This is a genomic window from Mangrovivirga halotolerans, assembly GCF_026241165.1.
GTDB lineage: Bacteria > Bacteroidota > Bacteroidia > Cytophagales > Cyclobacteriaceae > Mangrovivirga > Mangrovivirga halotolerans.
Genome location: NZ_JAPFQN010000006.1, coordinates 576,714 through 634,384 on the forward strand (window position 1 = coordinate 576,714; position 57,671 = coordinate 634,384).

The window sequence follows — 57,671 nt, forward strand, 5'->3', positions numbered from 1 at the left end:
CGGCCCGGACTATAGCTTTATCACCGATCACAATCGGCTGATAGCTTTTTTCCCATTCTTCATTCCAATTCTTTTTTGGAATATTCAGAATTTTGTATTTCAGAGGCTCAATATTACCATACCTGCTGATCTGTACGTCTAGTTTATCTTTATCATATAGATCCGATTGTATATAACATAATAGTCCGTTTTCTGAATCTACAAATGACTCAAAGCCGATTTCTGACAGCTCTGCCATCAGAATTTCGGCCATTTCCTCACTACATGTGAAGCTTATCTCTACATAATCCATTTAATAAGATTTAGCAATATCTACGAAGTCACGAGATTTTAACGAAGCTCCTCCGATCAATCCCCCGTCTACATCCTCACAGGCAAAAAGTTCTTTTGCATTACCAGGTTTGCAACTTCCTCCGTATAATATTGAAATGCTATTTGCTATTTCTTGATTATATTTTTCAGCCAGATGCTTTCTGATAGCTTCGTGCATTTCCTGTGCTTGCTCTGGAGAAGCAGTTAGTCCTGTACCAATAGCCCATATTGGCTCATATGCGATCACAACTTTTTTAATTTCATCAGCAGAAAGGTGAAAAAGGCTATTTGAAATTTGATCGGTTACAAATGATACATAGTTTCCTCCTTCTCTTTGCTCAAGACTCTCCCCACAACAAAATATTGGGGTCATTCCAGCAGAAAGTATTTTGTCAGTCTTTTTTGCCAGAAATTCATCAGTTTCTCCGAAGTATTCTCTTCTTTCGCTATGGCCAATTATTACATAACTTGCACCAACGGCTTTTAGCATTGGAACTGAAATTTCGCCTGTATATGCTCCACTGTCTTCTGTATGGCAGTTTTGAGCTCCAAGAAAAACTTTTTCCTGATCTCCTGTTAGTTTATTAACACTTTCAAGGTGAATAAATGGAGGGCAGATAACCAGAGTAACATCGTTAGGCACTTCATCTCCTGCCATATTTACTATTTCAGAAGTAAGTTTTTTACCTTCCTCAGGTAATAAGTTCATTTTCCAGTTTCCTGCTACAATTTTTTTTCTCATGATCGTGTGTTTTGACGTAGTGTAATGATGTAAATATACTTTTTTTATGTGGTAGTTAAATTAGCTGAACTTCTCTTTTAAATACCTTGCTGTGTGAGATTCTTTTACTGTGATTAGGTCTTCTGGTTTTCCTGCAAAAACTAGATCTCCACCCCTTTCTCCTCCCTCCGGGCCAAGGTCGATTACCCAGTCAGCACTTTTGATTATTTCAACATTGTGTTCGATGATAACCACGCTATTACCTTGCTCAATTAGTGCATTAATTGCTGAAAGAAGTTTCTTTATATCGTGAAAGTGAAGTCCGGTAGTTGGTTCATCAAATACAAAAAGTAATTTTTCACTTCCGGAACCTCCTTTTGATAAAAAGGAAGCAAGTTTTACTCGTTGTGCTTCTCCTCCACTTAAAGAGTTTGATGATTGGCCAAGTTTGATATAACCCAAACCAACTTCATTTAATGGTTCCAGCTTATTAAGAATTGACCGCTGTCCCTCAAAAAATTCCAGGCTTTCTTCTACAGTAAGATCCAGAACATCCGCTATTGATTTATCATTAAACTTGACTTCCAGTACCTCGTCCTTAAATCTTCTTCCTTTACAGCTTTCGCAGGTTAAATGAATGTCTGCCATAAACTGCATTTCAATTTTTACCTCTCCTTCACCCTGGCATGTTTCACATCTTCCACCTTCAACATTAAATGAAAAGTGAGCAGGTTTAAACCCGCGTTGTTTCGATAATTGTTGATCAGCAAAAAGTTGCCTAATAGCATCGTATGCTTTCACATAAGTAACAGGGTTTGAACGGCTTGATTTTCCTATTGGATTCTGATCGACAAATTCAATCTGTTTGACCTGAGAAAGATCTCCTTCAAGTCTGTCGAATTTTCCGGTTGACTCTGAAATATGCTGCTCAAGATGTTTGCTTAAGGCAGGATAAAGGATCTTTTTAACCAGGGTAGATTTCCCTGAACCACTGACACCTGTTATTACAGTGAGGATTCCCAAAGGAATTTCGACATCTATATTTTTAAGATTATTTTCTCGGGCTCCAATTATAGAAAGTTTATTTCGCCATTTTCTTTTAACTCGGGGTATGGCAATTTCCTCTTTACCTAATAAATATTGAGCAGTGTAAGATTCACTACCTTCAAGATCATCAGCGGTACCCTGGAAAACCAGGTTGCCACCATGAACACCAGCGTCCGGACCAATATCAATTATTTGATCCGCTGCTTTTATGACTTCTTCTTCGTGTTCTACTACAATAACGGTATTTCCCAGATCTCTTAATGTTTTCAAAACACCAACCAGCCTTTCAGTATCCCTCGGATGTAGTCCAATACTCGGTTCGTCCAGAATATACATTGATCCTACAAGGGCACTTCCCAGGGAAGTAGCTAATTTGATCCGTTGGTATTCTCCACCGGATAACGTAGCAGTAAGTCTGTTAAGGGTCAAGTATCCCAGGCCTACCTCATTAAGATACAGAAGCCTGTTTGTTACTTCTTTAAGAAGCCTGTTTGCTATTTGCTGATCGTGATCATTGAGCTCCAGGTTATTAAAGAATTCATATGAAGTTTCCACTGGCATAAGGACAACATCTGTAATCGAAGTATCATTTATTTTTACATATGATGCATCCTTTCTAAGTCTGGTACCACGGCAATCCGGGCATACAGTTCTTCCCCGGTACCTTGATAACATTACGCGATACTGTATTTTGTGAGATTTGCTTTCCAGAAACTTAAAAAAAGCATTAAGCCCGTCAAAATACTTATTACCTTCCCAGAGTAGTTGATATTCATTATTGGTGAGATCTTTTATAGACCGGTGAACAGGAAAGTCGAATTTATCGGCATTTTCAATTAATGGTTTTAACCATTTTTTCATGGTTTCCGAACGCCAGGGAACAATGGCACCTTCAAAGACCGACATATTTTTATTTGGAATGACCAGATCAGGATCAATGCCAAGAATTTTACCGAACCCTTCACATGTTTTGCAAGCTCCATAGGGGTTATTAAAGCTGAAAAGGTTAACAGAAGGCTCTTCAAATTCAATTCCATCAGCTTCAAATCTGTCACTGAACGATTTCCTTCCTTCTCCTGGAAAATCAATTATACAATCACCGTGTCCTTCGAAGAAGGCTGTTTCTATAGAATCGGCCAGTCTGAAACGGTTATCTTCATCTCTTCCATCAGATGCTTCCGGGTCTTTTTCAATTGTTGCCCTGTCTATAAGAATAAAGACTTCGCTATCTGGATCAAGATTATCTGCCTCATCTACAATATCTTCGATCATTTTAGTGTTATTATTTAAAATAACACGGTTATATCCCTTTTGAAGGAGGATCTCGAACTCTTGTTTTAAAGTTCTGTCCTGGTGTGGGATCAATGGACATAAGATCATTAGTCGGGTTCCGTCTTCATGATCATAGAGGAAGTCCAGCACATCCTCAACTGTGGACTTTTGTACAATTTTTCCGCTAACTGGGGAATAAGTCTTCCCTATCCTCGCAAATAACAGTTTCAGGTAATCATAAATTTCTGTAGTAGTCCCGACCGTTGATCTGGGGTTTCTTGTATTAACTTTTTGTTCTATTGCAATAGCAGGAGAAACCCCTCTGATATAATCGACTTCAGGTTTTTCCATCCGCCCCAGAAATTGTCTGGCATAAGAACTAAGGCTTTCAACATACATGCGTTGACCTTCAGCAAATAAAGTGTCAAATGCCAGGGATGATTTTCCAGAACCTGATAACCCGGTGATGACCACTAGTTTATTCCTTGGGATAGCCACACTCAGATTATGGAGATTATTGACTTTGGCGTTTTTTATAACAATAAACCGTTTAGGGTCTATCGAATCTATATTTTTTATGTCTGTCGCTATTGTCTTACTCATATATGCAAAGATAAGCAGATGTTATTGATCAGAACTTGTTAATCGGCTACAAGTTTAATTTTATGGCAATATTTTAAGAAACTGGTGTAATTTTTTAACAAATGTTTTTATTCGTTAATCTTGGCAAACTATTTGTGTTTTGTTATATTAACGATTGCATTCGAGTTAAAATTTTTTGTTCAACCCTAAACGACACAATATGATATAGATCTCTACGTTAACAAAAACAGAGACAACCGAATGAACAAAATTAAATTAGACGACAGCCAGCTAGTGTCGCAGTACATCAAAGGAAGTGAACTTGCGTTTGAAAAGTTAGTTAACCGACACAAGAATAAGATTTTTACAAAAATATACCTGATAGTTAAAGACAGGTATGTGGCTGAAGATTTGTTGCAGGAAACCTTTATTAAGGCGGTCAACACAATTAAGGCGGGAAAGTATAACGAAGAAGGGAAATTTCTTCCCTGGATTATGAGAATAGCAAATAATATGGCTATTGATCATTTCAGAAAAGAAAAACGATATCCTACCATTGTTATGGAGGATGGAAGCCCTCTTTTAAATAATATAAAGTTTGCTGAAGAGCCTTTTGAAACAGACCAGGAAAGGAAAGAAACTCATAAGCTGATCAGAAAGCTAGTCAAAGAATTACCAGAGTCTCAGAAACAGGTTTTGATCATGAGGCACTACATGAAGATGAGCTTTCAGGAAATCGCAGATGCGACTGGTGTAAGTATTAACACGGCGCTTGGAAGAATGCGATATGCTTTGATTAATATGAAAAAGAAAATGGACAAACTAAATGTAGCCTATGATAAAAACCTTTACCCCGGATGACGTAATTAAATACGTTTATAAAGAATGTGATCAAGAGGAGCAACGTGAAATTGAAGAAGCCTTGCTCTGCGACGAAAAGTTAAAAGAAACTTATCAGTACGTAGTAAACATGAAGGATGATCTCGACAAAATAGATGTTCAGCCTTCGAACAAAGCAATCACCAATATTTTAAATTATTCAAAAAATTATAATTTAAAAAAAGGATCCTGAAAAGGGTCCTTTTTTTATTTCAAGACTTCCCTCTCCTCAAGTTTATGGCCTATATTGCTATTCTATGTGTGGCATAAATTTGATAATCGATAAAAAAGAGTTGTTAACTGACTTGAGTGCTATTAAGACCATGGTGTCAGGAAATGCACACAGGGGCCCAGATCATAGATCTTCTCTCAGGATTAGAAATCTTGAGACACAATATTTTTTTGGCGCTAACCGATTAAAGATCAGAGACAAATCCGAAAAATCCAATCAACCATTTGTAGATCAGGAAGAGCAAAACGTACTATTATTTAATGGTGAGATTTATAATTATGCCGAGTTAAAAAATGAGTTGATTTCCAAAGGATATACATTCATTACTTCTTCTGATACTGAAGTGATATTCTATTTGTTAAAAGAAGAAGGAGAGTTGGGTTTAGGTCGACTTAAAGGAATGTATAGTATAGTTTTTTTCGACAGGAGAAATGATACGATATTATTAGCAAGAGATAAGCACGGCATTAAACCATTATTTTATTCAGTTGACAATAACTTTATTGTTGCATCATCTGAAACCAAGCCGATATTTTCCAGTGGGCTGATAAAAAAGGAACTGGATGTCCAACAAATAGATATATTGTTGAGATATAAACATACGTTTTTTAATGATACAATATATAAAAATGTCTTTTCGGTTTCACCGGGTAAATATTTAAAAATAGAGAATGGATCAATTTCTAAAGAAGAATTTATAATAGAGAGGGCTGAAAAAAATAACTTCGAATTAAGTTCTAATGGAATTGAGCAATTATTAGTCGATAGTCTTTACAGGCAACTAAGCGATAGTGTGCCATATGGACTATTTCTTAGTGGAGGTCTCGATTCTTCATTGTTATTGGCACTCAATAAAAAACATGAAATTAATTATATCCAGACCTTTAGTCTAATCGATAAAAATCTGGCAGGTAAAGGATTAAATGATAGTCGATTATCACGTCTTGCAGCAAAACTTTACGGGTATGAACACCACGAAATCGGGTTTGATTCAGAACCTGATGAAAAGGATATTTATAAATTTACTGGCGACCTGGACCTCCCGGTTCTCGATAGTGGAGCTTACATGAATTATGTGCTATCCAGGGAAGCATCGAAAAGAGTAAAAGTTGTGTTAAGTGGTGCCGGGGCTGATGAGTTCTGGTTTGGTTATCCAAGATACCAGGTATACAGGCAACAGTTAAAAAATCCTTTATCGGTTAAAGCGCTTAAAATTGTTTTGAAGATGGCAAGGGCAACAGGATTTTCCAGAGTAGATGCTGTAACTGACCGGCGCTTTAAAAGGTATGTTGATTCTGTGGATAATACAAGCGAAAAATCCTGGAATAATTTGTTACAGGTTCCTTTATTAAATCAAGCGGACTTTCCTGAAGAGATTATTGATTTTATTGAAAAAAACGAAAGAAGTTTAACGCCTCAGTTATGGGATCAGCAGAATTACCTGGTTAATGATGTACTGTTACAAAGTGACCTGATGACTATGGCCCATGGATTAGAAATGAGGGTTCCTTATCTTGATGATGAGCTTGTTTTAGCTGCTGGAGAATTGCAGAAGTCATTATTTGAAGGAGGGAAGTCAAAATCTGTTCTGAAAGATATATTTTCAAAAATTGATGGGTCCGGTCCTTTTATAAAAAGATCAAAAGAGGGGATGGGCTTACCATTTTACTCATGGATTGATTCAGCTTTTTTCAGCGATAGAATTGAAAAAATATTTAATAACAAGAACAACTCCATTATTTCAGAAACGGACTCTTATAAATTTATTAAAAACCGTAAAGGTTATCGAAAGCAACTGGCAGACCAGGCTAATGCAGCTGCCACCTGGAATTTTGTAGCCCTGGATTTATGGCTGGAGCAAAACGGATTTGAATGAAGGTTTTATATATACATCAATATTATCGAACTCCGGAGGAGGGAGGAGCAACAAGATCATACTATTTATCAAAGGCTATGATAAAATCTGGTCATGATGTGACGTTGATAACCTCTCATAATAAAAGCCATAAAGCAGAAAGGAATATTGATGGTGTAAAAGTGATTTACCTACCAGTAAAGTATAACAATTCTTTTGGGTTTTATCGGAGAATTACTTCCTTTTTGCTTTTTGCCAGATTAGTTGTCAAGGAGATTAGAAATCAAGATCCTGAAACTTTCGATCTTTGCTACGCAACATCTACTCCTCTTACAGTGGGCTGGGCAGCGATACAGATAAAAGACAAATATCAAGTACCATTCATTTTTGAGGTGAGAGATCTATGGCCTGAAGCACCGATTCAGTTAGGCATTATAAGAAATCCTTTTTTAAAGATTGCCTTAAGAACTTTTGAGAAATATATTTATGAGCAGTCTATTCAGATAATTGCTCTTTCTCCTAATATGGTAGAGGAGATCAAAAAGATCGTTCCATGGAAAGATGTAAAAATGATCCCTAATTTTAGCGACCCCGACTTATTCAGGGGAAAGAGAAGATCATTGTTCAATAAAGAAAAAATAGTTATATCTTATTTTGGTGCGGCGGGATACGTTAATGGATTGCAAACTATTCTTAATTGTGCCGTAAAGGTTAAATCTGATAAAAGAATAATTTTTAAGATCATGGTCCGTGGGGCTGTTCTGAATTCATTAAAGAAGAGGGCTCAAAGAGATAAGCTTAACAACATTGAGTTTTTAGAATATGGAGGAAAGGAAAATGTAGTTTCTCTACTGGAAGAAACATCATTTTCTTTTATATCTTTTTTACCTAAAAAGGTTTTGGGTTCTAATAGTCCAAATAAGTTTTTTGATTCTCTAGCTGCCGGGGTACCGGTGATAGTAAACACCAAAGGGTGGACTTCAGAATTGGTCGAAGAATATCGTTGTGGATTCTACCATAAATTTGATGATACAGAAGAATTTCAAAAACAGCTGGATAGATTTTTAAATGACCCGTCACTTTATGCCTATGCTTCTGAAAATGCTTTATTCCTGGCTAATAATTACTTCAAACGGGAAAAGGTAATCAGGAAACTTCTGATCGATCTCGAGCAATTTAAAGAGGCAAAACCTGAGTTAAAGCTTATTCGAAACAGGGCATGATCAAGGTTTGTATGAAGCTTTTTGGAAGATAAGTTCAGCTTCCCTTGTATTCATTAATTCCTGCAGGGGTTTATCCGTTTTATCCTGGTATCGCTGTACGATTTGCCACCCCAGCCATGTTCCTATCCTACCGGGGCATTGGTCTCCTATTTCAGGAGTTTTTGGCCTTTCCTGCACGTACTTCCTTTTTGACATTGGGCTGGTTTCGTAGAAGAGCTCATTACTTATAAAGTAAGAATAAATTACACTTGCATTATTATATGCAGCTTCCATTTCATCCTCACTATACCAAATGATTTTTCTATCCTCAAGGCAAGGCATTACAGCATTTACAAAAGCGTAAGATTTGCCATAATAGATCATATCAGCAAGTAATGTCTTATCGTTGAGGTCGACTTTATTATATTTATTAGAGATCAGAAGAGCAATTTTTGGAACAATATACTCAGGTGTATAATGATCAAGGATGTATTGAGGCTGTTGAGGTCTGTACTTTCCTTTTTCACCAAGGAAATAGTCAAGTCCAATCACTATTACACTATCAGTAACATAAAGATCTCTTATTATACCAGTAGTAACAGTTTGAACTTTAGGGACAGTGTAATCCGGATAATAGTGTTTTATATGCTTGAAAAGTAGTTCGAGCTCATTTTCAAGTTCTTCTATTTTATTATCATCAAAAACTTTGCGCGTTTCGGCTTGCAGTGAATCAAACCCAGGATTAGTGACCAGGTTATGAAATCTTCCCACAACAGTATTTGGGTTTTGATATTGCTGAGGTTCAAGAAAGCCGGCAAGAAAGCCCTGGTTTTTATTTAGAAAATTAGCCGTTTCCCTGAGTGAGTTTAGAGAATCTAGTTTAAGATCCAGCCTTTCTATATCAACAGTTACATTGATATCCGAAATCTCGGAAGGAATGTTACAATTTTCTTTGCCTCCACAGGAAGAAAGCAAAAGAGATGTTACTAAAGTCAGAACAACTAAAAATTTACTGTGTGCCATATCACAAAAATAAAAAACCCCCTTAAAAGAGGGGGCTTTTTAACCTATTAATTCTATTTCTTCACCGGCTTTATTATGAAAACCGAAGTCTGTTATTGCCTTTGATGAGTCTAATTCTATGTTGACCCATTTGTTGTATTTGAAAAACCATTTAACACGTTTGGAAATGATACCTTTAGTAAAGTATGCGTGTAAGAATGGATGTAAACTGATTTTCACACCATTCTGGTTTTGATTTTTCATTACGTGGTCAAGATTTCGTTCAATCTTGTCTGCTATCAGAATGGTTGATTCAACCTTACCGGTGCCACCACAAGACGGGCAAACTTCTTTGGTGACAATATTAAGCTCAGGTCTTACTCTTTGACGGGTAATTTCCATTAACCCGAATTTGCTCAACGGAAGAACAGTGTTTTTGGCTCTGTCTCCCTTCATTTCTTCTTTCATTGCCTTGAAAAGCTTGCGCTTATTGTCGGGGTTCCGCATATCGATAAAATCGATTACAATAATTCCTCCCATATCACGCAGCCTGAGCTGTCTGGCAATTTCTTTAGCGGCCATCAGGTTTACATTTAAAGCTGTAGTTTCCTGATCAGATTCCGCATTTGATTTATTACCACTATTCACATCGATCACATGGAGAGCTTCCGTGTGTTCAATGATCAGATATCCTCCTCCTTTTAAACTAACTGACTGTCCAAATAAGGACTTCAGTTGTTTTTCAATTCCATACTGTTCAAAGATCTTCTTCTTTTCAGAGACTTTTTTAACGATCTTTTCCTTATCAGGAGCGATCGTTTTTATATAGTTTTTAATTTCGCTGTGTATTTCTGGATCATCGACGGTAATAGAGTCGAATGATTCATTCAGCATGTCTCTTAGTATTGAGGAGGCTCGTCCCATTTCGCCGATAACCTTATCTCTGGGTTTGGCTTTCTTGAGATTTCGCACACCATCCTCCCATTTATTCAGGAGGTTTCTAAGGTCATTATCTAATTCTGCTACATCTTTTCCTTCGGCAACAGTCCTTATTATAACGCCAAAATTATCTGGCTTAATAGAATTGATCAAACGAAGAAGCCTTTTGCGCTCATCGCTTTTTACAATTTTTTTGGAAATATTTACCGTATTAGAAAATGGCACCAATACGAGATAACGACCAGCAATTGATAACTCACAGGATAGTCGTGGCCCTTTAGTGGAGATCGGTTCTTTAACTACCTGAACCAGAATTTGCTGGTTTTTGGAGAGAACTTCATTGATCTTGCCAAACTTATTGATCTCAGGTTCCATTTTGAACCCGGTCAGCTTTGCAGAAGTATTCTTTCTGCTTTGGGCCTGTTTTGTAAATTTATTTAAACTGGTTACTCTCGGACCAAGATCCAAGTAGTGTAAAAACGCATCTTTTTCGTATCCAATATCGATAAAAGCTGCATTTAAACCCTGAACCACCTTTTTTACTGAGCCCAGATATATATCACCAACAGTAAATTTATTACCGTCCTCTTCGTGATGGAATTCAACTAATTCCTTGTCCTTTAAAAGGGCTATACGACATCCATTTTGAGTACCATTAATTAATAGTTCGTTACTCAAAATAAACTTGTTTTAGGTAAAACGAATTGTTTTATCGTCCGGCCTAAATAAAAATAGAAGAAGTAATCGGGAAATTACTTCTTCTTATGTCTGTTCTTTCTTAGTCTTTTTTTACGCTTATGAGTAGCGATCTTATGTCTTTTTCTTTTTTTACCGCAAGGCATAATTTTAATTTTTTGTCCCGAAAAAACGGGGGTTAAACATTAATTTTATTGAATTTCTTTGAGATATCCGTTAACTGCGCTAACAACTTCCGGGTTATCTTCAAGTGTTAATACTTTTTCGAAATATTTTTTCGCTTCCTGCCTGTGTCCATCTTCAAATAAACTTACACCAAGGTAAAAATTATACTCGGTGTTTTCAGGCTCAATGTTAACAAGAGTTCTGAATCTTTCCTCTGCTTTATGCCACTGCTGTGTTTGCATTGACATTAATCCTAACTGATAATTTACAGTTTCGTTATCCGGATCTTTCTCAAGCAATTCCCGCAAAGCCAGTATACCCTGCATTGGATTCGAACCGTTAATTGCTATTAATGCATTATTTATTTCTGCATCAATATAATCAGGATCTTCTTCAAGAACTTTGTCATAATAGCTTTTGGCCGTTTGCCCAAGCTGTTGTTGTTTGTCAGGTTCCATTGCAAACGAAAATGCTTTATAATAAGCATCAGCTGCAGCAACATTTGATTCAAAAGTGTTTAATTCTTTAGCAATCAATCCTTTGTAATAAGCTGCGCTGTCGTACGCTTGTACGCTGAAATATATCTCATACAAAGAGTCCGCAAAGTTAATACTTTTTTCTCTATTTTCATCTATCTCAAGCTGTTCTTTGAAATATGCTAGCTTGAGTGTTAATGAATCATTGAGTTTTGTAGCATTATGAGCTGCGATATCTTCAGATACTTCTCCAGCAGGATTTTCTGACATTGAAGCGCTAACATTTTGATTTTCGTCATTTTCAACCACTTCCCTGGGCAAAAAAAACAAAGCAACTACTGCTGCTATGATCAAGATCCCTGAGATAATAATTTGTTTTTTCATAAAAATTACTGACGATGTTTATTAACGCTTGTACGGCCAATAAAAGTAAAAGTTATCGGGAGGGATCCCTCCCGATGATTTTTAGTCATTTAAAGCTTTTACCTTATCGCTGGTTTTAACCTTCTCAACAAATGTTTTTGATGGCTTGAAAGCCGGCACAAAGTGCTCGTCAATTACAATTGCTGTGTTCTTTGAGATGTTTCGGGCAATTTTCTTTGCTCTTTTCTTATTTACGAAACTTCCGAACCCACGAACATAGATGTTTTCTCCTTCTGCCATAGAGTCTTTTACCACACTGAAAAGGGCCTCTACAGTAGTTGTTACATCTTCTTTCGAAATTCCTGTCTTCTCTGCTATTTGAGCAATTACCTCTGCTTTTGTCACTGTTAAACTAATTTGGTTTGAACATTAATTACAAAATGAACAGTATCTGCTAATTTTGGGGATGCAAAGTTAATTGGTCGCGGATTAATTAAAAAGCTTTGTAAACAAAAAGGCATAAAAATTTATTTATAAGTCATTAAAAAAGAATAGGTTGACAAGTAAAGATTTTACAGATAAGCTAATAGGCTGGTATAAACTCAATTCCAGAGATCTTCCCTGGAGAAATACACGCGATCCCTATCCCGTCTGGTTATCAGAGGTTATTCTTCAACAAACACGCGTTGAGCAGGGAATGCCGTATTTTTATAAATTCATAGATGCCTATCCGACAATTAAGGATCTTGCTAATTCTACAGAAGAGGAAGTGCTGCGGTTGTGGCAGGGCCTTGGTTATTATTCAAGAGGAAGAAACCTATTGAAAGGGGCTAAGCAAATTGTTTTTGAAAGAAATGGAGTCTGGCCAGACAATTATAAAGAATTGCAGGAGATCAAAGGGGTGGGGAAATATATCGCTGCTGCGATAGCGTCTTTTTGCTTCAATGAATATGTTCCGGTCATTGATGGAAATGTTTACCGGTTTATGTCCAGATATCTTGGAATTCATGAGCCTATAAATACCTCAAAGTCCTTTAGAATATTTTTTGATCTTACTAAAGAGTTTCAAAAACATGCAAATGATCCAGCGGCTTTTAATCAGGCTGTAATGGAATTTGGATCACTTCATTGTAAGCCAAAAAACCCATTATGTGAATCGTGTCCGTTTGAAAGTGCGTGTTATGCGAGGCTGAACAACATGCAGCATAGTTTCCCCGTTAAGAATAAGAAGAAAAAATCTGTTGTCAGAAATTTTCACTATTTTGTAATTGCCGAAGACAACAAATATTTATTTACCAAACGGGGCAAAAATGATATATGGGAGGGCCTTTTTGAATTTCCTCTTGTTGAATCTGATGAGCTTACAAGTAAGGAATTGGCTGAATCTCCATTTTTATCTGAGGGGCAAAAGGTAAAAAAAATGTTTAATGTGAAACATATTCTATCTCATCAGACTATTTTTGCAACCTTTTACGAAGTTATCGACGTAAGTAACAGCTTGAAGGAAGCAATTTCAATGGATAAGGGAGAATGGCTATCTCCAGAAGAAATTGAAAAAAAACCCAAGCCTATTTTGATAGATAAATTTTTGAACGAATATTTATAAGTAGTATCTTTAAAAATAAACAGTATAGAAAAGTATTATGTCAGGAGTAAATAAAGTAATTCTTGTAGGAAACCTTGGGAAAGACCCGGAAGTAAGACATTTAGATAATGGCCGTGCAGTGGCAAACTTCCCATTGGCAACCTCGGAGGTATATAAAAACCGCCAGACAAATGAGCGGGTTACAAATACTGAGTGGCATAATGTTGTTCTCTGGTCACCTCTTGCTGAAGTTGCGGAAAGGTTTCTGAAAAAGGGAAGCCAGGTTTATATTGAAGGAAAAATTACCACAAGGTCATACGATGATAAAGAAGGTAATAAAAGATATATTACTGAAATAGTCGGTAGAGAAATGACTTTACTTGGAAGCCGTGATGATTCAGGAAATTCAGGCATGAATCAAAATCAGGGAAGCACGTCACAATCATCTTCACAAAACAGTTCATCTTCAGGGTATAGTAGTGATGCAGTAAGCATTGACGACGACTCTAATGATGAAATGGATGATCTGCCTTTTTAATTGTTTAATTAAAAATTACATAGTTGGAACCATCCACAGAAGACCCACTACCTAGTTTAATTCTTTTTATAAGCACAGATGCCTCAGGAGTATTGTTTTATTCAATCAATGCTCTGGTAATCATTCTATTGATTATTTTATCCGGTTTGATATCCGGTTCTGAGGTGGCATATTTTTCACTAAACAGGGAGGAAATAGAAAAATGCCTGACCAGCCCTCATAAGGCTGAGCAGATCATGGGTAAATTGTTAAGCAATCCAAAAAGGTTGCTTGCAACTATTCTTATAACTAACAACCTTGTTAATGTAGGAATAGTTACCGTATCTACTTACCTGACCTGGCAGATCATAGGATCTACTTCCACAGAAGGTATAGTTGTTACCATTCTGACCTTTGTATCTACCTTTATTATCGTATTTTTTGGTGAGGTAATCCCTAAAATCTACGCCAATCAAAAAGGGTATTTATTTGCTAAAAGGACTGCCCGTATGCTTTCTGTTTTTGAAACAATTTTCCTGCCTTTGTCCTGGTTTCTGACATCTGTAGACCTTTTTCTGGATAAGCGTATCAAGCGAAAAGGGTATGATATCTCGGTCGAGAATATTCAAAGGGCTATTGATCTTACAACAGAAATGGAAGGTACAGAAGAAGAAAAAGATCTTCTCAAAGGCATAGCGAAATTTGGTACGTTGACAGTTAAGCAGGTTATGAAGTCCAGGATGGATATTACTGCTTTTGATGTGGAAGATGATTTCCATGAACTTCTGGACAGGATAAATAAAAGTGGTTATTCAAGAGTTCCGGTATACAAGGATACCATTGATAAGATCGAAGGAATATTATACGTTAAAGACCTTATACCATTTATTGATGAGAATGAAGATTTTCTTTGGCAAAACCTTCTCAGACAAGGCTTTTTTATTCCTGAGAATAAAAAGGTTGAAAGTCTTTTAAGAGATTTTCAGGAGAAAAAAGTTCATATGGCTATTGTTGTTGATGAATATGGAGGAACTTCAGGATTGATCACATTAGAGGATGTTATCGAAGAAATCGTGGGTGAAATAAACGACGAATTTGACCTTGAGGATGACGAAATTCCCTATAATAAACTCGATCAAAATACTTTCGTTTTTGAAGGTAAAACATCATTAAATGATTTTTGCAAAATAATTGGCGAAGATAACGGTCGGTTTGACGAAGTAAAAGGAGAAAGCGAATCTCTCGGAGGGCTGATATTAGAGTTATCTTCAAAGCTGCCCCGGGTAGGTGAGAAAATCAAGTTTGAAAACTTTCTCTTTACAGTAGTTGCTGTTGATGCCAGAAGGATCAAGAGGGTTCGGGTTTTCAGAGCGGCCGGCTCCAATAAATTAACGAAGACATAATGAAAATAAATTATACACCGTTCGTATTACTTATCTTATTTGTAGCTTCATGCGGTAATAATTATGTGCCTAAACCTAAAGGCTATAACTATATTGTCCTGCCAGATCACGAATATGAACAAATGCCTGCAGGATATCCTTACGATTTTAAAAAAAATACTGCGGCCGTTATTAAAAAAGATTCATCTGGAATCGCAGAGCCATATTGGATTCATTTATACTACCCAGATCTAAATGCTGATATTCAACTTACATATAAGCAGATCAATAATGATACGACACTATTAAGAGAGTACATTGGTGATGCTTTCAAACTGACTTCCAAGCACCAGATCAAGGCTACAGGTATCAGTGAGGTGATCGATACATTAGAGACAGGCAAAGTGGCTGTATATGCCTTAATTCAGGGCGAGGTGCCGAGCCAGATACAATTCTTCGTTACCGATAGTACTGAAAACTTTTTCAGAGGTGCGCTTTATTTCCCGGTAGCTACAAAAAATGATTCTCTCAGACCTTCTGTTGACTATCTCAAAGAAGATATTGATGTAATGCTAAACTCACTTGAGTGGAGAGATGTTGAATAAGATCAAATAGAATCTTTATACGCTTTTTCCCCGGCTTTTATCTCAATGTCTAGATAGCTTTCCTTACCAGGAATCGGGCACGCATAGCCATTAGAGTAAGCACAATATGGATTGTAAGAGAGATTAAAATCAACAATTACATTTTCAAAATCCTCCGGGATTGATAGGTCCAGATAACGACCTGCAGCATAACTTTCAACGCCGGTTGTTTGATCTATAAACGGAACAAATAAATGATCTTCATATCCTTTTATGGGAACCATCGACTGGTACACAGGCAATGAAAACGCTTTGCCTTCTAACTTGAAAGTCAGGTTACCGTATAATTTGTAGGTTTTTTGAATCCCTGCTGAAGTTTCAAATGTCTTCATTTTTAGCCCGGGAAACCTCTCTAGTTTACCAATGACCTTAAATGATGGATTTACTGAATAATAATTTAATCCTTTAAAGGAATCCCGCTCACTAACAGGGGAATCTTCTTCAGTGATAAATGATGAATCTTTCGAGATCCTATGTTGCATTATTTCCTGTTCATAACCTTGAGCATAGGATTTGTTGAGGCAAAAACAGAAAAGTATAAGATAAAAAAGCGGGTATTTCATTTATTAATTTTCAAGTTCTTTGATGGCAAGCCAAGCCATTAAACCCGGGCCTATTTTAAGGGCATTTTCGTCGATATCAAATTTTGGAGTATGGACACTATTAGTAATTCCCTTTTCTTCATTTCTTGTTCCAAGCCTGTAAAAACAAGCAGGGACCTCATGAGAATAATATGAAAAATCTTCTCCGGCCAACCATAGATCGAGATCTACTACATTTTCTTCTCCCAGAAACTCTTTTGCCCATGATTTTGTCCTGTCAGCCAATTCAGGATTGTTTTTCAAATGCGGATATCCGACTTTGATATTGAATTCACAAGAGCCCCCCATACTATCTGCAATACCTTCAGCCATCTTTTTCATTTTTTTGTGAGCTTCCTTTCTCCACTCTTCATCAAAAGTTCTGAAAGTACCTTCTATTTTCACCTCATCAGGGATCACATTTGTAGCCCCATCGGCAATAACTTTTCCAAAGGAGAGTACGGATGGTATCTTCGGACTTGCAACTCGGCTTACAATTTGCTGAAGAGCAACGATAATATGAGAAGTAATCACAACCGGATCAATATTCATTTCCGGCATAGCTCCATGGCCACCTTTCCCTTTAACTGTTACATAGATTTCATCTGCGGAAGCCATATACATACCAGATCTGAAACCTACTTTGCCAGCATCGATCAATGGCATTACATGTTGACCAATAATTGATTTTGGATTTGGGTTTTGTAAAACACCTTCTTTTATCATTATTGAAGCTCCCCCGGGGAATTTTTCTTCACCAGGTTGAAAGATCAATTTGACTGTTCCATTAAAATCAGACTTGACCTCATTTAAAATTTTTGCCGTTCCCAGCAATGAGGAGGTGTGTACATCGTGACCACATGCATGCATTACGCCGTCTTTGACTGATTTATACTCTACATCATTGGCCTCTTTGATAGGAAGAGCATCCATGTCTGCTCTTAAAGCAACAATTGATGAGTCAGGGTTATTTCCCTTAATCAGTGCAACTAAGCCAGTGTCAGCCATCTCTTTTATTTCATCGACGCCAATTTTCTCGAGTTGTTCTTTAACATAAGCACATGTGTTGTGCTCCTGAAAAGAAAGTTCCGGATTTTTATGTATATGACGCCGATTCGCTAAAACCTCTGAAAAAATTTCCTGATTACTCTTTTTTATTTTGTCTGCGAGATGGCTGCTTGACATATTTATTTAAGTTTTATTCTTGTAGGAACAATAATAGCCGTTGGAATAGTCTCTTTTAACTTACTTTCCAGCTCATGGGCTTCAATTTTATCATAGAACTGCCCTACGAATACTTTAAAATTGGGTTCGTCAAAAGTTATTTTAGGGGTGTAATTGCTTACAGCTTTATAAACCTCGTTTTTTAACTCATTCGCTTTTTCCCTGCTTCTCCCACTATAAACCTGGATGGTAAACCCATTAATGTAATTGGCATCTTTAGATTCCCTGTTTATAGATTCGATAGTGTTGTCAACTTCCGATGTGACATCGTTTTCGACAGTCTTGTCCTCTTGCTCCTGGACAACTTGCTGGGTTTTCATTGTGTCCGTAGGCATCGTCACCTCATAACTTGGTCGAGTTTGACTCAAGTCATCTGAAGCTTTTACGCCAGCAGAAGATCCCGAAGAAGCTTTGCTTGCTCCGGCACATTGAAAAAATAGTATTAAACTAAATAGGGCTGTTATTCTCAAAATCTTTTCCATAATGTTAACGATCGGTCAATTATCAACTTTCGATAATGACACATTTATTATTATTGACGTCTTCTTCAACTGTTTTGAACTTAACGTCTTTTTTAACAGTTCCGTCTGTATACTGTACAGTTACTTTATCATTTCTCCCTGCAATCTTTTCAGATTTCATTGGCTGAACTTTTTGAGCCGGAGGTCTGTTACCTTGTGGAGGTGCGCCCTGGCCTTGCCTGTTTAACAATGAACTGCTGTCTTCTTTAGACTCTTTAAGGTTCTGTCTTTTTGCCCGGTGAGCAGCTTTTACATCATCGGCTTCCTGTACTGGTAAGTTAGCTTTCAGTAAGAATGAGATCGTTTCTTCATTGAGTCTGGCAACGAACTTTTTGAATAACTCAAAGCCTTCGAATTTATAAATCAACAAAGGATCTTTTTGTTCGTAAACAGCATTTTGAACAGATTGCTTTAGATCATCCATGTCACGAAGGTGCTCCTTCCAGTTTTGATCGATTAAAGCAAGAGTGATCATTTTTTCCATTGAATTGATCAGCTCATCGCATTCTGTTTCTACATTTCTCTTTAGACTAGTAGATATACCGATTTGTTTTTTACCGTCTGTGAAAGGAACTAAAATATCCTCTACTGTGGCACCTCTTTCTTCAAAAACTTTTTGAATGATCGGATATGCTTTTTCTCTAATTAACTGATTTTTACGATCGTATTCTTTCAGAGAAATTTCATATAATTCTTCTGTCAGCTTATCTGCAGAGGTACTCTTTAATTTATCTTCATCAAAAGGAGGTTCGATCCCCAAAGTACTCAGGCAGGCAAAATTGAAAGACTCAATATCTTCGATACCCTTATACATATTTATAATATCTTCGGAAGTATCATAAAGCATATTCAAAATATCGACTTTAAGTCGCTCTCCGAACAGCGCATTTTTACGACGCTTGTAGATCACTTCTCTTTGAGAGTTCATTACATCATCATACTCAAGAAGTCTCTTTCTGATTCCGAAGTTATTTTCCTCAACTTTCTTTTGGGCTCTCTCAATGGATTTAGAGATCATGCTGTGCTGAATAACCTCACCTTCCTTAAGTCCCATACGGTCCATCCATTTAGAAACTCTGTCAGAACCGAATAAACGCATCAGGTTATCTTCCAAAGAAACATAAAATTGTGATGATCCCGGGTCTCCTTGACGACCTGCACGACCTCTTAGCTGTCTGTCCACTCGTCGAGACTCATGTCTTTCTGTACCGATAATTGCTAAACCTCCAGCTTCTTTTGATTCCGGAGTAAGCTTGATATCTGTACCCCGACCAGCCATGTTAGTTGCGATTGTTACAGTTCCGCTTTTACCAGCTTCAGCAACAACATCTGCTTCTTTAGCGTGTTGCTTAGCATTTAGAACCTGGTGCTTAATGTTTCTTAATTTAAGCATTCGGCTAAGAATTTCACTGATCTCTACAGAAGTTGTACCGACAAGAACCGGTCTTCCTGCGTCAGTCAATCGAACGATCTCCTCAACTACAGCATTAAATTTTTCCCTTACTGTTTTGTAAACCAGGTCTTCGCGGTCATCACGAACAATTGGCTTATTAGTAGGGATAACTACAACATCAAGTTTATAAATTTCCCAGAACTCTCCGGCTTCTGTTTCCGCTGTACCCGTCATACCGGCCAGCTTGTGATACATCCTGAAATAGTTCTGAAGGGTAATGGTAGCGTATGTTTGAGTAGCGTCCTCAACCTTTACATTTTCTTTCGCTTCAATCGCCTGGTGCAACCCGTCTGAATATCGACGGCCTTCCATTACACGACCTGTCTGCTCATCTACGATTTTAACTTTATCGTCAACGATAATATATTCAGTGTCTTTTTCGTAAAGGGCGTATGCTCTTAACAATTGGTTTACTGAATGGATTCTTTGTGATTTTACTGAATAGTCACTGATAATACTTTCCTTTTTCTCATGCAGATCATCCTTGCTCAGACTTTCATCTTTTTCAAGGTTTGCAATTTCAGTACCAATATCCGGCATGATAAAGAAGTTCGGATCTTCATCTTCTTTAGTGATCCTTTCAATACCCTTTTCAGTAAGTTCTATTGAATTAGTTTTTTCCTCGATGGTGAAATATAAAGGAGCATCAGCCTCAGGCATCAGCTTTTGGTTTTCAGCGAGGTAAATATTTTCAGTTTTCTGAAGGATGGTTTTGATTCCTGTCTGACTGAGGTACTTAATCAAAGGCTTATATTTTGGAAGACCTCTAAAAGCACGGAATAAAGACAGTCCGCCTTCTTTTTCGTTTCCTTCAGCAATAAGCTTCTTAGCTTCCTGCAGATATTGAGAGACGAGTTTTTTCTGTGCTTCAAATAAATTCGAAATCCTTGGTTTCAGATCGTAAAACTCGTGTTCATCTCCTTTTGGTATCGGACCAGAAATGATCAAAGGAGTTCTGGCGTCATCAACTAATACAGAGTCAACCTCATCAATCATGGCAAAATGGTGCCTTCTTTGAACAAGATCACCGGTCTCGCGAGCCATGTTATCTCTCAGGTAATCGAAACCAAACTCATTATTGGTACCATAAGTAATATCTGCCTTGTAAGCCTGACGTCTTTCTTCAGAGTTTGGCTGGTATTTATCAATACAGTCAACGTGCATGCCGTGGAACTGGAAGATCGGAGCCATCCATTCGCTATCACGTTTAGCAAGGTAATCATTAACAGTAACGATATGCACACCTCTTCTTGCCAGAGCATTCAAGAAAGCAGGAAGAGTTGCAACCAGGGTTTTACCTTCACCCGTTGCCATCTCAGCAATTTTACCCTGGTGAAGTACAATACCACCGATCAGCTGCACATCATAGTGTAGCATATTCCAGGTGATGGTTGATCCTGCAGCTTTCCATTCATTGTGCCAGATCGCTTTGTCACCGTCAATTTCTATATTATCATGGTTTACAGCTAATTCCCTGTCGGTATTATTTGCTGTCACTACCATCTGGCCATTATTCATGAACCTTCTGGCAGTATCTTTAACCACTGCAAATGCTTTTGGTAAGATTTCTTCAAGCACCTTTTCCAGGTCTTCATTTCTGTCCTCTTCAAGCTTGTCTATTTTGTCATAAACAGCTTCTTTCTGATGAACATTCAATTCCGGATCGTCTGCTTTTACGTGAAGTTCTTCTATTTCGTCATCAAAGTGTTTCAGCTTTTCATCTATGTAGCTTTTTAGCTCTTCAGTTTTAGCTCTTAACTCATCATCCGAAATGTCTTTAAGCGCCTCATATTCTGTATTTATTTTCTCTACGATTGGAAGAAGTTCTTTAACATCTTTTTCAGATTTCGTTCCAAATAACTTCGAAAGACCTTTCGTTATAAAATCAATCATGGTTTATATCCTTAAAAATTTTTTTCCCTCGTAAATTTAATGTGTTTTTATTAACTATTCCTGAAACCCGGCTCAAATTAGATCACAGAATCAGCGTTAAATTTCAATTGTTCCTTCAAATACTTTTTCTGCCGGTCCGATAAGCCAAATATCGGAATATTTGTCAGTTTCCTGATCGTGTTTAAACTCTGCAAAGAGTGTGCCTCCTTTGGCAATTATTTTCACCGGTGGTGTTAGCCCCAGCCTACTTCCAACTAATGCTGCAGCAGTAATGCCTGTACCGCAAGCCAAAGTTTCGTCTTCAACACCTCTTTCGTAAGTTCTTATTTTAAGCGAGTTTTCACCGAATAAAGATATGAAATTGACATTAGAGCCATCAGGGGCATATATGTCGGAATACCTGATCGATGCTCCCACACCTTTTACGTCTTCGTTATCAATATCATCAGAGATCAGAATATGATGTGGAGACCCGGTGTTAATAAAAAATTCTCTCTCAGAATATTTTTGAGCTTTCCCTTTGACAAAAAGGTCGATAGAAATGCTTTTTTCGGAAATTTTGGCATGATGTGGCCCATCTGTAGAATTAAATGAGCATTCACCTCCTTTGATGATACCTAAATGTTGGGCAAATCTTACTGCACACCGGCTGCCATTGCCACAAAAGCTCTGGCTTCCGTCGGCATTATAATAGACCATGTCAAAATCTTTGTCTTTAGATTCTGACACAGTTATTAATCCATCAGCACCAATGCCAAAGCGCCGATCACAAAGGAATGATATCGTTTCAGCAGTGATAACATCAAAGTCACCACTTCGATTGTCGAGCATTACGAAATCGTTGCCCGCTCCCTGGTATTTATAAAAGTTGATTTTCATTGCTTGTACATATGTGCAGAGCAATTTAGTCATAAAAAAAGCCAACCCAAAAATGGATCGGCTTTTCTGAATGTCTTAAATGACAATTATATTTTTTCTTTAATCCTCGCAGATTTACCCTGACGTCCTCTAAGGTAATAAAGCTTAGCTCTTCTAACTTTACCTCTTTTTAGAACTTCAATTTTATCAAGGTTTGGAGATAAAAATGGGAAGATTCTTTCGATACCTATACCATTTGAAACCTTTCTTACTGTGAAAGTTTCTCCATTAGTGCCTTTACCTTTACGTTGGATCACAGTACCCTGGAATTGCTGGATTCTTTCCTTGCCTCCCTCAGAGATTCTAACGTGAACATTTACTGTGTCTCCTGATTTAAAATCCGGATGCTGTTTTGCGTCCGCATTAACCAGTTCTTCTACTTTTTTTATAATTAATTCGCTCATGACTTAAAGCTATATAATATCTGTACGTCCCGAAAATGGAGTGCAAATATATGAATAATATTTCTAAACCTATGGGTTTCAATAAAAAATTCTAAAAAACTTTTGATCTTTTACTGAAATCAGTCTTTAAACAGATCAGGGCGCCTTTCTTTTGTTCTTTTTATTGCCTGTTCCGAACGCCACTCTTCTATTTTTGCCTGGTGACCAGAAAGAAGTATCTCCGGCACTTTGTGACCGTTGTAATCTGCAGGCCGGGTATAAACAGGCGGAGCCAGAAGATCGTCCTGAAACGAATCGCTTAAAGCAGATGTCTCATCATTCAGCACTCCCGGAATTAACCTGATCACTGCATCGGCAATAACAGCAGCAGCTAACTCACCGCCGGATAGAACGAAATCACCAATGCTAATTTCTTTCGTAATAAAAAGGTCCCTTACTCGCTGATCGACTCCTTTATAATGACCGCATAATATTATCAGGTTTTTTTTCAGCGAAAGCTTGTTTGCTTCTTTTTGATTAAAGTTCTCGCCATCAGGAGTCATATAGATCACTTCATCGTATTCCCTCTCGCTTTTGAGTTTTTCGATACAAGACGCAATCGGTTCGATCATCATTACCATACCGGCTCCACCACCATAGGCATAGTCGTCGACTGCTTTATATTTGGTGGTAGCATAATCTCTCAGGTTATGTATAACCACTTCCGCAAGTCCTTTATCTTTAGCACGCTTTAGTATAGAATGATCAAAAGGGCCCGAAAGCAACTCAGGAACGCAAGTGATGATGTCGATTCGCATGAATAATAATTTTTTTGCAAAATTACCAATCCTCTTTGTATTTTAGTGCCATATAACAATCTAATTATATCAACATAACTAAAAGAGCTATTAATCATGGAAAATTCAAACAAGAGCAAAGGAAAGTTTATCTCAAAAGCTAAAGCAAAAAAAGAGGTTAACAATTTTAAAAAAGGGAATAGTAAAAAGCCTTATGCTTACTCTTTTGACAAGGAGAAAATTGAAAAGTTATTAAATCAAAGTGGAGCAGAAGGGTTAAGAGTATATCTTACTAAAGAAGATAATGGAAACACCAGTGTTTTAATGTGTGCTTATGATGTGGATGATAATAATATAATTCCTAAAGGGGATACTAATGAACCACAAATGAAAGAGACTACAGGTGATGAGCAAATCTTGAATAGTGGAAACGCCTGTCCGCCGGATTGTAATATTGATCCAGAGACGAGTTTATAAATCATGGGCTTAGTAGAGGACTTTATACAATATATTTTCCCTTTCATCTCATTAATTCTGGGATTGATAAAATTTAAAAAACTAGACCGGGGGATGAAAATTCTCCTGGTCTATCTATTTTATTGTGTGGTATCGGAAATAATTCTTAGATATTATGCAACGGTATATCGCAATAACCTCTTTTATTACAACATTTATCCGTTATTAGATTTTATAATAATTTCTGCATACATCTCAAATATTATCGAATTGACATCACTTAAGAAGTGGGTAAGAAGAGTATTTATTCCATTTTTTGTTGTAGCATTCAGCATATATTTATTTACACAATATGATCAGTTGGATAAGGTCACATTACCTGAATTCAGAAGTATTGGTAGTTTCATAATTGTCATTTCTGTATTGCTCTATTATTACAGTCTCCTGGTTAAAAGGCCATATCCTAACCTATTTTTTAATCAACACTTTATAGTTTCAGTTGGGTTGATTATATATTATGCAGGTACTTTTATGACCTGGTTGTTTCTAGAAACCCTGTTTAATACAAATTTGGATTTGTTTTCATTATTTACTTCAACAATCCATATTTTTTTATTTCTATTTATTAAATATTTGACAATTTTGATTGCGATTTTAAAAGCGGGATATAGTAAACGTTTAGGTAATGTGGGAGCTTGAGGGAAACGATATTTTCCTGGTAATAATTGCAGGTACAGCGATGTTTTTATTGCTTGTAATTGCTTTGGTAATTTTTGTAATCTTTTACCAGAGAAAAATGTATAAGCAACAATTATTACTACAGGAAAAAGAAAATAAATATCAAAAGGAGCTCATGTATTCTTTTGTTAATGGACAGGAAGAAGAAAGAAAGAGGCTGGCTGCAGATTTACATGATGACATTGGAGCGATGCTATCTACTATAAAAATGAATTTAAATATTGCTTCTCTGCAAGGGAATAAAGAAGAGCAGGGAGAATTGCTCAAAGAAACCCGTAGTTTTCTGGACCAGACAATTCAAAGTGTAAGAAGAGTATCCAAAAATCTTTTACCGGTTGCCCTGGAGAAGCATGGATTAGATACGGCGATAAGGGAATTATGTGAGCGGCTTTCTGCAAGTGGTGAAATATATGTTAGTTATGATTTCAGAGTTTCAGAAAGTTTTCCGGAAAAAGACAGTATTAATATTTTCCGGATTGTACAGGAGTTAGTTAATAATGCATTAAAACATGCTGATGCTCAAAATATTACCATTGAAATTATTGATAATGAAAATGAATTTATACTTTGCGTTTCTGATGATGGAGTGGGATTTGATCTGGAACATGTTGACAATCCATTAAATATTGAAAAGGGTATCGGCCTGGCAAATATCGAAGGACGTATAAAACTTTTAAATGGGGACTGGAATATTGAGTCTGCAAAAAACATTGGCACCAAAGTAAAAATTAATATACCAAAAACCCAGTGAACATTAAAAACACAAATATTATCATTGCTGATGACCATGCCTTGTTTAGAAAAGGTCTGTCAAGTCTGGTAAAAATAACTTTTGATATTCCTGAAATCAGGGAAGCTGGTGGGGGCAAAGAGCTTATTAAGCTTATCGAAGAAGACAAACCAGACTTGATTCTTCTGGACCTGAACATGCCTAACATGGATGGTGTTGATGCTGCTTCATTTATCATAAATAATTATCCCGATATAAAAATTTTAGTCATTTCTATGTTTGATGATGAGCGTTATGTGCATCATATGATGGAAATGGGAGCCAACGGATATATTTTAAAGAATGCTGAACCCGATGAAGTTGAAAAGGCGATCTCTAATGTATTAAAGTATGGGTATTACTTTAATGATCTGGTTAATGATGTTGTAAAAAAAGGTTTTGGGAAAAGTAATACCAGTAATCATTTTGGCTTTAAAGATAATATTAACCTCACTCAAAGAGAAGCAGAAATTCTTATCCTAATAAGCAAAGAATACACAAATTCTGAAATTGCAGATAAGATTCATCTTAGTCCGAGAACTGTGGAAGCATATCGTCAAGAACTTTTGAAGAAGATCGGGGCTAAAAACACTGCTGGACTAGTTAAGTTTGCTGTAAAAAATAAGCTTATAGACTAATTAAGGTTTGTAGTAAAACTACCTGACTTTCATTCTGATATTGTACATTTCTTATATAATAAAAAAATAACTCGCTGATTTACAGTGAGTTATTTTTTTTGTCTTTATGTGTTAAAAGTTGATTTTATATTTTACTCACAATCATTAGTACATTTGTAATACAAAGAAAGACAAACATAGAATAGAGAGTGATAATCGCTTACTATTGGTGGCAAATTTTCTTTTACTTTATATAGTTTAAACATACAGCTGTCATCAAATAGTACCATGTGATCGAAAGAATCGGCCTCCCCCGGCCGATTTTTTTTTATACTCATTTTTGTAGTTAGTATATTTACAAAAAATTTATTCTAATGTTTAATTTAAAGAATGCCCGGCTGGACCGGCTTGCAGTTCACAGAGTAGGAAGTAAGACAGATCCGGAATCTCTTGACCTTTCAAAAGATGAAATCACCCCTGATGAAGATATATTAAACCTTCTAAAAAAATTTTTTCTTAAACCTTTTAGTGAGGAGCGATTTTTCAGCTTCAAACATTCTACGGACATCAGTCTTAATGAATGTTATTATTATGTAAAAGAAGTTTTCACCGATCCTGAAAAGTTTTATGATAACAGCTGTAAAATTGCAAGCTTGCTACACAGTGAATCTAGGCATCCAAATATTAAGACAGGAGAGCTTTATGTTTCGTATTTTGACGATGTGAACTTTGGCGAGAATATAACTGAGGCTATTGGTATATTTAAATCAGAATCAAAAGATACATATCTGAAAGTATATCCTAAAAAAAGCACTTACCAGGTTGATGCCGAAATGGGTGTGAATATTAACAAACTCGATAAGGGCTGCTTGATCTTTAATGTTGAAGAAGAGGATGGCTATCGTTTAATGATTATTGACAAAACCAATAAAGGGGGTGAGGCCCAGTATTGGATAGATGATTTTCTTCAGGTAAAAATTCATGAAAATAATTACTATCACACCGAATCGTATCTTGATCTTTGTATGAACTTTGTTGAGGAGGTTTTTCCTGAAGCAGATAAGATTGACAAGATTGGAATGAAGCAAAACGCATCAAATTACTTTAAAGAAAAGGAATCGTTTAATGTAAAAGAGTTCGAAGATGAAGTGATGCAACAGCCTGAGATCATTGACGCCTTCAATGATTATAAGAGTCAGTATCAGGAAACGAAACAAGTAAAAACCTACGATGAGTTTGATATAAACAAATCTGCAGTAAAAAAGAGCAGTAAGTTTATTAAATCAGTGCTGAAGCTGGATAAGAATTTCCACATCTATGTGCACGGAGACCGTTCAAAAATAGAAAAGGGATATGATGAAGAAAAACAGTTGAATTACTATACTGTTTACTTTGAAGAAGAAAACTAAACCTGATCGGGAATTAATTTTCCCGATCAAGTTCGTTATCACTTACTTTCTCATTTGGTACTACCCATGGTGCTAACAATGCCATAACAAATAGTACGCCTATAATTCCTAACATTATCATAACTAAAATCTTTTAATGGCAAAAATAGAAATTTAGATTGGAATTGCTTAAAAATTACTGGTATAAATGTGAGTATGTAAGAAAAAAGGAAAGGTATGGTCTTTTTAATTTTCGTTTTTCAAATTGACCACTTAAATTCGCACAGACAATTAATCTAAAGAAAAAAATTATGTTCGTAGATGCACCTATAGAGCCCGGAGCTTCAACTTTTATTTTAGTATTCTGTATTATTATTGGAATAGTGACAGCCTTATCGCTGTATGATGCAGATAAGACAAAGTCAAAGAAAGAAAAACCGGAGTAATTTCTCCGGTTTAGGCAAAAAAGCCTTTAACAGATTCTGCATACTCTTCAATTCTGGATTCATCCTCCCTACTTTTTTCAAAGCAGAAGTTTGCTGTATATTCCAGTCCTAAAGATGTAGTAATTTCTTCTTTTTCGATCAGCTCCTTTAATTTTGAAAAGATCCTCTTAACGTTATCTTTTTCACTCTCATCCCTACATTTAGTTTCAAGGCCATATTCGATTAACGAGCATTTTCTTAGTAGCAATTGCTTGTCTTCTTTTTTCACTAGGTTGGTTTATTAGGGTTGTTGATACGGTTATTCCTGTTGACCTTTTTTGAATGATATACAAGTATACAAAGAAGTTTTAACTCTTAAAAAAGAAATTTTGTAATATTACCTTTAGATATTTCAATATGGGTATAATTTTTGATGCCCTCTAAGTATATTTAAAGGAATCCGTTTACAACAAATAATATGAGGCTATTTCTAACTTTTTGCTTAACCATACTTTCTTCATTTTTAATCTATTCTCAAGAAATAATTTCGGTTGACAGCTTATCAGGTCAGGGTGAGACTGTGGAAGGTAAGAAAATCGGGAATTGGGAATATCAATCAGAAGATAATAATATTCAGATTAAAGCGAACTATTCAGACCAGGGTAAGCGTGATAAAAAATGGAAAGTTTACGCAAATAACCGTTTGCGCCTTACTGTAAATTATGAAGATGGTCTTATTCAGGGTAAAGTTGTTCAATATTATTCTAATGGTAATGTTGATGTTAGCATCGATTATGAGAATGACTCTATCAATGGGGAGGTAGTAAGGTACTCTCCCTTCGGAGTCCCATTAGTCAAGTCCGAATATTCCAAAAATGTACAGGATGGCTCTCATGAAGAATATTACCAGACGGGTCAGTTAAAGCTTAAAGGGCAATTTAAAAATGGAGAAAAGAACGGGCAATTTCTTGAATATGCTCCTGATGGAATACTTATAGCTGAAGTGAATTATAAAGAAGGTCAGCCTCATGGCGAATCAATTTTTTACTATGATGATGGAATTGTTAAGGATGAAAGGTATTACCAAAACGGCGTGCCGGCAGGTGCCTGGAATGAATATTATCCTAACGGGGTTCTAGCTTCTGAGTATTATTTTAAAGTCGGCCTCAAAGATTCTGCCTATTTAGAATATTTCCCAAGCGGCTCAAAAAGGGTTGAGGGAAATTATGAGTTGGGTTCGAAAACCGGAACATGGAATTATTATTTTGAGAATGGAAGAAAATATGCAAATGGGGATTACAGAAATAATTATGAGACTGGCAAATGGAGATATTACTATTCCTCAGGAGGTCTAGAAGAAGAAGGAAAGTATGTTTTGGGTTTAAGAAATGGTCAGTGGTATAGTTTTTATGAGTCTGGCAAACTTTACAGTATCGGATATTATATGAATGGAAATCAGGATGGATTGTGGGGATTCTTTCATGAAAATGGTAAATTAATGCAAGAGGAAACCTGGGACGACGGACTCCTGGTATCTGTAACGGATTTCTTTACTGCCGCAGGCGATACTTTATCAACAGGAAATTTAAAATATGGCACCGGTGAAGTGATTGAATATTCTCCGAAAGGAAATATTGCCGGTAAAGGACGATATGAAAGTGGGCTGAGGACAGGGCCATGGATTTTTTATCATTCTGATGGAGAAACGATAGAAAGTCAAGGCAATTACGAAGAAGGACTTAAAACCGGGGTCTGGAAATTTTATTTTGATAATGGCATTCTGGAATCAGAAGGAGAGTTTGAGGAAGATGAAAAAATTGGAGTCTGGAGTTATTACAATACTAGTGGCAGGTTACTTGAAAAGATAAATCATTCTGAAAGTAACTCAAATGAATAATGATCGAGATCAAATTTTGCGGAGCTGCAAAGACAGTTACCGGAAGCGCCCATCTCATTACTATTGACAATGAGACCAAAGTTTTATTAGAATGTGGTTTATACCAGGGTTCGGATCCTACCTTTAAGGAATTTAATGAAGAGTGGCAGTTTGATCCCGAATCTATTGACCTGGTAATTCTTTCCCACGCCCATATTGATCATTCCGGGCGAATACCAAAGCTCTACAAAGATGGTTATAAAGGTAATGTCATTTGCACGCATGCCACGAGGGATCTCTGTACAATAATGCTTCTCGATACGGCACATATCAACCAGAGAGAAGTTGAAAGAAAAAGAAAAAGAGGAGAAAACGTAGAGCCATTATATACCTCAGAAGATGTTTATGAATGCCTGAATGATTTCATCAGCTACCCTTACAATAAATGGATCGATATACATCCTAAAATAAAACTTCTCTTTAGAGACGCCGGACATATTCTGGGAAGCGCGAGTGTTACGCTAAAAATAAATACCTCCTCAGGAGAAAAGGTTCTTGGGTTTTCAGGGGATATCGGACGACCTGATCGCCCTATATTGAAAGACCCGCAATCTATGCCTGAATTAGATTATCTTATCATGGAATCCACTTATGGCGGGGAACTGCACAAAGAGCTACCCGAAGATGAAGAAAGGTTCTATGACATAATACATCAGACATGTGTAGAAAATAAAGGTAAGCTTATAATTCCCGCTTTCAGTGTGGGTAGGACTCAAGAACTTGTTTATTTACTCGATAAGCTTGAAAATGCTTCAAGGCTCCCTAATATTCCTGTTTATGTGGATAGCCCTTTGGCAATAAATGCAACGGATATATTCAGGCTTAATCCTCAATGTTATGATAAAGAGCTTGTGGAATATATGCAAACAGATCCCAATCCCTTTGGGTTTAACAATTTACACTATACACGCCAGGTTGATGATAGTAAGGCGATTAACGACCTGCAAGGGCCTGCAATTATAATTAGTGCGAGTGGAATGGTTACCGCCGGGAGAATACTTCACCACATTTATAATCATTGCGAAAACCCCAGAAACACCATACTAATGGTTGGATTTTGTGCTCCTCATACTTTGGGAGAGAAGATCCGGTCTAAGCCTGATACTATCAAGATATTTGGGCGTGAGTTAAAGTTAAGGGCAAGGGTGGAGATCATGGACTCCTTTAGTGCTCATGCTGATGAAAATGAAATGGTGACTTTTCTTTCAAATCAAGATAAAAGCAGGTTAAAGAATTTATTTTTGATCCATGGTGAAGAAAATCGACAGCAGGCCATGAAAAAACGACTCGAGGAGGAAGGATATTCAAATGTGGTTATCCCTGAATTTACCGAGAGTGTCCGGCTGATTTAGAAAGTGACTGATGAAGAAATATACCATTTTCAAATCATTTGAAGCAATGAATAGCTCTTTTCCCACGGGAGAGAGGAAACTGATCAAAGCTGGTGACAAGATAATTTTACTAATCAGATATTCTGAAAATATTTTGCTGGCATCTGAACCTAATTGTCCACATAATAATAAAAAACTTGTTGACGCTCCGATCACAAAAGATCAGCACCTGGTATGCCCGATGCATGGCTATCGTTTTGATATCAATACCGGTGAAGAAGAAAAGCACAGGTGTAGAAATCTGATATTCTATGAAACTCAAATTACTGATAACGGCGTATTTTTGTATTGTTAACCTGGGATTTTCACAAAATTCAGCACTCAAAAGCATCTACCAGGAAAAAGAGCCTCCAATATCAATTGAGGTTTCAGAGGATAAACTCTATTTAATAACCTCTTCAATAAATAATCAAAGTAACTTATCCATATTTTCTAAGAATGGAAATTTATTGTCATCTGATAACCTTGAGATTCCGGCAAATCAAACCTTAATTTCTTTTGTCGTAGTTAATGGTAATGCTGCGGCTTTATATTTCAATTCGGTTACCAATTTATATACTTTATTCACTAAGAGGTCTCAACTTCAAGATAAAGTCACAAAAATTATCAATTTAACTTTCCCCGATGGATTTAAACCCGAAAATGTATTCTTCGATGGAAAGGAAATTTTCAGTATAGGTCTTTACCTGGGGAGGATATTTGTCACCCGTCTTGATAAGTCATCTTTTATATTTAGTAAGCTTTTGATAAATGATCAGAATACTTTTGTGAAAGCCATACGCAAAAATGGAGAGCTGTTTTTTATAATAAATTCTTATATCAATGATGAACTTAGAATATTTTCATCTTCATATCTTGATGATCCGGTAAAAACAATAAAAATTAATAATGACACGCAGTTAGAGAATCTTCTTTTCTCCCAAAACCTAAACTTCGCAGTTGAGTTGTTTTTGAATACTGTTAAAGTTTATTCGGCCTCTGAAACATTCAGCTATAACTTATCTGGTGATTACCTGCTAACAGGGATCTATGAAGTGAATGGTAGTGTTAGTGTTGTAGTTGATAAATATCGGAACCTGTATAAAACAAAGGCTGTTTACGAAAAGGTAAAAAGGAACAATAAATACGAATATACGACCATTGAAAAAGAGGTATTTGACGAAAGAGAATTTATAGAGAAGAAAATTATCAATTTCGATAGGGAAAAGGAGGTAGAATTAAATGTGGCTACCGGGTTTACTGTTAGCAATATGTCTGTTCCAACTAATAAATTTACTTTAGATGGAGGTGTAGTCAATATATCTTCTTTCTATACTTCCTCAGGTATAAATATCGGATACGATTTTTATAATAGTCAACTGATTAGCAAAGACAAGATCAATCATGATGGTTTAAAAAAGTATAACGGGCTTAAAGCTTACCCGACAAATTCAGGCTGGTTTGTGATGGGTACACAGTATTTATATGAGCAGAATAATCAAAGAGTCTATAACATCTCCTTTTATTCAGACTAAAAGCTATTAAATCGCCCTGGTTAAAACCAAACAAACTTATTATTCATTAAATTACATCCGATTTTGGAACTCAATAAATAGAAAACCACAATGGATGTTCGTATAGAAAAAGATACTATGGGGCAGGTAGATGTTCCTGCCGACAAATACTGGGGAGCCCAGACCCAGCGTTCACTAATGAATTTCAAAATAGGTGGAGAGCCCATGAAGATGCCTATTGAGGTAATAAGGGCATTCGCAGTACTTAAAAAAGCTGCCGCTTTAACAAACGCAGAGCTTGGTGTGCTTGATCAGGAAAAAGCAGACACCATTAAAACTGTTTGTGAAGAAATACTTGAGGGAAAACACGATGATCAGTTTCCATTAAAAGTTTGGCAGACCGGATCAGGTACTCAAAGTAACATGAATTCTAATGAGGTTATTGCAAACAGAGGCCATGTGTTAAAGGGAGGGTCTCTGACGGATGACAAAAAATTTCTGCATCCGAATGATGATGTGAATAAGTCTCAGTCAAGTAATGATACCTTTCCTACAGCAATGCACATCGCGGCATATAGTTTTTTAGTAAAAGAGACTATTCCAAAGGTTAAAAAACTCAGAGATACATTAGATAAGAAAGCTAAAAATTTTAACGATGTAGTTAAGATTGGCCGTACTCACTTTATGGACGCCACCCCACTTACGTTAGGAATGGAATTCAGTGGGTATGTTTCCCAACTTGATCATGGTTTGAAAGCGTTAGAAAATTCATTTGATCACTTGAGCGAGTTAGCTCTCGGAGGAACGGCTGTTGGTACAGGGCTTAATACACCAAAAGGATATGCAGATCTTGTTGCTAAGAAAATAGCTGAGATCACAGATCTACCTTTTGTTAGTGCAGAGAATAAATTTGAAGCGCTTGCTGCTCATGATGCGATGGTTGAAACAAGCGGAGCATTAAGACAGTTGGCAGTAAGCCTAATGAAGATCGGAAATGATATTCGTATGCTTGCAAGTGGTCCGAGGTCAGGAATTGGTGAAATTTTGATCCCTGAAAACGAACCGGGGTCTTCAATCATGCCAGGAAAAGTAAATCCAACGCAATGTGAGGCTTTAACAATGGTATGCGCCCAGGTTATTGGTCTTGACAATGCTTGTGCAGTAGGTGGCATGAACGGCCATTTTGAATTGAATGTTTTCAAGCCAATGATGATTTACAATGTACTTACTTCAGCAAGATTGATCGGTGATGCATGTGAATCATTTAATGATAACTGTGCAGTAGGAATTGAGCCAAATCATGAAGTGATCAAAGATAAACTTGAAAAATCCCTGATGCTTGTTACTGCACTCAACACCCATATTGGTTATGAGAATGCTGCAAAAATTGCCAAAAAGGCTTACAAAGAGGGAAAAACGCTCAAAGAGGCAGCCGTTGAACTTGATCTTTTAACAGAGGAGCAATTTGATGAATGGGTAAAACCAGAAGATATGGTTGGTAGTTTAAAATAAACTAAAGCTCATAAAAAATTAAAAATATAGCAAAAAACGCCTCATAATACCAGAGGCGTTTTTATTATAAGCATCTATTACTTAATTTCGTGACAATTGCATTTTTTGAATAAATATTCTTCTATTTTATCAAAAAGTGCTATATTGTCTCAAATACCGGGTTGATAAATTTTTTATTATGAATAGAAATCTAGTCGTTTTATTAGTTATGGTCATCGGATTGTCATTGGCACCGATGGAAAGCCATGCACAGCTCTCTAAGAAGGAAAGAAAAGAGTGGAAAAAGAAAAAGAAATCCATGTCTGAAGAAGCATTCAAGCAGATGGTGGATGAAAATAAAGCATTAAAAGCACAGGTTAGCAGTCTTAATAATCAGCTTTCAGCGATGGAACCTCAATTAAATGAGAAGGACAACACCATTGCTAAGTTAGAAAAGCAATTGAGACAAGCTCAGGCAGAAGTAACTGCAGCTCAAAGAGCTCTTGAAGAAGCTGCAGCCGGAGGAGGACAACAACAATCTGCCGGATCCGGATATTCAATGGATGAAAGCGGAGTGCTTTTCAAAGTACAAGTCGGGGCTTTTAAAAATAAAGACCTTAGCAAATACTTCGAAAACCATCCTAATTTTGGAGGTGAAACTGAAAATGGCCTGCAAAAGATTACTCTGGGGCAATTCCGTGATTACTGGGAAGCAGATACTTTTAAAAAGTATTTAAGAGAAATGGGTGTTAAAGATGCCTGGATTGTGGCCTATAAAGACGGAAACAGAGTTCCTTTAAAGGATGTGCTTGAAGGAGTAATCTAAATTAAGACATAATTAATAGAAAGCCGGTTCGTAAATGAATCGGCTTTTTTTATTGTGGCTTTCCTAAGAGATAAATTGTCTTGCCGAAAGTAAACTTAAGCTTTCCCGCAGTCCAGTTTAGACCGTTAATAGTTCCGGTTATCTTTTTGAGGTGTTTTACACTGTACAACCTTAATACAGAGAAAATTCCATCAAAACAGGTTACAAGGGGTACAATCGGAATGAAGTAGGAAAAAAGATATCTAGAAACTCTGACCGGTTTTACAAAAAGTGTAAACACAGGAGCCATAATTAAGGTCACAAAGATATTTATGAATATTTGTAAAATACTTTTATCCAGGGGCTCGACCATCAGAACGAAATGACCCTGTTCACTTATCCTTTTTAAAAGCGTTTTAGCGGCTTCTTCTTCCAGGTGATGAAACATATTGAAAATAGTAACCAGGGTCTTTTTGTCTTTTGGAACTTCTTCGATCGCCGTTAAGGCAGGAAGTGATCTGAGGTCATAATTAATATGGCCATCTGATATGTTTTTTAAACGGGAAGCTGCGGTTTTATTTGGATAAAGATCAGTAAGAACTATTTCAGGAATTCTTTGTTCAGCTTTATTAATATAATCGTAAAGCCCGGGTATGGCACCTCCCCCTCCAGAGCCCAGATCGTAGACCAACTCGATATCATGTTGCTCAATTATTTCAGCAGCGAGTTTTATTCCCGGTTTGTAAACACCAAAAAGGGAAGAAATAAATCGCAAATAATCGGTCTGAAGTGATCGCAATAGATCCGGATAACCGGAAAGGTCTTCAATTTCAACTCCTTGAATTCTCATCATTTAAAAAGTGGAGCCAAAACCAATGCAAGAACAATAATTAATATCATAATTATGTACATTAGTAAATCGACTCGAACGTATTGTTTATATTTTTTATAAAAGTCGGAAAGTTTTTTCAACATAAGGATAAAGATAGTCATTTTTGTAAATCAATCGGGCATAAGAACAAAGGATGGGGAAATCAAAATTAGTATATAGCTGGAATTATAAAGAAGCTAAAGATGAACAAGCTATTAGTAAGTTATCGGGGCTAATCAACGTCAACCCATATATTGCTGAAACATTGTTGGATCGTGGCGTTTCCTGTTATGATTCAGCCAAAAAATATTTTCGTCCTTCACTTGAAGAATTGCACGACCCATATCTGATGGAAGATATGGATAAGGCTGTTGATAGATTAACAACAGCAATAAACTCAGGGGAAGAAATTCTGATCTTTGGAGATTATGATGTTGATGGAACAACGTCAGTGGCTTTGTTTATGACAACACTGGCAAAAAGACACAAAAACATTCATTACCATTTGCCCGACCGATATGAAGAAGGCTATGGTTTATCAAAAGCAGGTATCGATAAAGCTTCAGAATTAGGGGTAACATTATTAATCACAATCGATTGTGGTATAACTGCAGTTGACAAAGTGGATTATGCGCGTTCGAAAGGAATTGATGTGATTATTTGCGACCATCATCGCCCAGGACAACAACTTCCATCTGCTGTTGCTATTCTTGATCCAAAAAAGAAAAGCTGTAATTATCCTTACGACGAGTTGTCTGGTTGTGGAGTAGGCTTTAAGCTGCTACAGGCTGTATACAAGAAGTTGGGGTGGCCGGAAGAAGAACTATTCAAAAGGCTTGATCTTCTTACCATTAGTATTGGTTCAGACATTGTGCCGATCACCGGGGAAAACAGAATTTTGTCTTTTTATGGATTAAAAATTCTAGCTTCTTCTCCTTTGCCAGGCATTGCAGCTTTAATGGAGACCGCCAGTGTGGATAAGGATAATCTGACTATTGAAAAAATTGTGTTTTATATTGGTCCCCGTATTAATGCAGCAGGCCGGATGACACATGCGCATTCCGCCCTTGAATTATTGATAGAAGAAGACTATACAAAAGCAATGGCACATGCTGATTTGCTTGAGGACAATAATAAGGAACGAAAGCTTTTTGATAAAGACATGACTCAAAAAGCTCTTGAAATGTTAGATTCTGCTCCAGATTGGCCAGGAGGAAATACAACAGTATTATTTGATCCTTCGTGGCACAAGGGTTTGGTGGGTATTGTTGCATCAAGATGCATAGAACACTATTACCGTCCAACGATTATTCTTACTGAGCATGATGGGGAAGCGACTGGCTCGGCACGCTCGGTTCCGGGGTTTGATATTTATGAAGCAATTAGTGAATGCAAAGATCTTCTTTCAAAGTTTGGAGGGCACAAGTATGCAGCAGGGCTTTCTTTGCCTGTAGAAAGTATAGATGAATTCAGGCAGCGGTTTGAGGAGGCAGTAAGTCAGCAAATCGAATCACATATGCTTGAGCCTGTATTAACTATCGATAAGCTAATTCCGTTGAATGTAATTAACGATAAGTTTTATAATATTTTATACCAGATGCAGCCTTTTGGTCCTGGTAATGAGGAACCTGTTTTTTCAAGTGAATCAGTTGAAATAATTGGGGAGCCAAGATTGTTAAAAAACGAACATATTAAACTTCGTTTGCGACAAAGGAATGGAGAAGAAGAAATTGAAGCGATCGGGTTTTTTATGGGTCATTATTTCCCGCAATTACACAATGGCCTTAAAATTGATGTAGCTTACCAGGTATCATTGAATGAGTTTCGGGGAAAGAAATCAGTTCAATTGATGCTTAAGGACATAAAAGTACATCAAAGTGTGGTTTTACATAATTAATGAATTATAATTAACGGCGGGAAGAAAGGCCGGCAAAAAGAAAGCAAGACATGAAGTTATACGCAGATAATCTCGTAAAAATATATAGTAAAAGAACAGTTGTAGATCATATTTCTGTAGAAGTAAATACTGGTGAGATCGTCGGTCTTCTTGGGCCTAATGGAGCAGGAAAGACAACCTCATTTTATATGATCGTTGGACTAGTAAAACCCAATGAAGGTGAGATATTTCTGGGTGAGGAAAATATTACAGATTTGCCGATGTATAAAAGGGCAAAAAGAGGAATAGGTTATCTGGCACAGGAGGCTTCTGTATTCAGATCGCTAACTGTGGAAGAGAACATAATGGCGGTTTTGGAAATGACCAATCAGCCCAAAAATGTCCAAAAGGAAAAGATGGAGTCCCTGCTGGAAGAGTTTAGTTTGACCCACGTACGAAAAAATAAAGGGGGGGTCTTATCAGGAGGAGAGCGAAGAAGAACAGAAATAGCCAGAGCATTAGCTGTAGACCCGCACTTTGTGTTACTTGATGAGCCTTTCGCTGGAGTTGATCCAATTGCAGTGGAAGAGATACAAACAATTGTTGCAAAACTCAAGAATAAAAATATTGGTATATTAATTACCGACCATAATGTAAATGAGACACTTTCTATTACAGACAGGGCTTATTTGATGTTTGAAGGTAAATTGCTAAAGGCTGGTTCTGCAGAAGAATTAGCGAATGATCCAAGAGTAAGAGAAGTATATCTTGGTCAGCATTTTGAGTTGAAGCGAAAAATTTAATAATGGATATATTTAATTCTATTCTTAGCTGGGCGCTTAAAAAGCGTATACACGACATTGAGTTGTTCATGAAATATCCTGAAGAGGTACAACAGGAGCATTTCTTTGAACTTATTGAAACAGCAAAGAATACTTCTTTTGGTAAAGAATACGATTTCAAAAGCATTACCAGTTACCAGGAATTTAAAGAACGTATTCCTATCCGTAACTATGAAGAACTATATCCATATATTGAAAAATTACTTCACGGTGAGCAAAACATTTTGTGGCCATCCAAGATTAAGTGGTTTGCAAAATCTTCTGGCACTACCAATGCCCGATCTAAATTCATCCCTGTATCTGAGGAGGCATTAAATGATTGTCATTTTAAGGGAGGAAAAGACCTGCTAAGCATATACATCAATAATCATCCTGAAAGCAAATTATTCACAGGTAAGAGCCTTACCATTGGAGGTAGCCAGCAGATCAATACTTTTGATCAGCAAAGTGATACCCGATATGGAGATGTAAGTGCTGTAATTATGAAAAACCTTCCTTTATGGGCACAACTTGTGAGAACTCCGAATCTGAAAATTGCCTTAATGGATGAGTGGGAGGAGAAGATAGAAAAGATGGCTCAGGCAACGATCAATGAAAATGTCACTAGTCTCGCAGGTGTTCCTACCTGGACCTTAGTACTTCTCAACAGAATTCTTGAGATCACCGGAAAAAATGATATCACTGAAGTGTGGCCAAATCTTGAATTATTTGCTCATGGCGCTGTTGCATTTGGTCCATACAGAAGATTATTTCAAGAATTGATTCCTTCTGATAAGATGAATTACATGGAATCTTATAATGCTTCCGAAGGATATTTTGGTATTCAGGATCAAAAAGATTCAGATGAATTATTATTGATGCTCGATTATGGAGTTTTTTACGAATTCATACCTATCGATGAAGTCGATAGTGATAATCCAAAAGTTATTGGTCTGGGCGAAGTTGAGATCGGTAAAAATTATGCACTGATTATCACTACCAATTCCGGACTATGGAGATATAAAATAGGAGATACCATCAGGTTTACTTCAACATATCCTTACAGAATAAAGATCAGCGGAAGGACAAAGCATTTTATAAATGCATTTGGAGAAGAACTCGTGATTGAAAATGCTGAGAAGGGTATTGAGAAAGCCTGCGAAGCGACCGGAGCAGTAATAGATAATTTTACTGCCGGACCAATCTACCTTGACGGGACTCACCGTGGCGGTCATGAATACATTATTGAGTTCATTAAAAGCCCTGATCATTTACAGAGATTCACCAGGGTGCTTGATGAAACGTTAAGAGAGATCAATAGTGATTACGATGCTAAGCGCCATAAGGATATTGCTCTTGCCGAACCAAGAGTACATGATGTTCCCAGAGGCACATTCTATAACTGGATGAAAAACCGAGGAAAGCTGGGCGGGCAGAATAAAGTGCCAAGGCTTTCGAATAACAGGGATTATCTTGATAGTATCCTTGAGATGCTAAATATTAATGCCGGAACATAAAAATATTCTTATTGCACCCAATGCATTTAAGGGTACACTTTCTTCGCTTGAAGTAAGTGATATAATTCATGCCGTATTTAAAGAGCAACTTCCCGGTACAAAATTCACAAAATTGCCGCTGGCCGATGGTGGTGATGGCACTCTAGACGTATTATCTGAAAAGTTAAAATTTGATCGGATAACATTACCGACTTTTGATCCCCTGGGTAGAAGCATTCTGGCAACCTATGGTTTAAAAGACAGGGTAGCTTATATCGAGTTGGCAGAAGCATCGGGCATCAGCCATTTAAAAGTAAAAGAGCTTGACCCTAAAAAAGCAAACACCTTTGGAACCGGAATACTTGTAAAAGATGCGATCGATAAAGGAGCCAGCACGATTAAAATTTTTTGTGGAGGGAGCGCCAGTATTGATCTTGGCTTGGGCATAATTGCTGCTTTACTGGGGATGGAAAAATACAGGCTTTCTAACCCTCTTTTTGATGCCGATGGGATTTTGAAACAGATAGATAATATCCGGAGTGATTATCTGAAGGTAGAATATGAAATTTATACGGATGTTATTAATCCATTATTAGGAGATGAGGGCGCGGTACAAGTATTCGGCATGCAAAAGGGGGTAGAGGAAGGCATGCGGAAGGATTATGAAGAAAAGATAACAGCAGTTATTAGTCAACTGAATATAGAGCATCAAACAAAAGGAATGGGAGCAAGCGGAGGCATTCCTGTTATATTTGATCATCTTAAAAATGTAAAACCTGAATTAGCTGGAGATTATATCTTAAAAATATTGGAGGTTGAAGATCAAATAGAAAAAAGTGATTTAACAATAACCGGAGAAGGAAAGTTTGATCAGCAATCGATATCTGGGAAATTATCCGGAGAGATTTTAAAGCTTTGTCAAAAACACAATACAGAGATGATAATTATTTCAGCACTTAATGGTGGCTTTTATCCAGATGGAGTTGAAATTGTAACACTTGAAAACTATCTCAGCACTGACGAAAAAAAAGCTTTGGATTATACTTCTCAACTAAAAAAAGCACTGGAGAAATACATAAAAAAACACGACTGGTAATCAGTCGTGTTTAATTTTTATGCAATGAGTTTTACTATGATTTCCATTTAATTGTACAACCAATCGCACGAGTATAGTCCTCACTCACTGATTTTCCAGCTTCGATCTCTTCGATTGCATTTTCAACATACTTTGTATTTACATCGTTAGGATTCTGAGGGTTGTCATCGATTGCTCCTATATAAACAACTTCATAAGTGTTGCCTGATTTTTTTAATAAATAGACATGCGGAGTTTTCGTAGCACCATAAGTCATCGCTACTTCCTGAGTTTCATCATACAGATATGGGAAGGTAAATCCTTTTTCTTCAGCACGAACTTTCATTTTATCGAATGAATCTTCTGGCTGACGATCTTTGTCATTTGGATTTATAGCAATAACAGGATATCCCTTACTTTCATATTTATTATTTAATTCAATTATTCTGTCTTCATATAATTTTGCATATGGGCAGCTATTGCAGGTAAATATTACAATAATTCCTTTTGCAGACTTATAATCTGACATACTTACCATTTTACCGTCGATATTTTTAAGTTCAAAATCTACAGCATTGTCTCCTACTTCATACCCCTGAGCTGATAAGCCTGCAGATACGGTAAGAAGTAATATTAATGTAAATAAGTGTTTCATATTATAATGGAGATTAGTTCCTTATTTTATTTATATATTCGTTTAACTCTTCAAGGGTAAACTCTTTTTCCTCAAAATATTTTTTTCCTTTATAAACAAACAGTGTAGCAGGTATAGCCCCACTCCATTCATTACTTATACGGGGCATCCAGCTATTTGGATTTTCCTCCGCCAGAAATAAGACCTTTGAATCCAAATTTCTGTTTTCTACATATGGGACTACTCGCTTTTCAAATTGATTAATAAAATCAATGCTTACTAAGTGTACAGATACCATGCCATTCTCATTTATTTTTTCAAAAGCGGGAATCTCTTTTAAACATGGTTTGCACCAGGTCGCCCAAAAATTAAATATGAGGACATTTTCATTTTCCTGGTTGATCAGTTTTTCTAACTCACCTATACTGATCTTTTCTACATTTTGACCTTTAGTATTTAAGCTAAAGAAAACTGCAAAAATCAATATATAAATATTTCTCATAAGTAAAGAAATTTAACACAAAATACTGTAATAATCAAAATTGTATTTTTTCAATATTGTGAAACAATTTAAATTGATTATTCAACACTGGACACTAAACTAAATGTTATTTATATTGTTTTCATTGATTTTGTTTATACCAGACTAGTTTTTGTTAGTATGAAATAAAATATTTATTTGGTGATTCAATTCTTTCAGATGTATAAAAATGATGTCAGAATTATGTTTTTAATGATTATACTCAGATATTAATTGATTGTTAACCGAAGATAAATTTAACAATAAGAAGATGGGTTTAAAGTCAAATTTTTTCATTTAAAGTTTTCCACAAAATAGAAAAGTTATCCACAGGTTTTGCAAAAAGCGATATAAACACCTGTAAAACAGGTGGTTATGTAAAAAATAAGAATTTGATTTCTTGTGGATAACTGATTTGACTTATAATTATTGTGTAAAAAAAATTTATTAAAACTTTCAAAAAAATTGCCGTATCCATTAAAAGGATTAACATTTAAGTTATTAATTTTTAAAAATTTAATCCTTTTGTTGCCTCCGGAGACGCGTACGATAGGCATTGAAAATCCTAGATTTTGATAGGAAGCCTGCATATTTACCCTCATCAATTACAGGGAGGTTCCAGGCTCCGGTTATTTCGAATTTATGCATTACTGATTCCATGCTTTCTTTAGAACTAACATATGCGGGAGGGGAGTGCATAATACTTTTGATTATTATATTTTTTCTGGAATCTTCATCGAACATTATGCTCCTGACATCATCCAATGTAACTATGCCGACAAGTTCATTTTTATCTGAAACGACAGGAAAGATATTCCTTCTTGATTTTTGAACAAGTTCAACCAGAGTTCCCAGTGTTGCTTCGGGATCAATGGTAAGAAGATCTTTTTCGATGATCTTATTGAGATCAATCAGTGAAAGCAGTTGTTTATCCTTATCATAATTAACAAGATCCCCACTTTCTACCAATGGTTTTGAATAGAAAGAAAACTTCTCAAAGTTCTTTGCTGTGTTGTAAGCCAATGCACTTACCAGCATTAATGGGATGAATAATTCATAACCACTGGTTATTTCAGCAATAAGGAAAATAGCTGTTAGAGGAGCATGAAGGACCCCACTCATTATACCACACATCCCAACCAAAGTAAAGTTTGCCGGACTAATTACTTCAGCACTAAAAATAAAATTAACAAGCAGAGCATATAAGTATCCGATTATTCCTCCTAGAAACAGGGATGGGCCAAATATTCCTCCAGATCCACCAGAACCAATAGTAAGCGCTGTAGCAATCGGTTTAACCATTATAATAACAAAGAGAAAAATAAAAAGGAACAGAACATTATCTGTGTTGGCAAAAAATAGTGAATTCGAAATCAGAGTTTCTCCCTGGTCATTAAGTAATTGTTTAATAATACCATAGCCTTCTCCATACAATGGGGGGAGCACGAAAATAATTATTCCCAAAGCCACACCTCCAATCAGTGCTCGTTTTAACCCGCCTTTTATTTTATAAGTGATGCTTTCAAAATAAAACATAACACGGGTAAAGTAAACACTAAATATTCCGGAGATAAGACCCAGTCCGGCATAATATAAAATGTTTCCTTCTGAAAAATCCTCTTTAATACGGTGTGAAAAAAGAACATGTTCACCTAAAAGGGATAATGATATTACTGATCCACTTACAGAAGCAATGAGAAGAGGGATGAATGTTGCAATAGTGATTTCGCTAAATATCACTTCAATGGCGAAAATAACTCCTGCTATGGGGGAATTAAATATTGCTGAAATAGCTCCTGCTGCTCCACAACCGATCAATAGTGTCCTTTTCTTATAAGACAAGTGCATTATCCGTCCAAGATTTGACCCGATGGAAGAGCCTGTAACTACAATTGGAGCCTCAAGTCCTACAGAACCACCCAGACCGACTGTTACCGCACTGGTTAAAAGCCGGCTGTATTGTAGAGACCTTTTCATTTTACTTCCTTTTTTGGAAATAAAATATAGAACTGTGGTAATACCGTGTCCTAAATGTTCTTTGAGAACATATTTTGCCAGGAGATAGGTCAATGCTATACCTACGGGCGGGATCAGTATAAAATAATATCTCGATTCGTTGAAATTGAAGTTTTTAGTAACCTGAGCCTGAAGAAGATGAACAGACTCCTTTAAAACTACAGCTGCAAGGCCAGCCAGGATCCCGATGAGAATACTCAGCATCAGCACAAAATTCTTGTCGTCAATGTGCTTAATCCGCCAAACCAGAAACTTACCTATCCAGTTGCTTTTTTTCATGAATCCTGTAGTGTAAAGATGATGCAAAGTTATAAGATATAGTTTAGTCACCAAACTCCTTCAATTAGTATAATTCTTTCAAATGACAGGTTTAGGTATTAAATTAAAATATATGAAAGCAATTATACCGGTTGCAGGTAGTGGCACACATTTGCGCCCCCTGACCCACACCCAGCCTAAGTGTCTTTTACCCCTTGCAGGAAAACCTATTCTTGGCCATATTATTGACTATCTTGGTGATTCGGGTATTGATGAAATGATCTTCATAGTTGGTCATTTGAGCCAGAAAATCGAAAAATTCCTTGATGAGTTTTTATATGACAGAAAGATAAAATATAAAACAATATATCAGAACCCGGGCCAGGGGCTGGGTCATGCGATTTTATTGGCTTCCGAATATTTTAAAGATGAAAAAGAAGTAATTGTTCATTTAGGAGATAGTATCATACGCACAAGTCCGGAGTTTTTTTCTAAAGAGAATACACACTCAATGATCTGCCTCAAAAAAGTGAGCGTGCCAGGCAATTTTGGTATCTGCGAAGTTTCTTCTGATGGGTTTATTCGCAAAATGGTTGAAAAACCCAAAGTGCCAAAATCCAATTATGCAATTGTCGGCCTTTATAGAATTCAGGAAATTCCTCTTTTCATTGAGAGCCTTCAAAATGAATTTGATTCAAAAAATGGAAAAGATGAAGCCCAGCTCACGGATGCTTTGCAATACATGCTTCAGAAAGGTTCAAAAATCAAAATGATCAAAACCGACAGGTGGTTTGATTGTAGTAGAAAGACCTCTCTCCTTGAAGCGAATCGAATGTTAATGAATGTAGGCGAATTACCTGAAAATTATAATTCCATATATTCAAAAACGATTATCATTCCTCCTGTTGTAATTGGAAAAAATTGTCATATTGAAAATGCAATTATTGGACCGAATGTTGTTGTTGGACACAACAGTGAAATTTATGGTGCGATTATTAAAGAATCGATATTGGGAAATAAAACGGAGATAAGAAATACTGTGATCGAAGAAAGCATAATAGGTAATGATTCCACATTTTATGGCAGTAATTTGAAATTAAACCTGGGGGATAATACTGATATAGATTTAACATCATGAATATAGATAATTACAGTACGCAAATATTTGAGACCTGTTTGTACAGTCGTAATCTTGAGGCTGCGAAAACCTTTTATGTTGATAGGTTGGGATTTAGCCTATATACTTACGTACCTGATACTTTGCTCTTTTTGAAAATGAAATCCGGGATGCTTCTCATTTTTAATCCGGATAAGTCAAAAGACAAAGAAGGGCTTCCGCCTCACTTTGCAGAAGGCAAGCAACATATAGCTTTTAATATTGATGAGGAAAAATATGAAAAGGTAAAAATGGAATTACAAAAAGAGGGTATAGATATTATTCATGAAGAAAAATGGCCTTCAGGATCAAAGTCGTTTTACTTTGAAGATCCCGAAGGCCATGTTTTAGAATTTGTTCCGGCTAAAGTCTGGGACTAGTTGCCGTCATCTTTTTTCTTCTTTTTACCGAAGATATCTTTAAGTGCGTTTTCAGCTTTTTCTTTAAGTTCTTCTTGTCCTTCTTCAATTTTTTCTTCGGCAACATTGCTTACGCTATCTTTTGCAGTTTGGACTACAACATTAGCAGAGTCTTCAACTACCTTTTTCTGTGAATCTAACTCCGCCTGAGCTTCATCTTTTATTGCATCTGTTACCTGGCCAGTAGCAGACTCAGAGCCTGTTTTGGTACCAGGTCCGCCTGCTAATCCAAATGTCAGATCATTGAATTTCCCACCAACTTTGACTGGAATAGTGATTTCGTCTCCCACTACATCTTTTCCACCTGTAATAGAAGATGCCAGTTTATTAATTGCAGATCCAGCCGCACCGGTTGGAACGTCAATATTAAAGATGTAATCAACTGATCCATCAATTCCTGTTCTGCCGCTAACCTCGGCTTCATACCCTGAAATTGATACATCGAATGGTTGTGTAGTAACATAACCATCCTTAATAGTGAAGTTTACAAGTGCATCTTTAAGTCCGAAGCTATCTGCATCTTTAAGTTTGGTGATCTCCGTAATCCCTTCGATCAATCCACTGTCTTTTATCGCAGCATCAATTATTTCAATTAGACCGCTACCACTTAATGAAGATAATTTTGGACTGAAATCCTGCAGGAGTTCTCCATCTAAACTAAGGTCAGTATTAAAATATCCAGTCATATCTTCAGCAATAGGTGCCAGGGCCTGAACTGTATTAAAGTTTTGATAAGACTTAGGAATAGAAAGGTTTTTGATGTTTAATGAAATATCAAATTTAGGTTTATCAATATTTTCTGTATTGTAGGAGCCAGAAGTAGTGAACTGTCCTCCGAGAGAATTGAACACAAGGCTTTCCAATCTTACAGTGCTATTCCTAACAATTAGGTCTCCGGAGAGATTTGAAAGAGTTAAATTGTCATACTTAACTTCATTCGCATTTGTATGGAGAACCAGATCAAGATTTTCCGGAACTTTAATGACTTCCAATTCAGATTCTTCTTCTTCCTCTGTTTCTTGTTCGTCTTCAGCCATGAATTCATTTACATTGAAAAAGTTACTTGAGACGTTGAATTCTCCACTAAGTAACCCATCGTTCATTACATAGCCCATATAATTGTTTACAGTACCAGATGCTTTAAAATCTGATTGTCCGCTTTTTCCATCTACTGTTTTGATATTTATATTAGCTGGAGTGAATACCGCATCAGCAGTTGTAATTTCTACTCCCTGTGGCATAGACTCTTGATCAGAATATTTAAAGTTTCTTAAACTGACACTACCCGAAGTTTGTAAAGCAGTATAATTTTCAGCTTCCACATCGCTAAACTTTCCTTTGGATTGAACATTGGCTATAATAGTACCGGCCATGTCTACACCTTCAATAGGATAAACTTTGTTTAGTTCTGCAACATCTAATTTACCATTCACTTTGGCATCCCAATTCGGGCTATCAAAATTAACGACATAAGCAGAAGCATTAACTTTATCCTCGCCTAGTAAAAAGCTCATGTCTGTCAAATTAAAAACTGCATTCTGCATGCTTCCATCCTTAGAATAAGAATGAGCTTCGAAGTGAATATCTTCTAATGGCACAGGATAGTCAGCATTTTTAACGTATCCATTTTCCAAAGTAGCGTCCAGATTAAAGGCAGGAATAATGTTTCTGACACTATCGTATTTACCCTCTGCTTTCGCTTCCAATGTAAAAATACCTTTTAGTGAGGTGTTCTCAACAGGGAAGACCCTTGTTACTTTTTCAAGGTCAAGTTTGGCTCTTGCATCAAGATCAATTGGATAATCAACAAGGTTTTTAATTGCCAGATTCAGGTCAAATGGATTATCCTCTATATTAAAATGAAAATTACTTATATCTATACTCGTATAATCGATGTCTCCTTCCGGGCAAAGAATCTTTAAAGTCCCCTTAATATTTTCAACAGGAGTCGGCAGGTCGTCATATTTAAATGAACTGTTTTTTACGACAAGGTCAAGACCAAATCCTGGCAGGCTATTTTCATTGTAAGTTCCTTTTGTCCATCCATCAAATGAAAATGCGCCTGTTGTTTCTATAACATCGAAAGATTCAGTGTAAATTCCAGGGATCAGGGATAATAAAGATTTAAAGGAATTATCTTCGGCACCAAAGGTGATATCCATGGTTATATCTTCCTCTGGCATTTCAAAGACCCCATTCAGATTAAATGCAAATTCATTTACCTTGAAGTGGTTTTCTTTAAATTCAAACCTCATCTTTTCCAGATCCATATTCAGGATTATATCTGCATAAAACGATTTATTAGAAAGATATTGGACTTCTTCAAATTCAAAAGAGACTGTATCGATAGAAGTTTCAGTTTCCATGTCCAAAACAGTGTTTTCGAAATTTCCACTACCAGAATGGTTTAGTCCATACAGTTCAAGAATCATATTGGCAGACCGATCTTCATAAATGATCTTTCCATCTGAGATTTCCCAATGATTGATCTGTACTGCTACCTCTGATGATGCTGTATCTGTTTCTTCTTCAACTTCTTCTTCAGAAATAAATATATCATAGTTAGCCTTTCCGTCTTGAAGAATCAGGGCATATACCTGAGGTTTACGTATGTAAATTGCAGATACTTCTATTTGGTCCCCGAAAATAACAGATAACGGCTTAAGGCTTACTTCAAACTCCTGAATTTCCGTTAACGGAATTCCTTCGAAATCTCCTCTTCCGACCAGACCGATTTCATCTATACTAACAGTTAGTGTTGGAAAGTGAGTAAAAAAGCTGATTGAAAAGGATTCAGCGTCATAGAATACATCCGCATCTACATTTTCAGCAATTGCATCATCTACGGCTTTTTTGATGTCATCTTTGAAAATGATGGGTAAAGTAATTGCTGCGATTAGCAGAATTACAATAATTGATACTAATATTATTAATACTTTTTTCATCTCTAAGCTGATTAAAAAATCTTTAGGATGAAGTTACAATAAATAAATATTATATCGTGAGGGATAATTAAAGAAAAAAATAAGCCACCCGAATCTACTCGAGTGGCTCACCTAAAAATCTGTAATTTTAAACAAGCGAAACAGGTTTCTTATTTCTGTTTTATTAGAAACGGCAAAAACCTTATAATTATTACAAATTTATTACATAAATATGAATAATGCGCAGCAAAAGGTTGTTTATTTTATAATCTCTTGATTTAGTACAAAAAACTTTGACAATCAGGGTCTAATTTTTTGATTTTCAATTAGAAGGAATTCGAGATCTCGGCTTTAAAAGAATGAGCATTTATCTACCGGGCAATAAGATTAATATAGAACTTGATCGGTGATGAAATGTAATAATAAGTTGGTTTTTTTATTCTAATAGAGGATTGGGTAATATTTGAAAAGGTGGGGATTATTATATTTTAGTCAGGGAAATATTTATATCTTCCATAAAAGAAAAGCTTGCTTTCTTACTGTTGATCTTTTTAACTATATAAAAAATTCTAAAGTTGGTACTCTCATCTTTTAAAATTAAGGAGTCACCTGTTATTTCATAATACAAAGTATTCGTTGTTGTATCAGATTGAAAAAAGCAGTCTTCATACCCATAGATTTGTATTTTAACTGTGCCATCAGGCTTAAATTTATATCTAGCTTCTGCATGGAATGAATACAAGTCCATTAAGCCTGGATAGGATAATGAATCTGCTTCCCATTTTGCCTGCCATTCACCTACAATTTTACTATGATTATCCTTACATGAAAGGATGAATAGGAATAAGAGCAAAATGATAATTTTGTTTTTACACATCTTAGAAATATTTCACCAGCATTTTGCTTACAAACCTTTTAAAAGAATTGTATGGGGGATGCAGTAAAGACGATGAAGGAAAGATCGTGTTTTGCTTTAAGATTGGTCTTTCATGTGAAAAAGCCCTGACACCCCAGTATCCATGTCCATTTCCAAACCCGCTGTTTCCGATACCTCCAAAAGGAATTTCTGTATTAGTAAATTGAATAACGCAATCATTTATCGCTGTGGTTCCACTTTGACAACTTTGAATAATGAACTTTTGATCTTTTGAAGTATTGCCAAAATAATATAACGCAAGAGGTTTAGGCTTGCTGTTGATAATTTCAGCTGCATTTTTAAGATCATCATATTCTATAATAGGTAATAACGGGCCAAAGATCTCTTCTCCCATTATTCTCATATCTTCCGATACCGAATCTAGTAATGTAGGACTAATAGTAATGTCATTGTTACTAAAGTTACCTCCTGAAATAACTTTCGCTCCTTTATCTACAGCATCCTGAAAGATATCTTTAATACGTTCACCATTTTTTTGGTTGATAATATTACAATAAGGAGTGGTTTCAGGGTCGTCGGAATGAAATTTCTCCTTAATTGTTCTTTTAAGTGCTTCTATTAATTCATTTTTTATATCCTTATGCACAAGAAGATAATCGGGGGCAACACAGGTTTGCCCGGCATTTAAGAATTTACCAAAGACGATCTTCTCTGCCGAATCCTTTATTTTTGCATCCTTATGAATAATTGTAGGTGATTTACCTCCAAGCTCCAGGGTTACTCCAGTTAAATTTTTTGCTGCAGCTTCCATCACAATTTTTCCGACAGCCGGGCTACCGGTAAAAAAGATATGATCAAAGGGTAAAGAAAGTAAATATTGGGTCTCCGGAACTTCACCCTCAATAACTGCCACTTCAGCTTTATCAAATACTCTTGAAATTATTTCCTTAATAACTACATTGGTAGATGGTGTAAATTCACTGGGTTTGATAATACAGGTGTTTCCTGCTGCCACAGCACTGACTAATGGTCCTAAAGCAAGATTAAAAGGATAATTCCAGGGGGAAATTATTAACGTCCTGCCCTTAGGTTCAAAAATCACTTCAGATGTAGATCCTAGTAATGGCAGTGGAGTATCTACTTTTTGAGGTCGTAGCCATTTTTTCAGGTTTTTGCATGTATGCCTTATCTCAGCCAAAACTACCCACGTTTCACTGATTTCAGTTTCTTCTGCCGGCTTCTGGAAGTCACGATATAAAGCTTGTTTAATTTCTTCCTGAAAATGAAGGATTTGCTTTTCAAGTTTTTTTAATTTTCTTATTCGGTCTTTTACTGTTGATTTCCTCAGTTGACGGCTAACAGCCAATTGATCTTCAAATATCGTAGAGATCTCTTTTTCAAATCCAGCTTTTGTTTCCTCGGCAGTAGTACTCATAAGAAAAGGGGTTTTTCTAAATATATGTTATCAATTTGTTAAACGCGAAAAACTCTACTAAAAGTTTTAAAATCATCCAGATCCTTACTTCTCACCATGATCTAATTGTTTAATCATTAATTTAATGTTAATTTAATGTTAACAAATAGATCTAATGTTAAGAATTGGTTAACCGGCTTATTATATCAACCCTGGTATTATGCCTGCTATCTCTTCCCATAGCTGCGCAGGATTATGTTGATCAATTTAATAATGCATTAAAAGAAAATAAGAAAGTAGCCTCTCTCATTGATCAACTCGAAAACCGTTCCTCATTTAAAAATTTTGAAAAAAAATCTCTTGAGAAGGTTTTCTTTAAAATACATAGAAAGGTTTTAAAGGAGTATAAAAAATACTCTGAAATCACCAGTACATTATCAAATGGTGAATATGATTGTGTAACGGGTACAGCTTTGTATGCCTATGTTTACCAATCTTTAGGATTGAAGACTGAGATTTTTGAGACTCCTTCACATGTATTTCTCGTTATAGAAGCAAACGGTAAAAAATATTTAATTGAATCCACGTCACCACTTAATGGTTTTTTGGAGATTGATAAGGATATCAAATTGAATACCACTAATTCTTTAGGGATTTTAGTTGCCGATGAAACGGATGCCTTGACTAATGAGGTGATAAATAAAATCACAATTAAAGAATTAGCTGCAATTTCACTTCACAATAAAGCTGCTAAGCTTTACTTGGAAAGGGATTATGTTTCAGCAGTGAGAACAATCAATGAAGCGTTAAGTATTTATCCTTCTGCAAGATCTGTATATCTCAAAAAGTTAATTTCCAGGCATATTTAACAAATCGTCAGTAATACAATCTGATTATTTCTAATAAAACATAACCAGCTACTTTTTTTATTATGACTTATCCAGCATTGATAAGGTGAATTTCTATTGGATTCAATATCAACCTATCTCAAATACAACTTCTCTTACCAGCTTTATTATTGTTTAGCTACGACCGTTATGTTTAACCAAAATTAATAATCCCTGTGATGATAAATAGAGGCTTTAAAATGTGACGTCTCCTTATGTTAAGGAAATAATTTCAGGGTATGGTTAATATAAAATAAAAACTCCCCTCAGAAAGAAGGGAGTTTTTTATTTCGATTGTTAGCTATTCACTTTTAAAATCGTGATCATTTATTCATCAGCGTCAATGATCTCGAATTCAACTCTTCTGTTTTTGGCTCTGCCCTCAGGGGTAGAATTATCTTCGATTGGTCTTGACTCTCCGTATGCCTCAACAACAATGCGGTCTTTACCAATTCCATTATCGGTTAGATAATCGACAACCGCTTGAGCTCTACGACGACTCAGCCCAATATTGTATTGTTCAGTACCAATACTGTCTGTGTGGCCTGAGACCTGTACTTTTACATCATCATTATCATTCATGAATTTAACTAGTCTGTCAAGTTCAGGTTTTGACTGAGGCTTAAGGGTTGATTTATCGAAGTCGAAGAAGATGTTATTAAGAGTAATAACAGCACCTTTCTTGATCGGAGTTAGATAAAGATCTCGTTCAACCTCATCATAAGTTTCCTGTTCAGATAAGTTTAGGTTTTCACTCATTGCTAAGTAATCATCAGCTTCTGCAAGAAATCCATATTCTTCACCTGAAGGAAGCATAATTTCATATTCACCTGAGCCCGGATCAGACAATGTTTCTCCTATAACCTTACCATCAGACAGGCGCTGATATATAATACGAGCTTCTACAGGTTCTTCTGTCTCCTTATCTAATACTCTACCCGCTACAAGAGTAACTGGATCTGGGCGGTAAAACTCTGGAAGAGATATTTTAAAAACATCAAGATTTTCTTCAGTTATACCTTTAGAATAGTAGGCAAAATCACCTGTAGGAGGAATAATGAAGAATTCGTCATCAAGTTCTCCGTTAATTCCTGGCCCAAGGTTTTCAGGTTCAGACCATTTTGTCCAGGTAGAATCAAGTCTTCTTGAAACATAAATATCATTTCCTCCATATCCGGAATAACCGGCAGATGAGAAATAAAGAGTTTTATCATCAGGAGCCAGGAATGGTGAAGATTCCATACTGGCGGTATTGATATCATCACCAAGGTTAAGAGGCTCAGTCCATGTATCATCATCTCTTTTAAAAGATACATATAAGTCTCTTCTGCCTCTTGAGTCATTTCTTTCCACAGACATTATTAATGTACGTCTGTTATTGGCCATATAGAAGTTGGCACTCTCACTAGTATTATAATTATTCTCTATCTCAAGTGGCTCTGGGTCTGACCAGCCATCACCAACTTTTCTTGAAATCGAGACACCAGCTTTCATTTTGTTATTATTGTTACCTCTGTATTCGTTACCAAGAATTAAAATAACCGAATTACCATCAGGAGTAATTGAACTGATAAAGTTTGGACCTTTATTATTTAGCTTGGGACCCATGTTTTTTGCCACAGCCCAATCCTGTTGAGATTCATCCCATTCCGAATACCAGATATCTTCCATATCTTCAATACCACCTATATTTTCTGGATGATTTCTTCTTGAAAAGAAAAGTGTTTTTCCATCAGGTGATAATAGAGGTCTGAATTCAGGATATTCTGAGTTTACATTTTCACTTAATCTTATCGGAACGACATTAGGGTTAATTTCCTCAGATACATTTACTTCGATAGTAATAGGAACTTCAGAATTTGAAATACCTATTGCGTCTATACTAAAGTAGCCAGGAACCGCTTTGCCTGAAAAAGTGATTTTTATAGATGCTACATCATACGTTGTAGGTTCGAAAAATATATTCAGAGGACGACCTGTAATATCCATCGCTTGCGGATTGAGTCTATTGACGAGATACTCCTTACCTTCTGTATCGTATACATATATCTCTTCCACAGCTGTGGGATTGAATGATTCAGCGATCATAATCTGCCTGATTGGCATTGCTTTTTCAAATCCCACATGGATGTATTCATTTTTATCAGGTCGGGAAGGAGTCCATGCGTTTGGACTTTCTGCCGGATTCGGGAATACATCAGGTTTTCCAAGAGCCTGTTTTGCACCATATTGTTGTGGAGTCAATTCAGACGAGACATCGATAACCTCACTGGCCCATAGCACTTCCTGTTGTGCCGAGACCATAAAAAAGGTACCGATAAATATTATAGTAGTAGCAAAAAATTTAAACATTATCGATCGGTTTTTGCGGTTGTATTAATTCAATATAAAGAATTATCTATTGCTAAAATATTAATTTTGTCTTAAACAGTAATCAAATATTACAATAATTTAATTGTTTTCTAGTATTCTCACCTCAACTCTGCGGTTTAATTGGTGTGCTTCTTCGGTATCTTCCGTTGAAATAGGATTTGTACCGCCAAAAGCTTTAGTTTTAATTCGGTTTTTCTTAATTCCGTTGTCAACAAGATAAGATTTAACAGCTTCAACTCTCTTTCTCGATAATTCCAGGTTCTTTGAAGCTACACCTCTTGTATCCGTATGACCCTCTAATTGAATGATCATTTCCGGATAACTATTCATCATTTGCAGTAAAACTTGTAATTCGGGATAAGACTCTGGTAAAATATTCGCTCTTCCTCTTTGAAATAAGAGCTTTTCCATTCTCAGCAATTCTCCCTTTTTACTGCTTTTCAGATAAAAAGTGTCCTTTCTTAAAGCCTTACCTCCCTCGTCAATCTTAACTTCAAAGATACTAGGAAAATATGTATCTGAACTAATTTTTATCCGATAAGTATTGCTTTCCAGCAGGCTAAAACTAAAATAACCATTGTCTCCGGCTGAAAAAAGCCCCATATCATCGGCGTATGGCAATTTTTCATAAAAAACTTTACAACTTATCGGTTCCCGGGTATTGTAATCCAGCACCAACCCTTCAAACCGAATGAGCGTTGATTTCGCCTCCGACTGTGAAAAGCCTTGAAATGATGTCAGAAACACTAAGCAGATAATTCCAGCTTTAATAAAAAAATTCATGGGCTTTTTAACCATAGATTTAAGGTAGAAAAAAAAATCTATTTTTTTAAATTATTACGGTTCAATCGGACTTTTGTTGAATAAAATAAATCCAAAATGAACCATCGCCCCGAAATTTAACCGGTCAATATTATACCAAGTGCCCAAAACACTTAAAGGACCAAATCTTGTGTGATAAACAGCTGATAAACCTGCTGAAAGAACCAGGTCTTCAGTATCAGTTTTATATTTCCATGTTTTTTTTACCTTATCTAAAGTGGCAAATGGAAAAAACAAATGTGATTCGGCCCTTAGAAAAAGATCGTTTTTAATTTTATAATTTAAGATTCCACCAGCTGTTGCGAAAAATGGAGAACGCAACTCTTCTATATAATATATTCTGGAATCCGGCAATGGGTTGCTTGACCTGGATAATAAATAAGTTGACCTGTCTGTGAGATAATAAAAATGACTGGAAAAATTAGATTCCAGTTTAATGCCTGGGATCAATTTTCCATTACCAAAGTATTTTTCATATTGAAGATTTATACCAAACCAGTTTTTAACCGAACGGTATTGTGGTAATTTTTGTTCTGCAGTATTTCCCGACGAATAATTTAATATTCCTCTGTAAAAAGAGGTGCTCAAACCAAGGTAGGTGCCACTAAAACCATATTGTGGATGATTTAATGTGCTCTTTTCAAATTTCAATTTCAGTTTTAACCCTTCCAACTTAAGATAGTCCAGGGTGTCGATTGTCGACAGAAAATTTTGATTGGAATAATTAAATTTTGATTTAAAATATCCTACATCAAACTCAAGTAAATTATTGGTTTTTACCGGAGTAATAAATTTTAACCCTGTGGATAAGTTATTATTGGTCAACGGGATAATTTCGCTCCCCGATTCATCAAATATTAATTCAACAGGGGAGAGGTAATTCCATTTGTCAACCGATAAATATGGCGAAATTGTAAAAATATGTTTTCCGGGGATCGTTATTTCAGATTTATAATCAAATGATCTGTAAAACTGGCCGACATGAAATTTTATTCCATGGTTATAAAATAGTTTATTCAGATAGTAGTAATTAAAATCCAGGACAAACTGATTTATATTTTTAGAAGCGATTGTACCTCCTACACCAATATCAAGCAAATTTGAATTATCACCAGATATAGCAAATGTGTAATAATCATCTTTTTTTGATTTGTATATATCCGGAAAGATATTTCTGAAGTATTTTTCTGAAGCAAGATAATAATAGCCTCGCTTAACGTCATTTATACTAAATGTGTCTCTCTTCTTTACGAAAATTTTTCTGATAAAACTCTCCTGGCTTTTTGTATATCCATTAATATCAATTTTATCGAAGATTAAAGGATCATATTCGGTTATAAAATTTTTTCTTCTTTTGGCCAGTGCTTCCGGATCGGACCTTCTTCTAATTACTTCTTTTATTTTTGGAATAGCTCTTTTAGCGGCAACATAACCTGAATCATATATGGCGCTGGCCTGACTGAAACTAGCTGCATTATAATTCAGCAGGTTTGGAGCGATATATAGAAGGTCAGAATCTGCAGGAGTCTGAATATACATATCCATAAACAAATCCAGGATCGCATCATTCATCTGTTCATCGTCCTGGTCGTATGGATACTCTTCTTTCCTGGTATCAGAAACATTGACACCAATAATATATGCTGGATTAAACTCTTCCCTCATTACATCAAGAGGAAAGTTGTTATAGATCCCACCATCAAAAAGATATTGATTATCAATCTTAACCGGAGGGAAAAAGAAAGGCACACTCATCGTAGCTCGTACTGCAGCGGCCAGGCTTCCCTGGCTCATGATTTTTTGTTTAGCGGTAAAAATTTCTGAAGTGATGCACCTGTAGGGAACAAAAAGACTATCAAAATTATAACCGGCAGTATGGGCTGGTTGTGCAAGTTGTTCGGTTATTGCAAAATTCAATGACCGGTCGGTAGCGATCACCGTTTTAAAATAGGCGTTGTACAGACTGTCAAAAGTAAGATCCAGATGAATAAAACTTAATGGATCATCTTTATGATTTAGATAGTAATAATACTCGGGTGGAATTTTGCCATCTACCCAATCTTGAAATCTTTGGGAAAGTAC

General features: G+C 36.3%; 52 protein-coding genes (2 of these 52 cut by a window edge). 27 read left to right on the forward strand and 25 right to left on the reverse strand.

Translation table 11 applies throughout. The features are described from left to right. The 3 genes in view from prmA to uvrA are tightly spaced (at most 60 nt apart) and all read right to left on the reverse strand, a layout consistent with a single transcriptional unit that may run on beyond the window. On the reverse strand, nucleotides 1-292 hold the beginning of the coding sequence (gene prmA, locus OO013_RS13395) for a 50S ribosomal protein L11 methyltransferase (RefSeq protein WP_266057388.1). 545 nt of this gene lie to the left of the window's left edge; 292 of the gene's 837 nt are visible here — the first part of the coding sequence; its start codon is at nucleotides 290-292; the stop codon falls past the left edge of the window. Then, entirely contained in the window at nucleotides 293-1,054 is a 762-nt protein-coding gene (gene tpiA / locus OO013_RS13400; protein ID WP_266057389.1) for a triose-phosphate isomerase, read from the reverse strand. Between the two features lie 60 nt (nucleotides 1,055-1,114). Then, on the reverse strand, nucleotides 1,115-3,955 hold the full coding sequence (gene uvrA / locus OO013_RS13405; RefSeq protein ID WP_266057390.1) for an excinuclease ABC subunit UvrA: 2,841 nt from the start codon (nucleotides 3,953-3,955) through the stop codon (nucleotides 1,115-1,117). 240 nt (nucleotides 3,956-4,195) lie between these two features. On the opposite strand from uvrA, the gene OO013_RS13410 reads away from it, so the two are divergent. From OO013_RS13410 to OO013_RS13425, 4 genes are all read left to right on the forward strand, one after another. Further along, a complete protein-coding gene (locus OO013_RS13410) occupies nucleotides 4,196-4,795 on the forward strand; it encodes an RNA polymerase sigma factor (RefSeq protein ID WP_266057391.1) in 600 nt (199 codons plus the stop codon). Then, entirely contained in the window at nucleotides 4,770-5,006 is a 237-nt protein-coding gene (locus OO013_RS13415; protein ID WP_266057394.1) for a hypothetical protein, read from the forward strand. The genes OO013_RS13410 and OO013_RS13415 overlap by 26 nt, the downstream gene beginning before the upstream one ends. 64 nt (nucleotides 5,007-5,070) lie before the next feature. Further along, entirely contained in the window at nucleotides 5,071-6,921 is a 1,851-nt protein-coding gene (gene asnB / locus OO013_RS13420; protein ID WP_266057395.1) for an asparagine synthase (glutamine-hydrolyzing), read from the forward strand. Then, the gene (locus OO013_RS13425) at nucleotides 6,918-8,123 is read left to right on the forward strand and encodes a glycosyltransferase family 4 protein (RefSeq protein WP_266057396.1); all 1,206 of its coding nucleotides are present in this window, start codon (nucleotides 6,918-6,920) and stop codon (nucleotides 8,121-8,123) included. Before asnB ends, OO013_RS13425 begins: the two co-directional genes overlap by 4 nt. Here the strand turns inward: OO013_RS13425 and gldB are convergent, their stop codons facing one another. The 4 genes from gldB to OO013_RS13445 all read right to left on the reverse strand — a co-directional run bounded on the left by gldB (nucleotide 8,124) and on the right by OO013_RS13445 (nucleotide 12,148). Next, nucleotides 8,124-9,125 (reverse strand): gliding motility lipoprotein GldB, encoded by a 1,002-nt coding sequence (gene gldB, locus OO013_RS13430; RefSeq protein ID WP_266057397.1) that lies wholly within the window; start codon nucleotides 9,123-9,125, stop codon nucleotides 8,124-8,126. It abuts the gene before it with no gap. A gap of 39 nt (nucleotides 9,126-9,164) precedes the next feature. Continuing rightward, nucleotides 9,165-10,721, reverse strand: coding sequence for an Rne/Rng family ribonuclease (locus OO013_RS13435; protein ID WP_266057399.1), 1,557 nt, complete (start codon nucleotides 10,719-10,721; stop codon nucleotides 9,165-9,167). Nucleotides 10,722-10,930: 209 nt separating this feature from the next. Further along, complete coding sequence (locus OO013_RS13440) at nucleotides 10,931-11,764, reverse strand: tetratricopeptide repeat protein (RefSeq protein ID WP_266057401.1); 834 nt, start codon at nucleotides 11,762-11,764, stop codon at nucleotides 10,931-10,933. Between the two features lie 81 nt (nucleotides 11,765-11,845). Then, nucleotides 11,846-12,148, reverse strand: coding sequence for an HU family DNA-binding protein (locus tag OO013_RS13445; RefSeq protein ID WP_137089310.1), 303 nt, complete (start codon nucleotides 12,146-12,148; stop codon nucleotides 11,846-11,848). A gap of 151 nt (nucleotides 12,149-12,299) precedes the next feature. On the opposite strand from OO013_RS13445, the gene mutY reads away from it, so the two are divergent. Genes mutY through gldD form a run of 4 tightly spaced genes read left to right on the forward strand, consistent with a single transcriptional unit; the run spans nucleotide 12,300 to nucleotide 15,832 of the window. Continuing rightward, entirely contained in the window at nucleotides 12,300-13,349 is a 1,050-nt protein-coding gene (gene mutY / locus OO013_RS13450) for an A/G-specific adenine glycosylase (protein WP_266057402.1), read from the forward strand. A 37-nt stretch (nucleotides 13,350-13,386) separates the two neighbouring features. Beyond that, nucleotides 13,387-13,866, forward strand: a complete 480-nt coding sequence (locus tag OO013_RS13455) for a single-stranded DNA-binding protein (protein WP_266057403.1) — start codon at nucleotides 13,387-13,389, stop codon at nucleotides 13,864-13,866. 23 nt (nucleotides 13,867-13,889) lie between these two features. Continuing rightward, a complete protein-coding gene (gldE, locus tag OO013_RS13460; RefSeq protein WP_266057404.1) occupies nucleotides 13,890-15,248 on the forward strand; it encodes a gliding motility-associated protein GldE in 1,359 nt (452 codons plus the stop codon). Beyond that, the gene (gene gldD, locus OO013_RS13465; protein ID WP_266057405.1) at nucleotides 15,248-15,832 is read left to right on the forward strand and encodes a gliding motility lipoprotein GldD; all 585 of its coding nucleotides are present in this window, start codon (nucleotides 15,248-15,250) and stop codon (nucleotides 15,830-15,832) included. Before gldE ends, gldD begins: the two co-directional genes overlap by 1 nt. A gap of 2 nt (nucleotides 15,833-15,834) precedes the next feature. Here gldD and OO013_RS13470 read toward each other — a convergent pair whose 3' ends face one another. From OO013_RS13470 to trmD, 7 genes are all read right to left on the reverse strand, one after another. Continuing rightward, nucleotides 15,835-16,353, reverse strand: a complete 519-nt coding sequence (locus OO013_RS13470) for a DUF1684 domain-containing protein (protein ID WP_266057406.1) — start codon at nucleotides 16,351-16,353, stop codon at nucleotides 15,835-15,837. 84 nt (nucleotides 16,354-16,437) lie between these two features. Further along, the gene (locus OO013_RS13475; RefSeq protein WP_266057407.1) at nucleotides 16,438-17,637 is read right to left on the reverse strand and encodes a M20 metallopeptidase family protein; all 1,200 of its coding nucleotides are present in this window, start codon (nucleotides 17,635-17,637) and stop codon (nucleotides 16,438-16,440) included. A 2-nt stretch (nucleotides 17,638-17,639) separates the two neighbouring features. Beyond that, the gene (locus OO013_RS13480) at nucleotides 17,640-18,158 is read right to left on the reverse strand and encodes an SPOR domain-containing protein (RefSeq protein ID WP_266057408.1); all 519 of its coding nucleotides are present in this window, start codon (nucleotides 18,156-18,158) and stop codon (nucleotides 17,640-17,642) included. Nucleotides 18,159-18,180: 22 nt separating this feature from the next. Next, entirely contained in the window at nucleotides 18,181-21,543 is a 3,363-nt protein-coding gene (gene secA / locus OO013_RS13485) for a preprotein translocase subunit SecA (RefSeq protein WP_266057410.1), read from the reverse strand. A gap of 96 nt (nucleotides 21,544-21,639) precedes the next feature. Then, on the reverse strand, nucleotides 21,640-22,422 hold the full coding sequence (gene dapF, locus OO013_RS13490; RefSeq protein ID WP_266057411.1) for a diaminopimelate epimerase: 783 nt from the start codon (nucleotides 22,420-22,422) through the stop codon (nucleotides 21,640-21,642). Between the two features lie 86 nt (nucleotides 22,423-22,508). Beyond that, nucleotides 22,509-22,865: a 50S ribosomal protein L19 gene (gene rplS / locus OO013_RS13495; RefSeq protein ID WP_266057412.1), complete on the reverse strand. Its 357-nt coding sequence runs from the start codon at nucleotides 22,863-22,865 to the stop codon at nucleotides 22,509-22,511. 119 nt (nucleotides 22,866-22,984) lie between these two features. Beyond that, nucleotides 22,985-23,662, reverse strand: coding sequence for a tRNA (guanosine(37)-N1)-methyltransferase TrmD (trmD, locus tag OO013_RS13500; RefSeq protein WP_266057414.1), 678 nt, complete (start codon nucleotides 23,660-23,662; stop codon nucleotides 22,985-22,987). Between the two features lie 96 nt (nucleotides 23,663-23,758). Between trmD and OO013_RS13505 the strand changes: the two genes are divergently transcribed. From OO013_RS13505 to OO013_RS13535, 6 genes are all read left to right on the forward strand, one after another. After that, on the forward strand, nucleotides 23,759-24,118 hold the full coding sequence (locus tag OO013_RS13505; RefSeq protein WP_266057417.1) for a hypothetical protein: 360 nt from the start codon (nucleotides 23,759-23,761) through the stop codon (nucleotides 24,116-24,118). A 3-nt stretch (nucleotides 24,119-24,121) separates the two neighbouring features. Continuing rightward, entirely contained in the window at nucleotides 24,122-24,796 is a 675-nt protein-coding gene (locus tag OO013_RS13510; RefSeq protein ID WP_266057419.1) for a hypothetical protein, read from the forward strand. Then, a complete protein-coding gene (locus tag OO013_RS13515; protein ID WP_266057420.1) occupies nucleotides 24,783-25,586 on the forward strand; it encodes a sensor histidine kinase in 804 nt (267 codons plus the stop codon). Before OO013_RS13510 ends, OO013_RS13515 begins: the two co-directional genes overlap by 14 nt. Further along, complete coding sequence (locus OO013_RS20300) at nucleotides 25,583-26,242, forward strand: response regulator (RefSeq protein WP_266057421.1); 660 nt, start codon at nucleotides 25,583-25,585, stop codon at nucleotides 26,240-26,242. The genes OO013_RS13515 and OO013_RS20300 overlap by 4 nt, the downstream gene beginning before the upstream one ends. Nucleotides 26,243-26,595: 353 nt before the next feature. After that, nucleotides 26,596-27,630 (forward strand): nucleoid-associated protein, encoded by a 1,035-nt coding sequence (locus OO013_RS13525; RefSeq protein ID WP_266057422.1) that lies wholly within the window; start codon nucleotides 26,596-26,598, stop codon nucleotides 27,628-27,630. A gap of 290 nt (nucleotides 27,631-27,920) precedes the next feature. Next, a complete protein-coding gene (locus OO013_RS13535) occupies nucleotides 27,921-28,055 on the forward strand; it encodes a hypothetical protein (RefSeq protein WP_262710369.1) in 135 nt (44 codons plus the stop codon). A 10-nt stretch (nucleotides 28,056-28,065) separates the two neighbouring features. Here OO013_RS13535 and OO013_RS13540 read toward each other — a convergent pair whose 3' ends face one another. Continuing rightward, on the reverse strand, nucleotides 28,066-28,323 hold the full coding sequence (locus tag OO013_RS13540) for a hypothetical protein (protein WP_266057425.1): 258 nt from the start codon (nucleotides 28,321-28,323) through the stop codon (nucleotides 28,066-28,068). A 189-nt stretch (nucleotides 28,324-28,512) separates the two neighbouring features. Here OO013_RS13540 and OO013_RS13545 point away from each other — a divergent pair, with 189 nt between their 5' ends. The 6 genes from OO013_RS13545 (at nucleotide 28,513) to OO013_RS13570 (ending at nucleotide 35,171) form a co-directional block, all read left to right on the forward strand. Continuing rightward, nucleotides 28,513-29,931 (forward strand): toxin-antitoxin system YwqK family antitoxin, encoded by a 1,419-nt coding sequence (locus OO013_RS13545; protein WP_266057427.1) that lies wholly within the window; start codon nucleotides 28,513-28,515, stop codon nucleotides 29,929-29,931. Beyond that, nucleotides 29,931-31,322 (forward strand): MBL fold metallo-hydrolase RNA specificity domain-containing protein, encoded by a 1,392-nt coding sequence (locus OO013_RS13550; RefSeq protein ID WP_266057428.1) that lies wholly within the window; start codon nucleotides 29,931-29,933, stop codon nucleotides 31,320-31,322. The genes OO013_RS13545 and OO013_RS13550 overlap by 1 nt, the downstream gene beginning before the upstream one ends. Before the next feature lie 10 nt (nucleotides 31,323-31,332). Continuing rightward, the gene (locus OO013_RS13555) at nucleotides 31,333-31,656 is read left to right on the forward strand and encodes a Rieske (2Fe-2S) protein (protein ID WP_266057429.1); all 324 of its coding nucleotides are present in this window, start codon (nucleotides 31,333-31,335) and stop codon (nucleotides 31,654-31,656) included. Next, a complete protein-coding gene (locus OO013_RS13560; protein WP_266057432.1) occupies nucleotides 31,613-32,875 on the forward strand; it encodes a hypothetical protein in 1,263 nt (420 codons plus the stop codon). The genes OO013_RS13555 and OO013_RS13560 overlap by 44 nt, the downstream gene beginning before the upstream one ends. 90 nt (nucleotides 32,876-32,965) lie before the next feature. Beyond that, complete coding sequence (gene fumC, locus OO013_RS13565; protein WP_266057433.1) at nucleotides 32,966-34,366, forward strand: class II fumarate hydratase; 1,401 nt, start codon at nucleotides 32,966-32,968, stop codon at nucleotides 34,364-34,366. A 178-nt stretch (nucleotides 34,367-34,544) separates the two neighbouring features. Beyond that, nucleotides 34,545-35,171 carry an Ezrin/radixin/moesin family protein gene (locus OO013_RS13570; RefSeq protein WP_266057434.1) on the forward strand — a complete coding sequence of 209 codons (627 nt, stop codon included), beginning with the start codon at nucleotides 34,545-34,547 and terminating at the stop codon, nucleotides 35,169-35,171. A 49-nt stretch (nucleotides 35,172-35,220) separates the two neighbouring features. Here the strand turns inward: OO013_RS13570 and OO013_RS13575 are convergent, their stop codons facing one another. After that, nucleotides 35,221-36,000 carry a hypothetical protein gene (locus OO013_RS13575; protein ID WP_266057435.1) on the reverse strand — a complete coding sequence of 260 codons (780 nt, stop codon included), beginning with the start codon at nucleotides 35,998-36,000 and terminating at the stop codon, nucleotides 35,221-35,223. Between the two features lie 175 nt (nucleotides 36,001-36,175). Here OO013_RS13575 and recJ point away from each other — a divergent pair, with 175 nt between their 5' ends. Genes recJ through OO013_RS13595 form a run of 4 tightly spaced genes read left to right on the forward strand, consistent with a single transcriptional unit; the run spans nucleotide 36,176 to nucleotide 41,310 of the window. Further along, nucleotides 36,176-37,918: a single-stranded-DNA-specific exonuclease RecJ gene (gene recJ, locus OO013_RS13580; protein ID WP_266057437.1), complete on the forward strand. Its 1,743-nt coding sequence runs from the start codon at nucleotides 36,176-36,178 to the stop codon at nucleotides 37,916-37,918. Between the two features lie 50 nt (nucleotides 37,919-37,968). Then, a complete protein-coding gene (gene lptB, locus OO013_RS13585) occupies nucleotides 37,969-38,700 on the forward strand; it encodes an LPS export ABC transporter ATP-binding protein (protein WP_266057438.1) in 732 nt (243 codons plus the stop codon). A gap of 2 nt (nucleotides 38,701-38,702) precedes the next feature. After that, entirely contained in the window at nucleotides 38,703-40,235 is a 1,533-nt protein-coding gene (locus tag OO013_RS13590; RefSeq protein WP_266057439.1) for a GH3 auxin-responsive promoter family protein, read from the forward strand. Next, nucleotides 40,222-41,310, forward strand: a complete 1,089-nt coding sequence (locus OO013_RS13595; protein ID WP_266057440.1) for a glycerate kinase — start codon at nucleotides 40,222-40,224, stop codon at nucleotides 41,308-41,310. Before OO013_RS13590 ends, OO013_RS13595 begins: the two co-directional genes overlap by 14 nt. Before the next feature lie 34 nt (nucleotides 41,311-41,344). On the opposite strand, the gene OO013_RS13600 is transcribed toward OO013_RS13595, so the two are convergent. The 3 genes from OO013_RS13600 to OO013_RS13610 form a co-directional block, all read right to left on the reverse strand. Beyond that, complete coding sequence (locus OO013_RS13600; RefSeq protein ID WP_266057441.1) at nucleotides 41,345-41,944, reverse strand: thioredoxin family protein; 600 nt, start codon at nucleotides 41,942-41,944, stop codon at nucleotides 41,345-41,347. Nucleotides 41,945-41,957: 13 nt separating this feature from the next. Next, nucleotides 41,958-42,425, reverse strand: a complete 468-nt coding sequence (locus OO013_RS13605; protein ID WP_266057442.1) for a TlpA family protein disulfide reductase — start codon at nucleotides 42,423-42,425, stop codon at nucleotides 41,958-41,960. Between the two features lie 534 nt (nucleotides 42,426-42,959). Continuing rightward, nucleotides 42,960-44,738 carry a chloride channel protein gene (locus OO013_RS13610; protein ID WP_266057443.1) on the reverse strand — a complete coding sequence of 593 codons (1,779 nt, stop codon included), beginning with the start codon at nucleotides 44,736-44,738 and terminating at the stop codon, nucleotides 42,960-42,962. Nucleotides 44,739-44,850: 112 nt separating this feature from the next. Here OO013_RS13610 and OO013_RS13615 point away from each other — a divergent pair, with 112 nt between their 5' ends. After that, nucleotides 44,851-45,855 carry a sugar phosphate nucleotidyltransferase gene (locus tag OO013_RS13615; protein ID WP_266057444.1) on the forward strand — a complete coding sequence of 335 codons (1,005 nt, stop codon included), beginning with the start codon at nucleotides 44,851-44,853 and terminating at the stop codon, nucleotides 45,853-45,855. Further along, nucleotides 45,852-46,253: a VOC family protein gene (locus tag OO013_RS13620; protein WP_266057445.1), complete on the forward strand. Its 402-nt coding sequence runs from the start codon at nucleotides 45,852-45,854 to the stop codon at nucleotides 46,251-46,253. The genes OO013_RS13615 and OO013_RS13620 overlap by 4 nt, the downstream gene beginning before the upstream one ends. Here the strand turns inward: OO013_RS13620 and OO013_RS13625 are convergent. The 3 genes from OO013_RS13625 to OO013_RS13635 all read right to left on the reverse strand — a co-directional run bounded on the left by OO013_RS13625 (nucleotide 46,250) and on the right by OO013_RS13635 (nucleotide 51,528). Beyond that, nucleotides 46,250-49,237, reverse strand: coding sequence for an AsmA family protein (locus OO013_RS13625; RefSeq protein WP_266057447.1), 2,988 nt, complete (start codon nucleotides 49,235-49,237; stop codon nucleotides 46,250-46,252). The genes OO013_RS13620 and OO013_RS13625 overlap by 4 nt on opposite strands. 460 nt (nucleotides 49,238-49,697) lie before the next feature. Continuing rightward, a complete protein-coding gene (locus tag OO013_RS13630; protein ID WP_266057449.1) occupies nucleotides 49,698-50,093 on the reverse strand; it encodes a hypothetical protein in 396 nt (131 codons plus the stop codon). Nucleotide 50,094: 1 nt separating this feature from the next. Beyond that, complete coding sequence (locus tag OO013_RS13635; protein ID WP_266057450.1) at nucleotides 50,095-51,528, reverse strand: aldehyde dehydrogenase family protein; 1,434 nt, start codon at nucleotides 51,526-51,528, stop codon at nucleotides 50,095-50,097. 164 nt (nucleotides 51,529-51,692) lie between these two features. Between OO013_RS13635 and OO013_RS13640 the strand changes: the two genes are divergently transcribed. After that, nucleotides 51,693-52,376: a hypothetical protein gene (locus OO013_RS13640; RefSeq protein WP_266057451.1), complete on the forward strand. Its 684-nt coding sequence runs from the start codon at nucleotides 51,693-51,695 to the stop codon at nucleotides 52,374-52,376. 345 nt (nucleotides 52,377-52,721) lie between these two features. Here OO013_RS13640 and OO013_RS13645 read toward each other — a convergent pair whose 3' ends face one another. From OO013_RS13645 to OO013_RS13655, 3 genes are all read right to left on the reverse strand, one after another. Then, complete coding sequence (locus tag OO013_RS13645) at nucleotides 52,722-54,746, reverse strand: OmpA family protein (RefSeq protein ID WP_266057452.1); 2,025 nt, start codon at nucleotides 54,744-54,746, stop codon at nucleotides 52,722-52,724. 99 nt (nucleotides 54,747-54,845) lie between these two features. Then, nucleotides 54,846-55,550, reverse strand: a complete 705-nt coding sequence (locus tag OO013_RS13650) for an OmpA family protein (RefSeq protein ID WP_266057453.1) — start codon at nucleotides 55,548-55,550, stop codon at nucleotides 54,846-54,848. 54 nt (nucleotides 55,551-55,604) lie between these two features. Then, on the reverse strand, nucleotides 55,605-57,671 hold the 3' portion of the coding sequence (locus OO013_RS13655; protein WP_266057455.1) for a patatin-like phospholipase family protein. Its footprint extends 246 nt past the window's final position; 2,067 of the gene's 2,313 nt are visible here — the last part of the coding sequence; its start codon lies beyond the right edge, outside the window; it ends in the stop codon at nucleotides 55,605-55,607.

What these genes read in the sequence shown, in the direction of transcription:
- tpiA (WP_266057389.1), bottom strand. Translation starts at nt 1,054, where the DNA reads ATGAGAAAAAAAATTGTAGCAGGAAACTGGAAAATGAACTTATTACCT.
- uvrA (WP_266057390.1), bottom strand. Translation starts at nt 3,955, where the DNA reads ATGAGTAAGACAATAGCGACAGACATAAAAAATATAGATTCGATAGAC.
- OO013_RS13410 (WP_266057391.1), top strand. Translation starts at nt 4,196, where the DNA reads ATGAACAAAATTAAATTAGACGACAGCCAGCTAGTGTCGCAGTACATC.
- OO013_RS13415 (WP_266057394.1), top strand. Translation starts at nt 4,770, where the DNA reads ATGATAAAAACCTTTACCCCGGATGACGTAATTAAATACGTTTATAAA.
- asnB (WP_266057395.1), top strand. Translation starts at nt 5,071, where the DNA reads ATGTGTGGCATAAATTTGATAATCGATAAAAAAGAGTTGTTAACTGAC.
- OO013_RS13425 (WP_266057396.1), top strand. Translation starts at nt 6,918, where the DNA reads ATGAAGGTTTTATATATACATCAATATTATCGAACTCCGGAGGAGGGA.
- gldB (WP_266057397.1), bottom strand. Translation starts at nt 9,125, where the DNA reads ATGGCACACAGTAAATTTTTAGTTGTTCTGACTTTAGTAACATCTCTT.
- OO013_RS13440 (WP_266057401.1), bottom strand. Translation starts at nt 11,764, where the DNA reads ATGAAAAAACAAATTATTATCTCAGGGATCTTGATCATAGCAGCAGTA.
- OO013_RS13455 (WP_266057403.1), top strand. Translation starts at nt 13,387, where the DNA reads ATGTCAGGAGTAAATAAAGTAATTCTTGTAGGAAACCTTGGGAAAGAC.
- gldD (WP_266057405.1), top strand. Translation starts at nt 15,248, where the DNA reads ATGAAAATAAATTATACACCGTTCGTATTACTTATCTTATTTGTAGCT.
- OO013_RS13470 (WP_266057406.1), bottom strand. Translation starts at nt 16,353, where the DNA reads ATGCAACATAGGATCTCGAAAGATTCATCATTTATCACTGAAGAAGAT.
- OO013_RS13475 (WP_266057407.1), bottom strand. Translation starts at nt 17,637, where the DNA reads ATGTCAAGCAGCCATCTCGCAGACAAAATAAAAAAGAGTAATCAGGAA.
- OO013_RS13480 (WP_266057408.1), bottom strand. Translation starts at nt 18,158, where the DNA reads ATGGAAAAGATTTTGAGAATAACAGCCCTATTTAGTTTAATACTATTT.
- secA (WP_266057410.1), bottom strand. Translation starts at nt 21,543, where the DNA reads ATGATTGATTTTATAACGAAAGGTCTTTCGAAGTTATTTGGAACGAAA.
- dapF (WP_266057411.1), bottom strand. Translation starts at nt 22,422, where the DNA reads ATGAAAATCAACTTTTATAAATACCAGGGAGCGGGCAACGATTTCGTA.
- rplS (WP_266057412.1), bottom strand. Translation starts at nt 22,865, where the DNA reads ATGAGCGAATTAATTATAAAAAAAGTAGAAGAACTGGTTAATGCGGAC.
- trmD (WP_266057414.1), bottom strand. Translation starts at nt 23,662, where the DNA reads ATGCGAATCGACATCATCACTTGCGTTCCTGAGTTGCTTTCGGGCCCT.
- OO013_RS13505 (WP_266057417.1), top strand. Translation starts at nt 23,759, where the DNA reads ATGGAAAATTCAAACAAGAGCAAAGGAAAGTTTATCTCAAAAGCTAAA.
- OO013_RS13510 (WP_266057419.1), top strand. Translation starts at nt 24,122, where the DNA reads ATGGGCTTAGTAGAGGACTTTATACAATATATTTTCCCTTTCATCTCA.
- OO013_RS13515 (WP_266057420.1), top strand. Translation starts at nt 24,783, where the DNA reads ATGTGGGAGCTTGAGGGAAACGATATTTTCCTGGTAATAATTGCAGGT.
- OO013_RS13525 (WP_266057422.1), top strand. Translation starts at nt 26,596, where the DNA reads ATGTTTAATTTAAAGAATGCCCGGCTGGACCGGCTTGCAGTTCACAGA.
- OO013_RS13535 (WP_262710369.1), top strand. Translation starts at nt 27,921, where the DNA reads ATGTTCGTAGATGCACCTATAGAGCCCGGAGCTTCAACTTTTATTTTA.
- OO013_RS13545 (WP_266057427.1), top strand. Translation starts at nt 28,513, where the DNA reads ATGAGGCTATTTCTAACTTTTTGCTTAACCATACTTTCTTCATTTTTA.
- OO013_RS13550 (WP_266057428.1), top strand. Translation starts at nt 29,931, where the DNA reads ATGATCGAGATCAAATTTTGCGGAGCTGCAAAGACAGTTACCGGAAGC.
- OO013_RS13555 (WP_266057429.1), top strand. Translation starts at nt 31,333, where the DNA reads ATGAAGAAATATACCATTTTCAAATCATTTGAAGCAATGAATAGCTCT.
- OO013_RS13560 (WP_266057432.1), top strand. Translation starts at nt 31,613, where the DNA reads ATGAAACTCAAATTACTGATAACGGCGTATTTTTGTATTGTTAACCTG.
- fumC (WP_266057433.1), top strand. Translation starts at nt 32,966, where the DNA reads ATGGATGTTCGTATAGAAAAAGATACTATGGGGCAGGTAGATGTTCCT.
- OO013_RS13570 (WP_266057434.1), top strand. Translation starts at nt 34,545, where the DNA reads ATGAATAGAAATCTAGTCGTTTTATTAGTTATGGTCATCGGATTGTCA.
- OO013_RS13575 (WP_266057435.1), bottom strand. Translation starts at nt 36,000, where the DNA reads ATGAGAATTCAAGGAGTTGAAATTGAAGACCTTTCCGGTTATCCGGAT.
- recJ (WP_266057437.1), top strand. Translation starts at nt 36,176, where the DNA reads ATGGGGAAATCAAAATTAGTATATAGCTGGAATTATAAAGAAGCTAAA.
- lptB (WP_266057438.1), top strand. Translation starts at nt 37,969, where the DNA reads ATGAAGTTATACGCAGATAATCTCGTAAAAATATATAGTAAAAGAACA.
- OO013_RS13590 (WP_266057439.1), top strand. Translation starts at nt 38,703, where the DNA reads ATGGATATATTTAATTCTATTCTTAGCTGGGCGCTTAAAAAGCGTATA.
- OO013_RS13595 (WP_266057440.1), top strand. Translation starts at nt 40,222, where the DNA reads ATGCCGGAACATAAAAATATTCTTATTGCACCCAATGCATTTAAGGGT.
- OO013_RS13600 (WP_266057441.1), bottom strand. Translation starts at nt 41,944, where the DNA reads ATGAAACACTTATTTACATTAATATTACTTCTTACCGTATCTGCAGGC.
- OO013_RS13605 (WP_266057442.1), bottom strand. Translation starts at nt 42,425, where the DNA reads ATGAGAAATATTTATATATTGATTTTTGCAGTTTTCTTTAGCTTAAAT.
- OO013_RS13610 (WP_266057443.1), bottom strand. Translation starts at nt 44,738, where the DNA reads ATGAAAAAAAGCAACTGGATAGGTAAGTTTCTGGTTTGGCGGATTAAG.
- OO013_RS13615 (WP_266057444.1), top strand. Translation starts at nt 44,851, where the DNA reads ATGAAAGCAATTATACCGGTTGCAGGTAGTGGCACACATTTGCGCCCC.
- OO013_RS13620 (WP_266057445.1), top strand. Translation starts at nt 45,852, where the DNA reads ATGAATATAGATAATTACAGTACGCAAATATTTGAGACCTGTTTGTAC.
- OO013_RS13625 (WP_266057447.1), bottom strand. Translation starts at nt 49,237, where the DNA reads ATGAAAAAAGTATTAATAATATTAGTATCAATTATTGTAATTCTGCTA.
- OO013_RS13630 (WP_266057449.1), bottom strand. Translation starts at nt 50,093, where the DNA reads ATGTGTAAAAACAAAATTATCATTTTGCTCTTATTCCTATTCATCCTT.
- OO013_RS13635 (WP_266057450.1), bottom strand. Translation starts at nt 51,528, where the DNA reads ATGAGTACTACTGCCGAGGAAACAAAAGCTGGATTTGAAAAAGAGATC.
- OO013_RS13645 (WP_266057452.1), bottom strand. Translation starts at nt 54,746, where the DNA reads ATGTTTAAATTTTTTGCTACTACTATAATATTTATCGGTACCTTTTTT.
- OO013_RS13650 (WP_266057453.1), bottom strand. Translation starts at nt 55,550, where the DNA reads ATGAATTTTTTTATTAAAGCTGGAATTATCTGCTTAGTGTTTCTGACA.